Genomic DNA, 57,671 nt, shown 5'->3' with positions numbered 1-57,671 from the left:
GATCTCCGCTGAAATTGACGGTAGATGCGATGTCGGGCGACCTGCAAACTCTGCACAACCAAAACCTAGATAAAGTGAAGCAACTTAAAGCGCTATGGTGTGAATCCGAAGCGGACTTTTTGGCTTTGATCTCTGCTTCGGATGTGAACAAACGTAGCTACACCAAGAAGTCTCTGCCGACATGGTTAGAAGCGGTGACAGCATGGGCGCAGAGCGACACTCATGATTATCAATATCCAGATAAGTTAGAGAAGTTCTCGCAAGCAACGTTAATTGAAAAAACACCAAAAGGCGTCGCACCTCAGCATGCCGTTTTCGAAGCGATTGAAGATTTCTTAAATCACCCAGCCGACTTGAAAGCTCCATTGCTGGCACATGCGATTACCCATTGTCGAACTATGCTAGCAAAGGCGAAACAGCAAAAGCAGTGGTTATCATTTGATGATTTGTTGACTCAGTTATCTGCGTCGATCGATGTCGATGAGCAGTCACTGCTGGTGGAGAGAATCCGTACCTTATACCCGGTGGCGATGATCGATGAATTCCAAGATACCGATCCGCTGCAATACAGTATTTTTAGCCGAATCTACCTCGATAATCCGCAGTGCGGCTTGTTTATGATCGGTGACCCGAAGCAGGCTATCTATGGTTTCCGCGGTGCAGATATCTTTACCTACATTAGGGCAAGAAACCAAGTTAGTGCTCACTATACGTTAGGCACTAACTGGCGTTCGAGTGCTGATATGGTCAGCGCGGTAAACCAAGTGTTTATGAATTCGGATAGCCCGTTTATCTACGACCAAGACATTCCATTTCTGCCCGTCGCTGCCAGTCCATCGGCTGACAACCGCCAATGGGTGATGAACGGAGAAACTCAGCACGCACTTACCTTTTGGCTGCAAGAGGCTGAAGATAAGCCATTGCCGAAAGGTGAATATCACAAGGCAATGGCAGAAGCGACAGCGAGTCAAATTCAAACTATTCTGACCGCTTCTCAAAATCAACAAGCCTATTTTGATAACGGCAAAAAACAACATGCCGTGAATGCGGGTGATATTGCTGTTTTGGTTCGAACCGGTAGTGAAGGTCGTCTGATTAAGAACGCGTTGTCGGAACAAGGCATTGCGAGCGTGTATTTATCCAACCGAGACAGTGTGTTCACCAGCTTGGTCGCACAAGATATTCAACGTTTGTTGCAGGCGGTGCTGACACCTGAAAATGACCGAGCATTACGCGCCAGTTTAGCGTCGGAGTTGTTTGCTCTGGATGCCGCATCATTGGATGAACTCAACAACGATGAAGTGGTGTGGGAAAACGTCGTTAACGAGTTTAGAGAATATCGTAAGTTGTGGCTTCAGCGCGGCGTGTTGCCAATGCTTCGCAGCGTGATCAGTAAACGACATCTCGCAGAACGCTTACTGGAAGAAGAAAATGGTGAGCGCTCACTCACTGATTTAATGCACATTGGCGAATTGTTGCAACAAGCAAGACAAGAACTCGACAGTGACTATGGCTTGTTGCGTTGGCTGGCTGAAGCAATCTCAGATGCACAAAATGGTTTAGGTGGCAGTGACGACGACATTCAACGCCTTGAATCAGAAAGAAACTTGGTTCAAATCGTTACCATTCATAAATCGAAAGGCTTGGAATATGACTTAGTATTTTTGCCGTTCGTTGCAAGCTATCGTGAAGCGAGTGAAGGTAAGTTCTACGACCATGATTCAGACACCACAGTACTCGATATTACTGGCAGCGACAGTGCCTTAGCGCAAGCCGATAAAGAACGACTAGCGGAAGATTTGCGCCTGGTTTATGTAGCGCTGACTCGTGCGGTTTATGGCTGTTTTATTGGTATAGCGCCACTGCGTAAAGGGCGTTCAACCAAAGAACCGACAGGCGTTCACTTAAGTGCGATGGGCTACTTGGTTCAAAACGGACAAGAGCAAGGCATCGCCGAGCTACATCAAGCTCTGTCAGCGATTGAGGGTAAGAATTCAAGCGTATTGCTGTCTGAAACACCAACCGCTCACGAGCAAGTTTTTGTACAAGCAGAACAAGTGAGTGACGACTTACAGGCCAGTGAGCTCAAGGCTTCAATTGACCGAGCTTGGCGTATCACCAGTTACTCAGGATTAGTCAAACAGGGCAGCCACGGAGCAAGCCATGATGCGACCATTGAGGTGTCTGGCTTTGATATTGATTCGGCGGATGAACAAGACGAGTCTGAGTTGATAGAACCTGAACGTTCTATATTCACCTTCCCTCGTGGCGCTCGTCCAGGTACCTTCTTGCACACCTTGTTTGAGGATGTTGAATTTACCGAGCCAGCAACCAGCGAGCATAACACGCAAGTAATCACTCACTTATTAGAGTCAGAGCAATACGAACTCGAGTGGTTACCCGTGCTGCAACAGCTTGTCGATACGGTGCTGAACACTGCGTTGGATGGTAAGAACTTAAAACTAAGCGAGAAAGACTCAACGCAACGCTTAGTCGAGATGGAGTTCTTGTTGCCGATCGAAGTGTTAGCCGCATCTGAGCTCAATCAAACCATTCAGTATCATGATCCCTTGTCGGCAAAAGCCGGCGACTTAGGTTTTCAAACTGTACAAGGCATGCTGAAAGGCTTCATCGATTTAGTGTTTGAGCATCAAGGTAAATACTATGTACTCGACTGGAAATCGAACCATCTAGGTGATGACGTTGCCGTCTACCATGGTGAAGCATTGAAATCGGCGATGGCCGACCACCGCTACGATCTGCAATATCAAATCTATGCGCTGGCACTGCACCGCTTCCTACGCAGTCGCGTTGCGGATTACAGTTATGACGAACATTTCGGTGGGGTTTATTACTTGTTCCTAAGAGGAATGGATGGCCAATCACAACAAGGTGTTTTCTCGGCCAAACCAACACTGGCTTTGCTCGATGAAATGGATCAATTGATTGACGGTAAAGTGATAGACAGACGTTCAGCACAATTGAATGACAATGAAACTGGACAGATGGGGCTTTTATAATGACAACGACGACCACTAATACCAGCATAGAAACAGCGAACTCTGTTAAGCCAGTTTCACTTATCCCTGAGCAGTTAATGGATGTGCTCAAGTTTCTTGCAGAAAAGGGTTCGATTCGTCAGTTGGATTATCAATTTGCCCGTTTTCTTGCTCAGCAAGCCACGAGCTACCCTCAAGAGATCGGCTTTCTCGCGGGGGTAGTGAGCCATGAATTAGGCAAAGGACACATTTGTACTCAGCTTATACAGCAGCATACGACAGGCCCTGAACTAGCGGCAGATCTTGCTCAGTTACTTGGGTTATACGGTGAAACTGCACTGCAATTGAACCAAAAACTGTTGGGTATTGATTGGGTGGCTGTGCTTCAATCATCAAACTTAGTGGGAACGACCAACGATTGTGTTAAGCCTCTAATGTTCGATGGGCAGCGTGTCTATTTACAGCGTTATTGGAACTACGAAGTTGTGTTGGCTGAGACCTTAAACCGTTTAAGTAAGCCGGTAGAGTTCAATACTGAGCAGAAAAAAGCGCTGACTGAAACGCTCAATCTGCTTTTTGCACGTAGCTATCATTTTCTGTTTAACGCCTTAGCCAAGGCTGAAGCAAGCCAACAAACGTCTCAGGTATTACGCCAACAATTGGTGTGTGACCATCTTGATATTGTGAATGAGCAGGCTTTAGATTGGGGATCAATCGACCAAGCGATTGTTCAAGCCAAGCAAGTGACAGATTTAGATGCGCTGGATAGCCTCGTGCCGTTATCTGTCTGTTTGAACTGGCAAAAGGTCGCGGCAGCGGTAGCGTTGAGTCGTCGTTTTGCGGTGATTTCTGGTGGGCCGGGTACTGGTAAAACAACCACGGTAACCAAATTACTGTCGGCGATGGTCGAGCAATCTCTCAGCCAAGGTAAAACACCAACGATTAAGCTAGTGGCACCAACGGGTAAAGCGGCGGCGCGTTTAACCGAGTCGATCGGTAAAGCAATTGAACAGCTGCCATTAGCGCCTGAAGTGAAAGCCAACATACCGACCGAATCGAGCACCTTACACAGATTACTCGGCGCGATTCCTAACCGTGCTGAGTTTAGGCATAACCGACGCAATCCACTCCACCTTGATATCTTGGTAGTGGATGAAGCTTCAATGGTTGATCTGTCGATGATGTATAAGCTGGTGGATGCACTTCCTGAGCACGCAAGGCTCATCTTATTGGGTGATAAAGACCAACTCGCTTCAGTAGAGGCAGGTGCTGTGCTCGGTGATATCTGTTCATTCAACTCTGCAGGGTACAGCACAGCGCAAGGCAATTTGATTGCAGAGATGACAGGTTTTGATGCGATAGCTAAACCAAGACAAGACAAAGCTGGAGCGGTGAATCCGCCTGCGATTGCGGATAGCTTGTGTATGCTGCAGAAGAGTTATCGTTTCGATGCGCGCTCCGGTATCGGTCAGCTGGCAAAAGCAATCAATAATGGTTCTGCGAATCAAGTAGACCAAGTGTTTGCCAAAGGTTTTGGCGATATCGAAAACCACCCTCTGTCGAGTGACAGCTATAACCTGATGCTGCGTACTTTGGTTAACGAGTATGGTGCGTACCTCAATAGAATGAATGTGCCGTTGGAAGAGTTAGAAACTCAAGAAGCGAGAGCGAAATCGGTACTCGATTTGTTCAGCCAATGCCGACTGTTGTGTTCCATTCGTGAAGGGGATTTTGGTGTTAAAGGCCTCAACCACAGAATTGAAAGAGCACTGGCCGCAAGGCGTTTGGTGAGCCCTCATAATGATGAGCTGTGGTATCACGGACGTCCTGTTATGGTGACGCGAAATGATCATGGCTTGGGTTTGTACAATGGTGATATTGGTATCTGTATGCTTGAGGCGGGTTCTAGTCAACCTGACTTAACCCCTCGTTTGAAGGTCTATTTTGAGTTGCCCGATGGCAGCGTAAAAGCTGTGCTACCAAGCCGAGTGCCCGATCATGAAACGGCTTATGCAATGACAATACACAAATCTCAGGGTAGTGAATTTGATCTGACCTTAATGATCTTGCCGCCAGATTTCAGCCCTATTTTAACGCGGGAGCTTATCTATACAGGTATTACACGTGCGAAGAAACGACTGATGATGTTCAGCGATACAAATGTGTTGAAGCGTGGGATTAAGGTGAAAACAGAGCGAGTGAGTGGTTTAGGCAGTCGCTTAACGAATTAGTCGTTATGGACGGCTAGAGAAGGTTTTGAACTTAGGGCTAGACAAACACAAAGCAACCATCCTTGGTTGCTTTGAGCGTTATTAGGAATCAGAGCCTAAAAACGCTCGAGTAAACGATATGTGGTTTATCTTGTACTTTGCTTGGCAATTCAAAATAAACTCTTTTAGATTCTCGCTAACAGGGAACACGCAGTGTACGTCTAGCCCTTCTAAGAATTGGTTATCAGCCATATCCCAAAAACTTTGCAGCGAGTTACAAACAATGGTTCTCATATCAATATTGCTCTTTTTGCTGTTTATATTAACGAGCAGAGCTAATGTTAGCGTGCTGGCCGTCAACGGGTATAGCAATCCGTGCAGTGACCACCTCAATGAGTTCGACATGACTATCGAGATGGCAATTCCAATAAAAACATTTGTTAAGATTATTAAAGCGTCTAAATTCTATACAATTATACGTGTGAGTGAAAGTGCATAGTTAATAAATCTCATATAGAAAACGATTACATTTGCAATTATTTTTCTGTCGAAGTGAGATTGTGCTCCAAAATTTTATTTATACGTTGAGCGCCAAGATCTTTGAGTTTCTCTGATAGTTATATAACCCTTGTTTTTCCATCGGTAATTCATCAACCGCTATCTCGTAAAAACCCTGTTCACGGAACCAGTGAAGGCTGTGCGTAGTAAGGACAAAAATCTGGTCGATATCACGAGATTTTGATTGGTGACGCATGTAATCCAGCAACAATTGCCCACGGTTTCCATCGCGATAGTCAGGGTGAATCGCCACGCACGCCATCTCCGCCATATGATCTTCCGGGTATGCGTAAAGCGCTGCGCAACCGATAATCAGCCCGTCTTTTTCGATAATCGTAAAGCGGTGAATCTCTTGTTCCAATTGTTCTCTTGAGCGACGAACGAGAATGCCTTGTTCTTCCAAAGGACGAATAAGGTCAAATATGCCACCAATATCGTCAATCTGAGCTTGTCTTACTTGCTCGGCACTAGCCATGACCACTTGGGTTCCAATACCGTCAAAAGAGAACAACTCTTGGATTAATGCGCCATCTACCTTGTAGCTGATTAGATGACAACGAGGCACACCAGCTCGACAAGCGGAGATCGCTCCTTTCAAGAAGCGCAGTGTTCCTGTGCTCATGTCTTCGGCAGGATTTTGAGATTCCGTTAATCGTTCTAGAATTTGCTTGGCATCTTTAGGGAAGAGTTCGGCGAGCACGTTACCGCGTTCATCTGTTACCCCTTGTTCGGAGCAGAAGCCAATCAGCTTGTCGGCCTTTAGACGAATAGCAACTTGGGTAGCGACCTCTTCAGAAAGTAGGTTAAAGCTTTCGCCTGTCACGGAGCTGGCAATAGGGCCAAGCAGTACAATTGAACCTTGGTCAAGCGTGCGATTGATCCCTTCGATATCGATTCGACGAATACGCCCGCTGTGGCAATAATCCGTACCGTCATCCACGCCAAGCGGTTGAGCCGTAATGAAGTTACCACTCATAACATTGAGTTGAGTACCCGCCATCGGCGTGTTGTTTAAGCTCATTGAAAGACGTGCGGTGATGGCAAGTTGAAGCTGTCCAGCAGCCTGCATAGCGACGCCCAAAGAATATTCATCAGTGACCCTAATATTCTTGTGATAAGGCGTATGGCAATCTTGCTTGGCGAGCAATTGGTTGATCTGCGGTCTTGCCCCGTGAACGAGAACAATCTTTACTCCAAGGCTGTGGAGCAAGGCTATATCACTAATAATGTTACCAAAGTTCCTGTCGGCAACGGCTTCGCCTCCCAGCATAATGACCATGGTTTTGCCACGGTGAGCATTTACGTAAGGGGTTGATTGTCTGAAACCTTTTACTAGCGCTGTACTTCTTAATTTCACAGAACAAGTCCATTTTGTTTATTTATTCGATAATTTAGCATTTAAATTCAAATGTAAACAACACCTTTTTGGAATAAAGCGCAAACTATTCTTATCTAGGCTTCAATATATAAACTGTCTCAGTGTAGAATGCGCATAGCATCCTTATGAGTAGTCACCGAATGCAACAAGCTCCAGCAACAAAGAACAAAATCGATGAGATAACCAAAGGTCTCTACAGCGAAGCTGATCAGCGCAATCAATCTAAGTTGAAGCGTAAGATCATTGAACGTTGTTTAATGGTTCTAGCCTTAGTGGGTTCGTTTGCGGTGGTTTCTTTGTTCGGCGATGTGCTTTCCCGAGTGCAAAATGCGGCGACGCCCGACAATCTGATATACGGCACTTGGATAGAGCAAGATGTTGCACATTATGCGACCGATGAGTTTGTTCTGAATGCTAATGGTGTGTCAGTTCGTGGGTCTGTTGTTTCGACGAGCTTTGACTTTGATGGAAACTACTTTGAATACAAGGCGGGTGATAAAACCTATCGCTTCCGCATGACCAATTCTGACAATACAGAAATGGTGCTCGATTCTGACAGTCACTACAATCCCATCTTCCGCCTTAAGGGCCATATCGATAACTCCGTCCGATAGGTTATCTTCTTGTAAACTCTTACAATCTAAGATTGTGTTATCTGACTGTTTTTGTCATCCTCGATGCATAGAATTTTTAGGATGACTCTTGTGATTAAAAAATGGCTTCCCCTTGTCGCAGCCTCTGTTTTATTTGGCTGTGCCCAACCCACCGATCTCGCTCAACAACACCTTGATGATGAATTTCCTCGCACCTTAAATAAGGTCGATGTAGTGGAGTCTAATAAACCAAGAGATTACACGGCATTTGCTGAGCAAGCTGAGATGGTTGTGTCTCGATCACCATCGATGGCGAAAATCTACGAGCCGCTATACAAGCAACTTAATGAGTGGGCGATGCTAAGTGGTGATCCAAGTGAACTCGCAAACTTTGGTGTTCAAACGGCTCAGCTTGGTGGTGGAGATAAGCAGGGCAATGTTTTGTTCACGGGCTACTTTTCTCCTGTGATGGAGCTGCGCCACGAAGCGAATGAAGAATATCGTTACCCTGTTTACGGGCTTCCTGAGTGTGGTAAAGAGTGTCCAACACGCCAAGAGATTTACAACGGCGCACTAGAAGGTCAGGGCCTTGAGTTAGGTTACTCAGCAAACCGTATCGACCCATTTATGATGGAAGTACAGGGCAGTGGATTTGTACACTTCGGTGATGATGACACGCTGCAGTATTTCGCCTACGCGGGTAAGAACAATAAAGCTTATGTGAGCATTGGCCGTGTTCTGATTGAACGAGGCTTAGTTCCACGCGAAAAAATGTCGCTAAAAGCAATCAAAGAGTGGGTATTGGCAAACGCTCCTGAAGTGGTCAAAGAGCTGCTTGAGCAAAACCCATCTTTCGTGTTTTTTGAAGCGAGAGACGACCTATCTGTGATGGGTAGCGCGGGCATTCCTCTATTACCTATGGCGGCGGTTGCGGGCGATCGCTCTATCTTGCCTATGGGGACGCCGATTCTTGCTGAGGTTCCACTACTGAATGCTGATGGTACTTGGAGCGGCGCTCATCAACTAAGACTGCTATTGGTTTTGGATACGGGCGGCGCGGTTAAGCAAAACCATTTGGACCTTTACCACGGCATGGGCCCTCGAGCGGGTACAGAAGCGGGCCATTACAAGCATTTTGGTCGTGTGTGGAAGCTCGGTTTAGATGGCAGCGCAACTGAAGCGCCTTGGGCTTTGCCTCCTGAAAAGGTTGAGTAAGCTACAATAAAATAGGGCATTGAAAGCGAATCGCTAATCCCCTAGACTTTTTATTCAAGAGTGCGTATAAAACGCACTCTTTTCTTTTTCTCAGAAATAAATTGGCGGCAACAATGCGTGAATTGACCACTCCAGCTTCAGAAAACTATGACCAACGATTTGGTGGCACTCGTCGCCTATATGGCAATAGTGAAGTCGACATACTTAGAGCTGCACACGTGTGCGTGATCGGTATTGGCGGTGTAGGTTCATGGGCTGTTGAAGCGCTTGCTCGTACTGGTTTAGGTGAGCTGACTTTGATCGATATGGATGATGTGTGTGTGACCAACATCAACCGTCAGATCCACGCAATGTCGGGTACCGTTGGTAAAAGCAAAATTGAAGTGATGGCAGAGCGCGTTAAGCTGATTAACCCTGAGTGTAAAGTTAACCTGATTGACGACTTCATCGGCCCAGACAATCAGGCTGAATACCTGTCGAAAGAGTTCGACTTTGTATTAGATGCGATTGACAGCATGAAAGCTAAGGCTTCACTGTTGGCATATTGTCGTAGCAACAAAATTAAGGTGATCACCACTGGTGGTGCGGGTGGTCAAATCGATCCGACTCAAATCAAAGTGGCTGATCTGACGAAGACGATTCAAGATCCGCTCGCGAAGAAGCTAAAAGATACCCTTCGTCGTCATCATAATTTCCCTAAGAATCCAGCACGTAAGTTTGGTATCGATTGTGTGTTCTCAACTGAACAGCTGAAATACCCTCAAGCTGACGGCAGTGTCTGTGCTGCGAAAGCGACAGCAGAAGGTCCAAAACGTATGGATTGTTCGACGGGTTTTGGTGCGGCAACAGTTGTAACGGCGACGTTTGGTTTTGTAGCTGTTTCGCGTATCGTTGAAAAGCTGATTCAAAAGCACGCTAAGTAACGTCTTTTACTCAATTAACAATCGACTGGATATTAAAATGACCACATTCCCAAGCTCTCCATTCGGCACTGAAATTACCAGTGATGATATCGTCGCGAAGATGCAGACATTCAGCGGCTGGGAAGACCGTTATCGCCAAGTGATTCAATGGGGTAAGAAACTGCCAACGATGCCTGATGAACTGAAAAGTGAGCAGGTGATTGTCTCTGGCTGTGAAAGCCAAGTGTGGTTGGTTTCTCAAAATATCGACGGTGTTTGGCACTTTTGTGCTGATTCTGATGCTCGTATTGTGCGCGGTCTGATTGCATTAGTGATGGCTGCGTATGATGGAAAAACATCAGAGCAGGTTCAAGCGTTCGATATTGATGGTTACTTTGAACAAATCGGTCTAATTACCCACCTTAGCCCATCTCGCGGTAATGGATTAAAAGCGATTGTTGCTCAAATCCAAGAGCTAAGTGCTTAATATCTCCTTGATACACAGAAGCAAAAAGGGTTGACGTTAAACGCCAACCCTAAGTAATTTCGCTACTCCCTAAAGCATATCAACGGCTTTTTCTATCGCAGCTACGAGCTTTTCAACATCATCCATGTTGTTGTAAATACCAAATGAAATTCGAACCGTTCCTTTCACATTAAGTGCATCCATTAATGGGTGAGCACAATGATGTCCTGCACGTACTGCGATACCTTGCTGATCCAGTAGAGTCGCTATATCTTGATGGTGAACACCATCCATCACAAAAGTAATCACACTTGCGTTAGGTTGATACCCTAAAATCTGAATGTCATCCTGTTTACTGAGAGCAAGATAAGTCTCGTGTTGTAGTTGGTGGATATGATTTTCGACATCTTGTTGTACAAAACCACTTAACCATTCTATTGCGGTGCTTAGTGCTATGGCTCCTGCCACATTTGGCGTGCCCGCTTCGAATTTGCCAGGCAGTTCTGAAAAAGTAGTGCCAGAGAAAGAGACGCGCTCGACCATTTTGCCACCACCATGCCAAGGTGGCATCGCTTCTAACAATTCAAGCTTGCCGTAAAGCACACCGATGCCCGCAGGGGCATAGAGCTTGTGTCCAGAGAATACGTAGAAATCCGCACCTAAAGCTGCAACATCAATAGGCTCATGGACGATGCCTTGCGCGCCATCGACCACAACAATCGCATTCATCTTGTGTGCTTTTTCTATGACAGCTTCAATTGGCTGACGAGAACCCGTTACGTTGGTTACCTGAGCTAATGCAACAATCTTGGTTCGTTCATTTAAAAGCGTATCAAACGCGACTAGGTCAAATTCGCAATCCGGTGTCATCGGTACTTTAACGACTTTAGCCCCGGTTTGTTCTGCCACAATTTGCCAAGGAACTATGTTAGCGTGATGCTCCATTTCACTCACTAAGATCTCATCGCCAGGCTGAAGAATACTTCTTGCGTAAGTTTGAGCAATTAAATTGAGCGCTTCGGTTGCACCGCGAGTCCAGATGATCTCTTTTGAAGAGCTTGCACCGATAAACTGAGCGACCTTATCTCTGGCAGCTTCAAACTGACTGGTCGCGTTCGCTGTTAAGCTATGGCTACCACGGTGAACATTGGCATTTTGTTTGGAGTAATATTGGCTAATGGCATCAATAACTACCTGAGGTTTTTGTGTCGTTGCCGCGCTGTCTAAGTAAATCAATGGTTGTTGATTGATGGTTTGTGATAGCGCAGGAAACTGCTCTCGGATGTGATTGATATCAAGCATCTATTCTTACCTAAATCTTGGAAATTGGTGCCAGCGTTATGCTTAGCGGTATTGTTATTTTATCGCGACTTGTTGACCGTTGCTGACTAATCTTGATGATTCCAGCTATTTTCTTGCTCTTTGACCTGATTGAACAGCTTTTGGTTAACAGGAACTTCTATCTGATGTTTAAGCGCTGTTTTTATTAGGTGTCCAGTGATGAAGTCGATCTCTGTCTTGCGTTGGTAAAACATATCCTGCTTCATGGATGAGTTGTTCTGCGCCGTGGCTTGGATGACCTGCTTGACACTTGCTTCTAATCCGTCGAATGAACAAGCGATCTCTTCGGCCTGCATAACTTGTGTGAGCTCTTCAACGATAGAACTTAAAATACCCTCAAACCTTTGGTCTGCAAGTTCACCATTCTTGATTTGTTCCAACCCAGTAAGTGGATTGATAGCACAATTGATGGCGAGTTTAGCCCAAAGCGCGGTTTCTATTTGTGGGTTCCAACTCACAGTGGGGAGAGCATCATCCAATACATCAACCAAAAACGTGCACTGTTGACCCGTTTGGTTAAAAGCACCCAACTGGGTTTGTCCTATTCCTGTATGAGATACACTATTACGATCAGGTTTGAATGCTGCTTGGGTCGTGGTTGCCAATACTATCGGGTGAGCATTAATTTGAGTGGCAATGTTGTCGACCGCGCCCATTCCGTTATGCATGAACATGAGAATGGTGTCAGAGTCGAGATATTGAAGTAACGGAGTGGTGGCTTCTTCTACTTGCCAAGCCTTGACTGTGAAGATAACCAGATCACTCGCGGCTAATCGTTCGATATTGTTGTTACTGATAGGGAGAGAGGGTTGTCCATCAAGTGATAGCTCAATGGAGTGGTCGGAAGAACGGCTCCACAAAGAGACATTATGACCAGCTTGAAGCAGTTTTATTGCCCATAAAGAGCCGATGGCCCCTGGCCCAACAATAGTGATGTTCACAGCAATACCGAGATAAGAAAGTGATGCTGCAAGGATAGCGAGGCATTAAATGAAAGCAATAAAAAATGGCACCCGAGGGTGCCATTTAGGAAACTTTCTTAGAAGTTCAATTAGAACTTGTAAGTAGCTGCTACGTAATGAGCAAAGCCAGAAGTTTTGCCAGCTAAACCGCCATCTTTAAGGCCGTATACGTCGTTGTAAGCTTTTAGACCGTAACCTAGAGCAAAACGATCGCTATGCCAGTAAAGACCGTTGTACATTTGACCACCATGAGAAGAGTTCAATGCAGCGAAATCATCGTTAACACCAAATTGGTAATCAATGTAACCTTGGTAAGATACAAATGAACCATTTTCGAAGAAGTAGAATGGTTTGAACCAGTTAGCTGAAATTTGGTAACCATTCCAGTCTTTAGCGTTTAGATCGTACATACCGTATAGGTTTAGACCAACTTTACCTAACCATGGCACTTCTACATCAGAACCAAGACCAATGAATGTTTGGTATAGAGGCTCATTGGACTTAACTACAGGATTACCGTCTTGGTCTAATTCAGTAGTCTCGAAAGAGTACTCAGCGCCGCCATTGATTACAGTTTGGTTCGCGATGTATAGCTCTTTTACTGGGCCAAAAGACAGGTCTTTACCTGTAAGGCCATCTAGAGACATACGAGGTGCAAATTTTGCAAAGATACGGTCAGAACCAGCTTTGTCACTGCTGTCATTATTTAGAACATTAAAGAAATCAACGTAACCATATAATTCCCAAATTCCTGAACGGCCACCAAACTCCATTTCAATGTAGTCGTGTGAAGATTCACCTGGTAGCTCGTCGAATGCGCCCATTAGGTTGAACTGCATCCATTTGTAATCGTTCTTGTGAGTATCGCCGTCAGTATAGTCAGCTGCCATTACTGGAGCAGATGCTGCTGCAAGTAGGCCAAGAGTTAAAAGTGATTTACGCATAATGGAACTCTCTATGTTTAAAATAAGTAACCCGCTAATCCGTGCGTGTTTATGATGTCCGAATGCCGAGCATAATAGCGATTTTGTTCTCAAATAAAAGTGAGACGGAGTGAAAATTACAATTATTAAGGTGAAGCTGATCACACTAATGATCTAAATGATGGAACTTTAATGTGGCAATGCATATTGATGCACATCTAATTCTATTGATTTTGTGAAACTCGATTATTTTGTGGATAAATAGGTGAAATACTGTGCTAAGCAAACGATTCTACTAATTAGAGTGACATGCATATCAAAATCAACAGTATTCATTTCTAAGCGTTTTCTCTTTAAAAATGACTCATTCAAACCTCCTTTCAATCTTGTCTTTGATCTATTTTTGACCAACTGCGTAGTGGAGTTGGAATCAATTGATGGACAACTCATGTGATGACTGCCTAGGGATTTGAACCTAGCTACTTTTTGAATCACGGAGAATTAAAGACAGTTCACTGCACTAGATTTTGAAATACTTTTTAAAGATTAGTTATTGGACTAATCATTTGTGTGACGAACTGGTCTAACTTTTTTGGAGAGAAGACCGATGAAATATTCACCTATACTCGCTGTAGCGATATCAGCCCTTTTCATTGTTGGGTGTGATGATGACGATGAACCTACTACACAACTTCAAGCTGTTCATGCATCACCCGATGCTCCTTTAGCTAATGTTATCGTCAACAGTCAGGCTCGATGGACTGGTGTCGATTATGCTCGAGCGTCTGGGTACGCTTCAGTGCCAGAAGGGCAGACTTCAGTGCAAGTTGATGTTCAACTTCCCGGAGAGGCTGTCGCAACCGTTATACCTCAAAGCCAATTTAACCTGAGCCAAGACCTAGATTACACGGTGATGGTGGTGGGCGATGCAGATGGTTCCAATAACCCTGTAGAAGCTTTAGTTGTTACTCGTCCTGCTGCGGGCACGGCAACCAGTTCAAGTTTAGATGTGCAAGTAGTCCATGCGGCAACAGGTGTCGGCGATGTAAACTTGTATGTCACAGGTCCTAGTGATCCATTGGGTGCACCGTTGGGGACGTTGGCTTATAAAGATTTTACCGATGTGCTCAATATTCCTGCGGGTCAATATCGTGTGAGACTTGAAACAGTAAGCGGTAGTGCTATCGCGTTTGATTCAGGAGAGATCACTCTCCCTGCTGGTAGCGAGCTGACCATTGCAGCCGTACCAAGAGCAGATTCTAATAGTGCTTCACTTGTTAAATTGATGGTAATGGATGGTTCGGGCTCATCTTTAATCTACGACATGGCAGAAACGGCAGAAGTCAGAGTAGGACATTTAGTTGATGGTGCTCCAGACGTAGACCCATTTGTAAATGGTTCGGCTTTTGCGCCTTTAGCTGATTTGATGTTCAAGGAAATCCGAGGTTTTATCGATTTGGCTGTCGGAAGCTACGATATTGATATCTTTGCAGATGGTACTACAACTAATGCACTGATTGATGCGGATGGTGTCGCTGTATTTGCGGGTATGGATTACAGCATCTACGCGGTGGGCACAGTGAGTCCATTGAATTTGGAAGCTTTGGTAGTTCCTGAAAACCGTCGCCCGGTTGCGACCAGCGCAGTATTGAATATTACCCATGCTGCGGCAAACCCAATTGCAGCTTCGGTAGATATTTACTTGACCGAGAACACGGGTATTGCTGGCAGCACTCCAGCGCTGAGTGATGTGAAATTTAAAGATTATGTGAATGGTATTTATGTCGCAGCGGGAACCTATTACGTAACGATTACCGTTGCAGGTGACCCATCAACAATAGCGGTTAATTCAGCACAGGCGATGTTAGCTGATGGCGTGGTATACCAAGTTGTTGCGATCGACGATTCGGCTGGCATAGGCTTCAACCTTATTGTGAGTGATACAACAGACTAGCGCTTACCAAATCATTAGTGACAAAGTAAAGAGGGTAGCGTGAAGCTACCCTCTTTCTATTCGGTCTTCTTTTTCTCTTATTCGTGGTTGGTTTTAGCTTTTTCTAGTAAATCTGTGAAAAAGTGGCGCAACGAATAGAGCATGATCAAACTTGGTATCACCATGAGAGCAGTAAGTATAAAGAAGGTTGACCAGTCATTGAGGTAATCAACCAACTCACCGCTGAAGGAAGCCAGTGTGGTGCGACCGAAGTTACCTAAGGATGCGAGTAAGGCATATTGCGTTGCCGAGAAAGCTTGCCCAGTTAGTAGCGTTAAGAAGGAAACGAATGCCACTGTCGAAAAGGCGGTTGTGAAGTTATCGACAATAATCGTTGCCAAGAACAGTGTTTCACTTGGGCCTGCTTGAGCGATCCATGCAAACATTAGATTACTGGCTGCCATGGCAACACCGCCAATCATCAGTCCGCGTACAATGCCGAATTTTACATTGAAGACGCTGCCTACCAAAGTGAAGAATATGGTTGCGCCCCAACCAATTAACTTCGAATAGTGGCCGATCTGTTCGTTACTGAAACCTATCTCTTTATAGAAGGTGATCGACATGCGACCTAGGAAGGCTTCACCTATCTTAAATAGGAATACGAACAGCAGTAGGGTGATGGCAACTTGAACTCCGTTTCGTTTGAAGAAGTCATAAAACGGTTCTAACACGGTAACACTGAACCAAGCCACGACTTTCGAACCGACAACCTTATTGTGGCGTTGCTGAGCCTGTTCTTGCAGGGCTTCGCGTTGTGTATTTGGCTCTCCGACAAAAAGAGTAAACAGCATTAGTACGACAACGACGCCTGCCATTCCGTAATACACGCCATTCCAACCGATTGAGTCTGCGTTAATAAAGGCAAGGTAGCCTGGTAGAGAATACCCCGTCCACCAACCAATTACGGCCATTGCAGAAGCTTGCGGCAGTTTTGATGCTTCGGATTTTGGGAAGGTATCAATACGAAATGCATCAATCGCGATGTCTTGCGTGGCTGAGGCAATGGCAATAGCGAGCGCCAACATTGAAGTAAACGCCAAGTTCTCTGCGGGATTGACGCCTGCGATGAATAAGGTACCGATTAAAACAATGGATTGGCAGAAAAAGATCCAACTGCGTCGCTGGCCGAGTATTGCGTGAAGCACCGGCAGTTTTACTCGGTCTACCAATGGTGCCCATAAAAAGTTAATCGCATACACGGCAAACACACTACCAAAGTAGCCAATGGCAGCACGCGTTAAACCTGCATCTTTTAGCCAGCCAGACATGTTGGATCCAATAAGAACCCATGGGAAGCCACTCGAACAGCCGAGCATAAACACCCAAAGTAGACGTTTATCTAGGTAGCTGCGAAAAGTCTGCATCCAAGAAAGAGAGGGAGTGCCTGATGACATAGGGCGTCCTTGTATAGAAAAACGCCCTTAAGAAATAAGGGCGTTAGATTGGATTACTTAAGAAGGGTCACTTTAGTGATGACGATTGGGTCGACTGGGATGTCTGACATGCGGCCCATTCGCTTGGTTGGAATCGTTGCCATCTTTTGAACAACATCAAAACCTTCAGTTACTTTGCCAAATACAGCGTAGCCTGGGTTACCACCTTTTGCGTTCAAGAAATCATTATCAGAGAAGTTAATGAAGAACTGACGAGTTGCAGAATCTGGCGCATTAGTACGAGCCATAGCGATTGTTGCTGTATCGTTCTTCAGGCCGTTGCTGCCTTCATTCTTGATAGGAGCATAAGTCGCTTGTTGATTCATGTCTTGATCGAAGCCGCCACCTTGTGCCATGAAACCAGGGATAACACGGTGGAAGATAGTGCCTTCGTAGCTGCCGTCTGCAACGTATTTTAGGAAGTTCTCCGCGCTAACCGGTGCTTGTTCTTGGTTTAGCTCAATTGTGAAGTCGCCTAATGTTGTTTCCACGTTTACTTTAGGACCAGCCCAAACGCTTACGCTCACTAGCATTAATGCGATAGAAGATAAAATACGACCCATTAGAAACGTTCCTTCATGTAAGTTTGTAGCTCTTGGTCGTTAGCGATCTCAGTAAGAACCAAGTTGATCACGTCATTAAGAACCATAGAGATGTCGTCGTTAGATGCACTCAATGCACCAGTGCGTGTTGCAGTGCCGTTGAATGTTTTAACTAGTTTGCCTTCAGGCGTTTCAGCGGTAACTTCAAGCGTTACTTTACCGTCCATTTTGTTTTCCATAATGGTGTGCTCTACGGTAACGAGTGCTTCTTGAATCTCCAAAACAATCGAGTTTTCACTGTTTACGCTCGCACGAAAACCTTGAGACTCTAACTGCTGTGCAACAGCATTTTCTAGAGAAATACGCATGTTTTGCTTAGCGTGAATTGGCTGAATGTTTGAACGGCCACTATCAACCAATGCAACATATTGAGCGGCACGAACATCTTTACTGGTTAGTGTGTATGTTTTGCCTTGTACAAGGTTGCTTGAGCTTAGTGAAGCTTCTGGCATTACATTGATCTGTTCTTGCTGAGGGGCTGAACATGCTGTCAAAGCCATAATAGAAGCAGCCAAAATCAGTTTTTTCATTCCTTTATCCTTTCTAAATTCACACCAGAAGCTCGGTATCTTAAATTCTTGTGAAGTCGTTTCTGCTTATTTATTAAAATTCGCAGGTTCTCTTGTTGCTTGTAATATCTCAAATTTTTGGTTTAGTTCAAGCGTTTCAACGTTAGCTTCACCAAATAGTCTTGCTAGTTTGACATCGTATCCGAGGTGTCGGTTGCCAATAACAATTAATTTGCCTCCATTGCTTAGAACATGCTTTGCATCACAGAACATTTGCCACGCAATGTGATCCGTAATCGCTTGTTGCTGATGGAATGGAGGATTACACATCACTAAGTAGGTGCTGTTTTTCTTGAAGCCATCTAAACAGTTGTTGGCGATGAACTGGAAGTTGCCTTCTTCACCAAGGTTATCTTTGACGTTTTGGCGCGCCGATTCCACCGCCATAAAGCTTTCATCCACACAGGTGATACGGGCTTGTGGGTTCAATTGCCCTGCTTTTACACTCAATACACCGTTGCCACAACCAAGATCGATGATATGACGCAGCTCAGGATCTTGTGGGATGTGCTCTAGCATATAGCGAGCGCCTTGATCGAGTGCTTCCCCTGAGTAAACATTTGGTAAATTTTTCAGGCGGATATCTTCACCGTCTACATCCCATTCAACAAAAGGCTCTACCGTTTGAATTGGCTGGCAGTTTGGAGATGAGAAGACTAAGCGGTGTTTTTTCTTCGCTAGTGATGTTTTGGTTTCGCCTAGGTATTTTTCGAACAGGTTAAGCGTAGAGGTGTGAATCTCTTTTACCTTGTTGACGCCGATCACTTGGCAGCCTTCAGGCAATGCTTGGCGTAGCTGACTCAATTGCCAGATTAGGTGACGATTTGTTTTTGGCAGCTGCATGATCACAAGATCGATACCGTGTGGGATATCATCCATCGTGTTCAAGAAGTTCACTCGGTTACTTTGATTGCGCTGCAAGTTTTTCAGGGCACCACGGTGAGAGATAAATGAGTCGCTCATCATAGTGACATCATGATCTTTCGAGAACCAAGCGGATAGGGCACCGAAGCTGTCGTTCATGATCAGGATGTGTTTGCCAGGTTCGAGGTTCATCTCTTCAACATGACTGATCAGGTATTCGTCGCCCGCATCCCAAGCTTGAAGGGTTTCATTTGAACGTTTCGGGAAACGATGTAAGGTTAAAGTTCTATCGTGAAGGGTAAGTTCGGTTTTCATTGCTTGAGATACTTATGTAAGAAATAACAAAGATATTGTCTCAAATGCAGGCTGAACAAGATAGAAAAAACTCAACCAAACCTACGCCATTCGCTATCAAATACTCAGACAGTCGACCGCTTAGGGTTTATACTCATCCCACGGATAATGCCAATACGTTATTAAGGAATCACAATGATCCAAGAAGTTATCGAAACAAAATTGCACAATGAGTTTTCACCAAGTCATTTAAACGTGGTTAATGAGAGCTATATGCACAATGTTCCGGCCGGTTCTGAGAGTCATTTTAAAGTGATTGTTGTCAGTGATGTGTTTGAAGGATTGCGTCTTATTGCTCGTCATCGAGCGGTAAATAAAGCTCTTTCAGAAGAGCTAGCGAATAATATTCACGCACTGTCCATTCACACTTATACAAAAGATGAATGGATGAAGCAGCTCGATAACGTGCCAGACAGCCCTATGTGTATGGGTGGTGGCAAGTAACACAGCGAGCATATTGACAAAAGGTGGTGATGCCGCCTTTTTTGTCGCCAAACCTATGTGTTTTTCGTTGTTATATCACTCAAACTGATGGCAATTTGAACGACTAAAAATACCTACAATGAGTAATGTTTTTATTAACAGTGTTTCAACATAACTCGTAAAATAATAGTTTGTGACAGAGTATTAATCTCTTGTTTAAAACACGATTCAAAAGCCATTTTATCTGTGCGGCTCGTCAAATTTATACATATTTTAGAGTCCATATGCTTCAAATCTCACCAAATATAGGCCGTATTCAAGTTATTGGTCATGGCATCAAGTTGTCAAAAAATGCTAGAATACGGCACCTGATAAATCTCACATAATCTTTGTGGTGAATTTATTAATGTAATGTTGCGATTTTGGTATCTCAAATTTACCAAAACCGGACACTGTAATGTCGTGTCTAAGGGCGATTTTAAAACGTCCCGAATTTACGCAATTAAAAGAATCTTTTTCCCGATAAAGTAGTGCAAGTGCGTATGATTACAATAAAGAAGGGTTTGGATCTTCCTATCGCAGGAACTCCATCCCAGGTGATTAATGATGGTAAGTCCATCACTAAAGTCGCCTTGCTTGGCGAAGAGTACGTTGGTATGCGTCCTACGATGCATGCTCGCGTTGGTGATGAAGTGAAGAAAGGCCAAGTTCTTTTTGCAGATAAAAAGAACCCAGGTGTTGTATTTACTTCTCCAGCAAGCGGTAAAGTTATTGAAGTGAACCGTGGTGCTAAGCGTGTTCTTCAATCAGTAGTGATTGAAGTAGCAGGCAATGAGCAAATCACGTTCAATAGCTATGAAGCTAACCAACTAGTAGGCCTTGACCGTGAAACGGTTAAAGCTCAGTTAGTTGAGTCTGGCGCATGGACCGCTTTGCGAACTCGTCCGTTCAGCAAGGTTCCAGCAGTTGATTCTGAAACTCAGGCTATTTTCGTTACTGCTATGGATACTAATCCGCTAGCAGCTGAGCCAGAATTAATCATTAACGAGCAGTCTGATGCTTTCGTTGCTGGTTTAGATCTTCTTTCAACTCTGACTAACGGTAAAGTGTACGTTTGTAAAAAAGGTACTAGCTTACCTCGTTCAGCTCAGTCTAACGTTGAAGAACATGTTTTTGATGGCCCACACCCTGCAGGTCTTGCAGGCACGCATATGCATTACCTATATCCGGTAAATGCACAAAATGTAGCGTGGAGCATTAACTACCAAGATGTTATCGCATTCGGTAAGCTTTTCCTTACTGGTGAGATTTACTCTGAGCGTGTTGTTTCTCTGGCTGGTCCAGTGGTGAACAACCCACGTCTAGTTCGTACTCAAATTGGTGCTAGCCTTGAAGAGTTGACAGACAGCGAGTTAATGCCAGGCGAAGTTCGTGTGATTTCTGGTTCTGTACTTACGGGTACTGAAGCAACAGGTCCACATGCTTTCCTTGGTCGTTACCATCAGCAAGTTTCTGTTCTACGTGAAGGTCGTGATAAAGAGCTATTCGGCTGGGCTATGCCTGGTAAGAACAAGTTCTCTGTTACTCGTTCATTCCTTGGTCACCTGTTTAAAGGTCAGTTGTTCAACATGACAACGACAACAAACGGTAGTGACCGCTCAATGGTTCCAATTGGTAACTACGAGCGCGTAATGCCTCTAGATATGGAACCTACATTGCTGCTTCGTGATCTATGTGCAGGCGACATTGATAGTGCTCAAGCACTAGGTGCGCTAGAGCTAGACGAAGAAGATGTAGCATTGTGTACCTTTGTATGTCCAGGTAAGTACGAGTACGGTCAACTACTTCGTGAATGCCTAGATACGATTGAGAAGGAAGGGTAATTTTCATGGGCCTTAAAAAGTTTCTTGAAGACATCGAGCATCATTTTGAGCCAGGTGGTAAACACGAGAAGTGGTTTGCGCTTTACGAAGCAGCAGCGACAGTGTTCTACACGCCAGGTCTTATTACAAAGAAAAGCTCGCACGTTCGTGATAGCGTTGATTTAAAACGTATCATGATCATGGTTTGGTTCGCGGTATTCCCAGCAATGTTCTGGGGTATGTACAACGCGGGTGGCCAAGCTATCGCAGCACTTAACCATATGTATGCAGGTGCTGAACTAGCATCTGTTATCAGTGGTAACTGGCACTACTGGCTAACCGAAATGCTTGGAGCCTCCTTAGGAGCCGATGCAGGTGTTGGCAGCAAGATGCTACTTGGTGCGACTTACTTCCTACCTATCTACGCAACGGTATTCATCGTTGGTGGTTTCTGGGAAGTTCTGTTCTGTATGGTGCGTAAGCACGAAGTAAACGAAGGTTTCTTTGTTACTTCTATCTTATTCGCGCTTATCGTTCCGCCAACACTTCCTCTATGGCAAGCAGCACTAGGTATTACCTTCGGTGTTGTAGTCGCTAAAGAGATCTTCGGTGGTACGGGTCGTAACTTCCTGAACCCTGCACTTGCAGGCCGTGCGTTCCTATTCTTTGCATACCCTGCACAGATTTCAGGTGACGTAGTTTGGACTGCTGCAGATGGTTTCTCTGGTGCAACTGCTCTTAGCCAATGGGCTCAAGGCGGCGGTAGCGCACTAATGAACGTAACATCTGGTGAAGCAATCACTTGGATGGACGCATTCATTGGTAACATCCCAGGTTCTATCGGTGAAGTATCGACTCTAGCACTTATGATCGGTGCTGCGATGATCGTTTACATGCGTATCGCTTCATGGCGAATCATTGCTGGTGTAATGATCGGTATGATTGCTGTGTCTACGCTGTTTAACGTGATCGGTTCTGATACTAACGCAATGTTCAGCATGCCTTGGCACTGGCACCTAGTTCTAGGTGGCTTCGCATTCGGTATGTTCTTCATGGCGACTGACCCAGTATCAGCTTCATTTACCAACAAAGGTAAGTGGTGGTACGGCATCCTAATCGGCGCAATGTGTGTAATGATTCGTGTAGTTAACCCTGCATACCCAGAAGGCATGATGCTTGCGATTCTATTCGCAAACCTATTTGCTCCTCTGTTTGACCACGTTGTAATCGAGAAGAACATTAAGCGGAGACTAGCGCGCTATGGCAAGTAATAACGATAGCATTAAAAAGACGCTGTTTGTTGTTATCGCATTGAGCCTAGTGTGCTCAATCATCGTTTCAACAGCTGCAGTTGTTCTTAAACCTAAGCAACAAGCTAACGCAGTTCTGGATCAGCAAACTAAGATCCTTGAAGTTGCGGGCATTGAACTTGCGGGTAATATCCCTGAACTGTACGCAGAGAACATTGAACCTCGTCTAGTTGATTTCGCTACTGGCGATTTCGTTGACGGCGATGCTGCTGCATACGACCAACGTAAAGCGGCAAAAGATCCAGCTCAGTCAATCAAGCTTTCAGCTGAAGATGACATCGCTAAGATCCTTCGTCGTGCTAACACGGGTACTGTATACCTTGTGAAAGATGGCGCTGAAACTTCTAAAGTTATCATCCCTGTTCACGGTAACGGTCTATGGTCAATGATGTACGCATTCGTTGCGGTAGAAACTGATGGCAACACAGTTTCTGGTATCACTTACTACGAGCAAGGTGAAACTCCTGGACTTGGTGGTGAAGTTGAGAACCCATCTTGGCGCGCTCAATTCGTTGGTAAGAAATTATTCGACGAAAACCACAAACCTGCTATTCAGGTTGTTAAAGGTGGCGCTCCTCAAGGTTCTGAGCACGGTGTAGATGGCCTTTCTGGTGCAACACTGACTAGCGTTGGTGTTCAACATACATTTGACTTCTGGTTAGGTGATATGGGCTTTGGTCCGTTCCTAGCAAAAGTTCGTGACGGAGGTCTGAACTAATGTCTAGTGCAAAAGAAATTAAAAAGAGCATCTTAGCGCCGGTGTTGGACAACAACCCAATCGCGCTACAGGTTCTTGGTGTGTGTTCTGCTCTTGCGGTAACCACTAAGCTAGAAACAGCATTTGTTATGACTATCGCGGTAATGTTCGTTACTGCTCTGTCTAACTTCTTCGTTTCTTTGATCCGTAACCACATTCCTAACAGTGTGCGTATCATCGTTCAGATGGCAATTATCGCATCACTAGTAATCGTGGTAGACCAAGTGCTTAAAGCATACCTATACGATATCTCTAAGCAGCTATCTGTATTCGTTGGCCTAATCATTACTAACTGTATTGTAATGGGTCGTGCTGAAGCATTCGCAATGAAGTCTGCGCCAATCCCGTCTTTAATCGATGGTCTTGGTAACGGTCTTGGTTACGGTTTCGTTCTTATCACTGTTGGTTTCTTCCGTGAGCTTCTAGGCTCTGGCAAACTATTTGGTATGGAAGTACTACCTCTAGTGAGCAACGGTGGTTGGTATCAGCCAAACGGCTTGATGCTTCTAGCACCTTCTGCATTCTTCCTAATTGGTTTCTTGATTTGGGCAATTCGTGTGTTCAAACCAGAACAAGTAGAAGCGAAGGGGTAAGGTAGTCATGGAACATTATATTAGTCTGCTAGTTAAATCGATTTTCATCGAAAACATGGCGCTTTCTTTCTTCCTAGGTATGTGTACATTCCTAGCGGTATCTAAGAAAGTTAAAACTTCTTTTGGTCTTGGTGTTGCGGTAGTTGTAGTACTTACAATCGCTGTTCCTGTAAACAACCTTGTTTACACACACATTCTAAAAGAAAACGCGCTTGTTGAAGGTGTCGATTTAAGTTTCCTTAACTTCATCGCATTCATCGGTGTTATCGCGGCACTTGTACAAATCCTAGAGATGGTTCTAGACCGTTTCTTCCCACCTTTGTACAACGCACTAGGTATCTTCCTTCCACTGATCACAGTTAACTGTGCAATCTTTGGTGGTGTATCTTTCATGGTAACTCGTGACTACAACTTTGCTGAATCTGTTGTTTACGGCTTCGGTTCTGGTGTGGGTTGGATGTTAGCTATCGTTGCTCTTGCGGGTATCCGTGAGAAGATGAAGTACTCTGACGTACCTCCAGGTCTACGTGGCCTTGGTATCACGTTCATTACTGTTGGTCTGATGGCGTTAGGCTTTATGTCTTTCTCTGGTGTTCAACTGTAGGGTAAGCACCCAGTAATAAGGAATAACAAATGCAAAGCATTATTCTTGGCGTAGCGATGTTTACCATTATTGTATTGGCTCTAGTACTAGTGATTCTTTTCGCTAAGTCTAAGCTGGTACCATCAGGTGACATCACTATTTCAGTAAACGGCGACCCTGAAAAGGCGATCGTTACTCAACCTGGTAGCAAGCTACTTGGTGCCCTAGCTGGCGCTGGTATCTTCGTATCTTCTGCTTGTGGTGGCGGTGGCTCTTGTGGTCAGTGTCGTGTAAAAGTTAAGTCTGGCGGTGGCGACATCCTACCAACTGAACTTGATCACATCACAAAAGGCGAAGCTCGCGAAGGCGAACGTCTTGCATGTCAAGTTGCTATGAAAACTGACATGGAGATTGAACTAGACGAAGATATCTTTGGTGTTAAAAAGTGGGAATGTACTGTTATCTCGAATAACAACGAAGCTACTTTCATCAAAGAACTTGCTCTAGCGATCCCTGAAGGTGAAGAAGTTCCGTTCCGCGCGGGTGGTTACATTCAGATTGAAGCTGAACCACATCACGTGAAATACGCAGATTACGATATTCCTGAGGAATACCGTGGTGACTGGGATAAGTTCAACTTGTTCCGTTATGAGTCTATCGTTAAAGAGCATTCGATCCGTGCTTACTCTATGGCTTCATACCCAGAAGAGAAAGGCATCATCAAGCTTAACGTGCGTATCGCAACTCCGCCGCCAAACAACCCTGACGTAGCTCCTGGTGTTATGTCTTCATACATCTGGTCTCTTAAAGAAGGCGACAAATGTACTATTTCTGGTCCATTTGGTGAGTTCTTTGCTAAAGACACAGACAATGAAATGGTATTCATCGGTGGTGGTGCAGGTATGGCGCCTATGCGTTCTCATATCTTCGACCAACTTAAGCGTCTTAAGTCTACTCGTAAGATGTCTTACTGGTATGGCGCGCGTTCTAAGCGTGAGATGTTCTACATTGAAGATTTCGATGGCCTAGCGGCTGCAAACGAAAACTTCGTGTGGCACTGTGCACTGTCTGATCCTCAACCAGAGGACAACTGGGACGGTTACACTGGTTTCATCCACAACGTACTGTACGAAAACTACCTGAAGGATCACGAAGCTCCTGAAGATTGTGAGTACTACATGTGTGGTCCACCGATGATGAACGCTGCTGTTATCGGCATGCTGAAAGATCTTGGTGTAGAAGATGAAAACATCCTACTAGATGACTTCGGTGGTTAATCCACTTAAGTGATTGATATTATGGCTGACTCCTACGAGTCAGCCATTTGTTTTTCTAAGACAGCTTTTGACAACATACTGGCTTATATAAGAAAGAGTAAGGCATTCAAAATACCTATTTTTTACTCTTATTTTTCCTTATATGAATCCTCAACATTAGACAGGAGTAAGCAAGTGAGAATTTGGCTTGTTGCATTAACTTCTTTGATTTTTCTTGCGGGCTGTGAGCAGTCAAGAGAGCAAGTGCATTTGAGTGGCCCAACGATGGGCACGAGTTACAATATTAAATACATCAATGGTGATGAATTTCCTGAGTCTAATGAAGTTCATACAGAGATCGATCGTCTACTTGAAGAAGTAAACGACCAGATGTCGACTTACCGTGAAGATTCCGAATTAAGCCGTTTCAACCAGCATAAAGGTGCGGATGCGTTCGAAGTATCTGAGCAAACAGCGACGGTTGTGAAAGAAGCGATTCGTTTGAATGGTCTTACTGAAGGAGCTCTGGATGTAACGGTTGGTCCGTTAGTTAACTTATGGGGTTTTGGTCCTGAAGCTCGTCCTGAAGTTGTGCCATCAGATGAAGAGCTGGCGGCTCGCAAGGCTAAGATTGGTATCCATCATCTTAGTGTTGAAGGCAACATGTTGAAGAAAGACCTACCTAACCTGTATGTCGATCTATCCACGATTGCAAAAGGTTGGGGTGTTGACGTCGTCGCTGACTACCTTGATTCTATCGGTATTCACAACTACATGGTCGAAGTCGGTGGCGAAATTCGTCTGAAAGGTTTAAACCGTGAGAACGTGGGCTGGCGTATCGCGATTGAGAAACCAAGCGTTGATGAGCGTAATATCCAAGAGATCATCGAGCCGGGTGATATGGCTATCGCAACCTCTGGTGATTACCGTAACTATTTTGAACGTGATGGTGTTCGTTACTCACACATCATCAACCCTGAAACAGGAAAGCCTCTTCACCATAAAGTGGTTTCTGTGACTGTTTTAAACCCGTCTTCAATGACTGCAGACGGCTTATCTACGGGCCTTATGGTCTTAGGTGAGGAAAAAGGAATGGAAGTCGCAAACCAACATAACATCCCAGTGTTCATGGTGGTAAAAACAGCAGATGGCTTTAAAGAAATTGCTTCTGAAGCATTTAAGCCATACTTAGGTAAATAAGGTAAGCGAGATAATTATGAATACATTTCTGATTACATTTGGTGTTTTTCTTGCAGTAATCGCAGCGATGTCAATTGGCTACATTATCCAAAAGAAAGTTGTGAAAGGTAGCTGTGGCGGTTTGGGTGCTGTTGGTATTGATAAAGTATGTAACTGCCCTGAACCTTGTGACGCGCGTAAGAAGCGTGAAGCACGTGAAGCTTACCGTGAAGAGAAGCTGGCTGAGCGTCAACAAAAAGAAGCGGCTTGGAGTAAAGACCGTATCGCTTAATTGGTGACAGTCATAGGGGATAGAGTTATCTATGCCCTCAAATTGAAAAGCTCAAGATTATCGTCTTGAGCTTTTTTAGTTTTGAGGTCTAGCAATTAATCTTGGTATACCAAAAATGGAAACAGAGGCGAATGACTATTGTTCGATTTGCATGCTGTTACGCGCAAACACTAGTTGGTTTCTACCTTGCTCTTTTGCCGTATAAAGAAGCTCATCAGCGGCTTTGATCTGCTCATCTAGCTTCGCGTCTAAATCGGTTACGCCGATACTGATACTGACCTTGATTCTTTGAGAGTCATGCTCAACAACATGGCTTTCAATGGCTTCTCTCATGGACTCTAAGTTGTCAACAAAGCTCTCAAACGAACCACACGACTGAATACAAAATTCTTCGCCACCGAAGCGTACAGCAACATCATCTTTAAAATGGTCTTTGATGATCTTGCCGACTTCCACGAGGACTGCATCACCACCATCGTGACCGTAGGTGTCGTTCACTTTCTTGAAGAAGTCGATATCCATCATGGCTATACTGCGCTGATCACAACCTTTACATATTTGATTGAACAGGTAACGACGGTTCCATAAGCCAGTAAGAGCATCCTCGTTGGCATGTCGAAATAGCTCGTTGGCCGCTTCTTTCATATCAAGCAGTTGATGGATACGGCAAAAAAATTCTTCTTGGTTAAAAGGCTTGTAAAGGAAGTCGTTAGCCCCCGCTTTAAGGAATCGAGCTGTCATGGTGCGATCATCGCTGCCTGATAACCCTAGAATAGCCAACTGGTTTCTGTCGTGATCGCGTCGTATCTCACGGATCATCGCTATACCGTCTTTCTTCGGCATATCATGGTCTGTAACAACGAACGTAATATCGGGATCGTTATGAAGGAGCTCTAATGCTTTTTCGCCATCTTCGGCTTGGATAGTTTGGATATATTGGTGTTCTAGAAGTTGAGCTATGTAACGGCGAACGACCGCTGAATCATCGACAACCAATGCTTTGTGATGGCGATTATTCGAAATTCTTTGAACCAGGGGAAGTAGGTAGCTTACTGATGACATACTGTCTTTAAGTATGTAATCGATAACGCCTTTGGCTAGGACTTGCTCTCGCAGTTGATTGTCGAACATCCCGGTCAGGACAATGATTTTCTGTTGATAGCCTAAGACGAGATCAATGATCTCGCCGTCTTGGCCGTCAGGTAAACAGTAGTCGAGGACTGCACACAAGAAATCCGTTTCTTGTTCCAAGATGTTTTTTGCTTCTGCAATCGATTCAGCAACTGCTACCTCATAACCGCTATTTTTCAGCTGTTGGTACAGGTAGTTGCGAAATGCTCGGCTATCTTCCACTACTAGTATTTTTTCACTCACAAGCGATCCCTACTTATAGACTAAATACTCGTAACAATAGTATCAGAAGAGCTCATGGCTATTGAAGAGAAACCTCTTTAGCTGGACTCGAGATCGTTTTAAATCTGATAATAATTGGATTATACTGTTTATAGATACAGTTGTAAGGTCGAGTGATTCCTAGATGTGTAGTGCGGGTGAAGAGAAAGTAAGAAAAATAATTCATGTTGATATGGATTGTTTTTACGCTGCTGTAGAAATGCGTGATAACCCTGCTTACCGAAATCGCCCGTTAGCTGTTGGTGGGCATGAAAAGCAACGTGGTGTTTTGAGTACCTGTAATTACGAAGCCCGCAAGTTTGGTGTTCGCTCTGCAATGCCGACCGGAAAAGCCCTGCAGCTTTGTCCTAATCTATTGGTTGTGCCGGGAAGAATGTCGGTCTATGTCGAGATATCTAAAAAGATCCGCGAAATCTTCTCTCGATACACATCAATCATTGAACCTCTTTCTTTGGATGAAGCTTTCCTTGATGTCACCGATTCTAAGCGGTGTCATGGTTCAGCAACACTTATTGCCGAGTCTATTCGCCGTGATATCTGGAACGAACTGAACCTGACAGCTTCTGCAGGAATTGCACCGATTAAATTCTTGGCGAAAGTGGCCTCGGATCTGAATAAGCCCAATGGTCAGTTTGTTATCCCTCCACAAGACGTGCAATCAGTGATCGATGAGCTACCACTTGAAAAGATTCCCGGTGTTGGCAAGGTGAGCATTGAAAAGCTGCATCAAGCAGGTTTCTTTACTTGTAAGGATATTAAAGAGTCTGACTATCGAGACCTCCTACTCAAGTTTGGCCGTCAAGGTGCATCACTCTGGAAGCGCAGTCATGGCATTGATGATCGAGAAGTTATCATCGAGCGCGAGCGAAAATCGGTAGGCGTAGAGCGCACCTTCACTCAAAATATTTCAACTTACGCTGAATGTTGGCAGGTAATCGAAGACAAGCTATTTCCTGAACTCGAGACTCGCTTAGAAAAGGCTAGTCCAAGCAAAGCGATCATCAAGCAGGGCATTAAGCTCAAGTTCGCCGATTTTCAACAAACCACGATTGAGCACATCCACGCCTCTCTCGATCGTGAACACTTCAAAGAGCTGCTTAGTGAAATACTGAAAAGGCAGCAAGGACGAGAGATACGCCTGCTTGGCCTAAGTGTGATGCTACAACCTAAAGATCAGATGCGTCAGCTGAGCTTCTTTTAAAGATAATGAGTGAGATGAATACCGACTAAGCCTCAAAGCCTAGTCGGTTTTTTTATAGGTAAGAGTTACCTAGGAAGCTGCTTCACTCGCGCTAAGGTATCACTGAATGGTTGTTGCTCTAACTTTCCGTAGCCGACCATTTTGCTGGCTTTAAGCTTGGTTGAAAGTGGGGTGGCGATTCCACATAAGAAGCGAGTAATTGCCTCGTCGGTAATCAGTTGTTGGCTAGCCGAAATAAACTCATGTATCCATGTCATCACCGTCTCATCATCGATAGGTTCAACATCAACGGTTGGTAAGATTGCCACTTCTCCTCGACATACAGAGCAGTGACCGCAGTTTGTTGGTGCTTTATCATCGGCAAAATAACTCGCAAGGCGTGAGCTTAGGCAAGTATCCGCCTCAAAGAAATTCAGCATTTGGTTAAGGCGGTTTATCTCGCTGTTTTCTTTTGCTTTAAACAACTCAGTTAGACGCTCTGACAGTTGCATCATATCTTCGGAAGTATTGTGGATCGCGTAGACATCGGTGATCTGCTTGCTTTCTAGTTCAATCCAACCTTGTTCATTGAAGTAGTCGATAGCCGCAATCACACGCTGACGATCGGCTTGGAAGTGTGTCCAAAGCGCATCGAAGTCGACTTGGCACCACACTCTTGCTTGAGGAGAGCATTGGAAAATCGCTTCGACAAATTGACGACGTTCACTTTGAAATTGCTCTGTGATCTGCTGTTTCGGACGAATGAACTTAAATTTGTAGTCTGCGAAGTAGCTGTACTTGGGCTCAATCACACCTTCAATTTCGAGATACACCAGTAGTGTTTTTAGCGGTAACTGACGAATGTTGGATTCACGTGATAGTTGATTAAGCATGATCTCCCATTGATTCGAGCCAGAAGCGCCAATGTTTTGATTTTCGTAGATCTCTTTTAATACCGCTTGGATCGATATGTTGTCTGGCGTATCACCAAAAACGAAGTTCTCGAGTGTGCTTAAACCGTGTTTGTTAGCCAGTAAAATACATTCAGACGCTTGCCCATCTCGACCAGCTCTGCCGATCTCTTGTGAGTAGTTTTCGATCGATTTTGGTAAGTCAAAGTGAATCACTCGGCGAATGTTGGACTTATCCACGCCCATACCAAACGCGATAGTTGCGACGATACAGCTCACGTCATCATTCATGAATTGGTGTTGAATAGCATCTCTATTTTCAGGCTTAAGACCCGCATGGTAAGCCACTGCATTAACGCCAGCATTGCGAAGCTGCTGAGCCACCATCTCTGCCGTTTGTTGAAGGGTGACATAAACAATAGTCGGAGCGAGAGAAGCTTGGTTAACCACATTGCACAAGGTTTCTAGCTTACTGGTTTGTTCACAAGGTTGAATCGACAGATCGAGATTTTGACGATAGAAACCCGTAACCACAACGCGCTCCTCATCAATTTCAAACTTTGACTTCATATCTTGGATAACCGCTGTAGTCGCAGTGGCTGTCAGTAGTAGAACCTGAGGAATATTGAGCTGTTTTTGATATTGAGGAAGCTTCAGGTAGTCGGGTCTGAAGTTGTGTCCCCATTCTGAAATACAGTGCGCTTCATCGACCACAAGCAGTGAGATCGACACTTGGGAGATAAACTGACGAAAGCGTTCGTTCTTCAAGCGCTCGACGGAGATCATGAGGATCTTGGTGTCACCGTTACGCACTGACTGCATAACCTGTTGTGTGGTTTGTCGGTCTTGGCTTGATTCGATTGCCGCTGCGCTAATGCCTTTACTGTGCAGGAAAGCGAGTTGGTCTTTCATCAAGGCTAACAGTGGCGATATCACCAAGGTTAAGTGCGGTAACTCTAATGCTGGTAATTGATAGCACAGCGATTTACCTGAGCCTGTCGGGAATATCGCGGCAGTCGAGTGACCAGATAGAACGTTATCAATGACTTGCTTTTGCCCATTGCGCAGTGAGTCGAATCCGAATACTTGTTTTAGCTTCTGCTCAATCATTTATGTTCTACCTGAGTTATTAAGTGTCGTATTGATGCTAAAGCGGGCGCCTATTCATGATAGCGTCGCTTGATGAATCAAATGTCTTGCACCTGATTGTACCTAATTCTATTCTGTAGCTCCTATAGAAAAGCACCCCAATAGTATGAATAAGTCTGAGCTTCGCCAAATAATCATAGAGCAACTTGAATCCCGATTACGTATCGCACAATCTGCTACTCAACGCGCTATTGATGCTGCGACAGATGAAGAGACAGTGCCTGAACATAAGTACGATACATTGGCATTAGAAGCTTCGTATCTCGCCCATGGTCAAGCGGTGAGGGTACAAGAGTGTGAAGACGATATTCAGTGTTATCGTAACTTAGTGTTGCGTGATAGTGAGAAGGTTACGGTGAGCAGTTACGTTGTGGTCATTGACGAGCATGATCAATATAAACACTTTTTTATGGGGCCGAGAGTCGGCGGACTTTCTGTCACGTGGAATGAGAATGAGATTGCCATCGTGACGGCAAATGCACCTTTTGGCCAGGCTCTAATGGGTAAAGAAGTTGGTGATGAGATTGAGTTTAAGGTCGCAGATAAACAGTTTTGCTACGAAGTTATCTCTATCGACTAACTAACTGACTAATAGATATAAAACGTTTCTCTGACAAAGGAGCATATACCAAGGGTATAGTAATCTGTCAGATTGATGAGAGGATGTTATGAAAAGCTATGTATTTATGAAAAACAGTGTATTAATTGCATCGTTAACTGCGGCGATGGCAGTTGTGAGCCTGCCTACGTTTGCTGCTCAGTGTCGAGTTGATTTGAAGAATGAACTACGAATTGATGACCAAAAAGTCGAAATCCATCAAGTGAATGGTGATACGGCCGTTTTTGATGATAACAACGACCTCTATATTCATGGTGAGAAGGTTGAGCTTGATGCTGACCAACAAGCGGCGATTGAAAAATATCGCGAAAACATGAGTGAGTACTTACCTCGAGCGAAACAAATGGCCAACGATAGCTTAGCGTTAGCCAATGACGTGATTGATGATATCGCGGCTAGCCTGGATTCACCTGAGTCATTTGATAATGTAAAAGAATCAATGAAAACCTACTTTGCAGAACTGGAAGCGCGTTATTACAAAGATGGCGAATTAGTGTTGCCTGCAGAAAGCTTTGATTCGATGGCCAATGGCTGGTCTGAAGATCTCGAGAAGGCGAAAGAAATCTTTAACCAAGAATTTATCTCTAGCGCTTTTAATGCGATGTCAGAAAAAATGAAACAAGACGGTGGCCTAAACCTGACTGAACTGGCTGACAGTATGGCTGAATTAAAGCTGAAAGTTGAAGAGCGAATGAAAGAACACTCTCAACAAGTACAGGAGGAAGCAAATGAGTTCTGTGATTCACTTGATGAGATGGCAGAACAAGAGCAAGAACTGCATGAAATCATTCCGAACTTAAAAGATTACCAAGTCTTCACAATTTAATTCGAGTCTAGTGATGAATAGTAAGAGCACCGGTCGGTGCTCTTTTTGTTTGTATAAATGGAACCACACGGCGAGTATTTATCTCAATTCAATCCATTTCCTTCTTAAGCCTACTGCTTCGCTTTGTTGCTTATAATTGAACGATAAGACTGGTTTTTTGTTAATTTTGTTGTTCTAAATAGCGCATTGATTGTAAAAATCAGAGAATTGTTCATTTATTGGTTGTGCCTATCATTGCTTTTTATTACTGTACTTCTCAACTAGTTCACTGATTTTTAATGCGGGCGATATGGACCAACAATCTTCCTCTTCAAGAGAGCACTTTAGCTCTCGTTTAGGTTTTATTTTAGCAGCGGCTGGTGCAGCGGTTGGCTTGGGTAATATTTGGGGTTTCCCGACTCAAGTTGCTAGCAACGGTGGTGGCGCTTTCCTTTTAGTCTATTTGATCATGATCTTCGTGGTTGCTTTCCCTATGTTGGTGGTTGAGATGGCTATAGGCCGTCACGGCCAAGCAAACCCAGTTGATAGCATGCGATCTTTGACGACAAACCCTTTGGGTAAGAAAGTCGGTGAGTTTGTCGGTTGGGTTGGACTGAGTGTACCAAGCGCAGTGTTGGCGTTTTACAGTATTGTTGGTGGCTGGTTGATCTGTTTCCTAATTGGTGCGGTCGCGGATCTTATCGGCCTAGAAGCGATTGCTGATTGGTTTAAGGGCTTCAGTGTTGAGCGCAACGTATTTGGTACCGTCGCGTTCTATGTACTGACTATCTTGATTGTGCAGGGCGGTGTTAAGCAAGGCATCGAGAAATGGTCGACTCGTTTGATGCCTGCGCTGTTTGTTTTATTTGGCTTATTGTTTGTTTACATCATGACGCAATCTGGCGCGATGGAAGGCCTAAAACATTACCTTATTCCAGACTTTGAGAAAGTGTGGGATAGAAAACTGATTCTGGCGGCAATGGGACAGGGGTTCTTCTCACTCACTATTGGCGGTTGCTCGATGTTGGTTTATGGCTCTTACTTAAGCAAGAAAGAGAACCTACCAAAAATGGCGATGAACGTAACTCTGGTGGATACTGCTGTCGCTTTTATTGCTGGATTAGTGGTGATGCCAGCAATGTTTGTTGCGATGCAAAAAGGCGTTCAAATCTACGCTGAAGACGGCTCACTATTAAGCTCTGACACTCTAGTATTCACGGTTTTGCCGTTGATGTTTGATAGTTTAGGTGTGCTTGGGCAGATCTTTGCGATTGTGTTCTTTTTACTACTAACGATTGCTGCACTGACTTCTTCGATTTCGATGCTTGAAGGCCCGGTTGCGCTAGTGAGTGAGCGTTTCAATACTAGACGAACGCCAACAAGCTGGGTGATTGGTGGTGCTATCGCGCTGTTTAGTGTGGTGATTGTTTACAACTTTGCTGCGATGTTTGGCATGGTAGCGATGATTGCAACTCAGTATCTTCAACCAGTCGCTGCACTGATGTTCTGTGTGTTTGGTGGTTGGGTATGGAGCCGAGCTTCAAAAGTGAAAGAGCTTGAACAAGGCAGTCCTGATTTTCAACTTGGTTGGTTTGGTAAGGTTTGGCCAATGTATGTGAAGTTTGTGTGCCCAATTTTGGTAGCAACGGTTATCTGGGCATCTTTCGGTTAATGCAGAACCCTATCTGGGCTTTTTGAAATTACCTCCTCTGAACTTGAAATATTAAGCACAAAGCCACCCATAAAGAGTGGCTTTGTTGTTTTTATATAAAGCTTAGTGGCACGAAATATAAAGCTATAGCGGCACGAACAAGATAGAAAAAAGGCGCTGAACATAATATTCAGCGCCTTTGCATTGTTCGTTAAGCAATCGTGATTACTTAATTTCCATACCTTGAGCTTGCAAGTCCGCATGATAAGAAGAACGTACAAACGGGCCACACGCTGCGTGAGTAAAGCCTAGCTCTAGAGCAATCTCTTTCAGCTCATCGAACTCAGAAGGCGGCACGTAGCGTTCTACTGGTAAGTGGTGACGGCTTGGTGCTAGGTATTGACCTAGTGTCAGCATAGTCACACCATGTTCGCGAAGGTCTTTCAGTACTTGAACGATCTCTTCTTTTGTCTCGCCAAGACCCATCATCACACCTGATTTTGTTGGGATATCAGGGTGCTGCTCTTTGAATTTCTTCAGTAGATCAAGAGACCACTTGTAGTTCGCACCTGGACGCGCTTTACGGTATAGACGTGGCGCTGTCTCTAGGTTGTGGTTGAAAACATCTGGCGGGTTGTCTTTCATTAGGTCAAGCGCAACGTCCATACGACCGCGGAAGTCTGGAACCAGTGTTTCGATACGAATATTTGGGTTGAGTTCGCGAATCTCACGGTTACAGTCAGCAAAGTGCTGAGCACCGCCGTCACGCAAGTCATCACGGTCAACTGAAGTGATTACAACGTACTTCAGTTTCATGTCTTGAATTGTTTTAGCCAGTTTCTTCGGCTCTTCAGCTTCAGGAGCAACAGGACGACCATGGGCAACATCACAGAACGGGCAGCGACGAGTACAGATAGCGCCAAGAATCATAAACGTTGCCGTACCGTGGTTGAAACACTCGGCTAGGTTAGGGCAAGACGCTTCTTCACAAACTGAGTGCAGGTTGTTTTTACGCATTGCTGATTTGATTTCTTGAATACGATGGCTGTCTGAAGGAAGTTTAATCTTCATCCATTCAGGCTTACGTAGAACTTCTTTCTGTTCAGCAGGCATATTCTTTACGGGAATTAATGCCATTTTGTCAGCGTCACGATATTTAACGCCTTTTTCCATTTGGATTGGTTTGCTCATGATTTTATGCTTCTGCTGTAATGTTACTGGTGGCTTGAATGTCTACTTGGTCATAGCCGAGTAGCTCTACGAGCTCTTGTATTAACTGTTGCTCAACGTTTTCTAGTTCACTTGGTCCGCCGAGTTGGCTTACCTGCGCCATTTCCATACCTTGGTAACCACATGGGTTAATACGTAGGAATGGAGACAGGTCCATATCGACGTTGAGTGCTAACCCGTGGAACGAGCAGCCACGTCGAATACGTAATCCAAGTGAACAGATTTTCTTGCCATCGACATAAACACCAGGAGCGTCAGGTCGGGCAGCTGAATCTATATTGTAAGCTTTCAGAGTATTGATTACGAGGTTCTCGATATGAGTAACCAAATCACGTACTCCGAATTTCTTGCGGCGGATGTTAATCAGAAAGTAAGCCACTAATTGGCCTGGGCCGTGGTAAGTCACTTGGCCACCGCGATCGCTTTGTATTACAGGGATATCACCGGCATTTAATACATGCTCAGCTTTGCCTGCTTGTCCTTGAGTGAAGACAGGGTTGTGTTCAACCAACCAAACTTGGTCTAGGTCTTCTTCCGTGCGTTCGTCTGTGAACTTATGCATGGCTTTCCATACAGGTTCGTAATCCTGACGGCCTAATTTTTTTACGATTAGCTTATTTTGCAAAGCTGCACTCCCTCAAGGATTAATAAAGTGAACGCATTATAAACGCGAAACATGATTCTAACTACAGACGGACTGCAAGGTTTTTCAACTTTCTTTGTATTTATTGAAAATTAAGTTGAATGAATTTGAGCTAGATAGGGCGCTTTAAACAAAAACAGCGGCAATAAGCCGCTGTTTTTCATGTGTAATCGGAGATTACAGAACCATACGAACGATTTCGATCTCGCCCAGTTCTTTATAAAGAGTTTCTACTTGCTCAATTGAAGTCGCAGTAATATTGATAGAAACAGAGTGGTAGTTACCTTTCGCACTTGGTTTTAGCGTTGGGCTGTAGTCACCAGGAGCATGACGCTGGATCACTTCTAGTACTAGCTCAGTCAGTTCTGGCTTAGCGTGGCCCATTACTTTGTAAGTGAATGAACAAGGGAACTCTAAGAGGTCTTTTAGTTTTGCATCAGAATTGATGTTCATGATTAGCTCCAAAAGGCTAGACTCTCGCAAATTGGCGAAATGTCGATAAAAAGCGTGTTCGGTCAACAGACACGAGTAATAATGCGGAATATTACGTGTAAATATCGCCGAACTCAAGATCAACAAAAGCCGCACATGGCGGCTTTTGGTTCGCTAATGAGTAAATCATGAACTTACTCATTAGGTTAACTATACAACAAGCTTAGGTTTTACCTAGAACAAACCTTTGGCTAGTTTAGAATAAACCCTTGAACAGAAGAACTAGGTAGTCCCATAGACGGCTGAATAGGCTGCCTTGGTCTACATCTTCAAGTGCTAGTAGTGGGTATTCAGCAACGTCTTCACCGTCTACTTGGTAGAATAGTTTACCAACCACATCGCCTTTGCTGATTGGCGCTTCTAGTTCTTTCTCAAGAACGAAGCTTGCCTTCAGGTTCTTAGCTTGACCACGAGGTAGCGTTACGAAAGTATCTTCGTCGACACCCAGTGCAACTGTGTCCTTGCTACCCATCCAGATCTTCTCTTCTACGAAGGTTTCACCGGCTGTGTGTGGTGCCACTGTTTCAAAGAAGCGGAAGCCGTAGCTAAGCAGTTTTTTGCTTTCTGTTTTACGAGCATTCGCATTCTTGGTGCCCATAACTACAGCCACTAGGCGCATTTTGCCTTCTGTCGCTGAGCTTACTAGGCTGTAACCTGCATTGCTTGTGTGGCCCGTTTTGATGCCATCAACGTTCATGCTCTTATCCCATAACAGACCGTTACGGTTGTATTGGGTGATGCCGTTGTATGTGAATTTCTTCTCTGAGTAGATACGGTACTCGTCTGGTACGTCGCGAATCAGCGCCTGACCAAGTAGCGCCATATCGTAAGGCGTTGAGTATAGGTTCGGGTTGTCTAGACCGTGCACGTTAGCAAAGTGCGTGTCTTTCATGCCGATAGAGCTTGCCCAAGCGTTCATTAGGTCAACGAATGCATCTTCAGAGCCAGCGATGTGTTCAGCCATAGCAACACATGCATCGTTACCTGATTGAATGATGATACCGCGGTTTAATTCTTCAACTTTAACCGTAGTGCCCACTTCAACGAACATCTTAGATGAATCTGGGAAGTTTTTAGCCCAAGCATTTTCACTGATTACAACATCGTCGTTTAGGTTGATGTTGCCACGGTCGAGCTCTTGGCCGATCACGTAGCTCGTCATCATCTTGGTTAAACTTGCTGGAGAAAGCTGAGTATTCATCTCTTTCTCTGCTAGTACTTTGCCTGAATGGTAATCCATCAGAACAAAACCTTTAGCGGCGATTTGAGGAGCATCAGGAACAACAATAGGAGCGGCGAATGACGATGTAGCTATCGTTGCAGAAAGAGCAACAGAAGTAGCAAAAATCGATTTAACAAGTTTATTAGATTTAATCATTTTGAATGCAATTATTTGGTGAACTATTCATATATTAACAGAATCACTCTGTCACACCAGAGCGCTGATTACCAGAAGTAACTGTTAGATTAATTAGCGAGTTAGGGTGTGTTTTTTTATATAAGCTGACGGGTAACCCATTAGCTTAACTTGTTCTAATTTCTCTTGAGTCAGAGCATAGTCATGAAATGGCCCAATCATCAGACGGTAGTTGTCATCATTTGGCTGCAAGAACGTTGCTACTTCTAGCTTTTCGGCTAGATCTTTCGCTAACTTCTCTGTTCTATCTTCATGTGGAGATGTTGCGACTTGAATAATAAATTGCGGTAAAGCAGCCTTTTTATTTGCGTCGGTTGGCATAGCCACAGTAATGACTTCAATCTCAACATTTGCCGTGCCGGTTCTCAACACATCGAGCTTGTAAGCTGCCGCATAACTAAGGTCAATGATTCGGCCTTCATGGAATGGGCCGCGGTCATTGATACGAACAATCGTCGTTTTGTTATTGTCGGTATTCGTCACTTTTACATAGCTTGGAATTGGCAATGTTTTGTGCGCCGCAGACATCGAATACATGTCATAGATCTCGCCGTTAGACGTTAAGTGACCATGAAATTTCTTACCGTACCAAGAGGCTTTGCCTTTCTCAGTAAACCCTTCGGTCTTCTTTACGATCTTGTAGTCTTCGCCACGTAAAGTGTAATCCGTGTTACCACCTAAACTATAAGGTTCATACTGAGGGTGAGCATCCTCGAGATGCTCTACTGAGATAGGTGCGTCTGGTGCAATATCTGAATCAATATCGTAGCGGCCTGTTGGCTGCTTTGAAGAACAACCATTGATTAAAATCGCTAGCCCTAAGATAGAGGCTATTTTTTTGATTGGCAGCTCATCAACCAAGGATGCTTTTTTTGGAAACGTTGTAATAGACATCGATTAGGTCGCCTTTGAGAATGCTTTTCTGTGTGTATGGATCGACATTAAAATACCAAAACCAGCCATAAGGGTAACCATTGAAGTACCACCATAACTGACTAAAGGAAGAGGAACACCAACCACAGGTAGAATGCCACTTACCATGCCAATGTTTACAAAAATATAAACGAAGAAGCTCAGTACAATACTGCCGCCCATCATTCGACCGAATGCGGTTTGAGCTTGGCTCGCAAGCACTAAGCCACGTCCAATAATAAACAGGTAGATCGCAAGCAAGAACAAGATACCGATCATGCCCCATTCTTCGGCGATGACCGCAAAAATGAAGTCAGTATGACGCTCTGGGATGAACTCTAGTTGAGATTGAGTGCCTTGCAACCAACCTTTTCCTGATATACCACCCGAACCTATCGCAATCTTACTTTGAATGATGTGGTAACCCGCACCTAATGGATCTGATTCAGGATCAAAGAGGGTTCTTACACGTACCTTTTGATATTCACGCATCAAGAAGAACCATAAGATTGGAATAAATGCCCCTAACGCGATTGCGGCGCTAGCAATGATTTTCCAACTGATACCTGCCAGGAATATCACGAAGATACCTGATGCGGCGATAAGGATAGATGTACCTAGGTCAGGCTGCTTTGCGATTAGAATCGTCGGTACAAACACCATCACTAGCGAGATCGCTAATGTTTGGAATGTTGGTGGAAGTGAGCGCTTACCGATAAATCGCGCCAGCATCAAAGGCACCGCGAGCTTTAATAGCTCTGACGGTTGGAATCGAACAAAGCCGAAGTTTAACCAACGCTGGGCGCCTTTAGAGGCTTCACCAAAGAACAACACGCCCAATAGCAAGATGACACCACCTACAAATAGCAGTGGTGCCAAGGTTTCATAAGTGCGAGGTGAGATTTGCGCTAGGAAGATCATCACACCTAAAGACAGAGCCATGCGCATCGCCTGGCGATCCATCATCGCAAGGCTTTGTCCGCTTGCGCTGTACATGATCAGTAGGGCAAAGCCCATTAAAACCAGAATGCCGAGCAATAGCGGCAGGTCGATATGCAGCCTTTCGAATAGGGCTCTATTTCGTCCAGTTGAAGGATCAAGTTTCATTATTTAATTGGCTCACTTTGATAATCTTCTGCAAGGATAATATGGTCTAAAATCCTTCTTACTACTGGGCCGCCGTTAGAAGAACCGCCACCTGCGTTCTCTAGAACGATAGTCACGACGGCTTCAGGATCTTCAAAAGGCGCGTAACCCGTAAAGAGGGCGTGATCGCGTAAGTGCTCTGCGATTTCATCCGCGTTGTACTCTTCATCTTCTTTTAAGCCGAATACCTGCGCGGTACCCGATTTACCAGCGGTTTGGTAAGACATTTTCTGGAATGAACGTCTTGCCGTGCCTTTTTTACCGTGGTTAGCCAGCCTCATACCTTCCTGAGCGATATCCCAATACTTCTTCTTAACCCCGGTTAGCGGTGGGTAAGTTTCAATGTCCGACATGATTTGTTCATCGAATGGACGACCGTTATCAATGGTTGAACGAAGTAGGTGAGGTGCGGTTACTTCACCTTCATTGACCAAAACTGATGTGGCTTTTGCAATCTGCATGGGTGTTGCAGTCCAGTAGCCCTGTCCAATACCAACTGGAATAGTATCACCTTGATACCAAGGCACACGGTGTCTGGCCATCTTCCAATCACGAGTTGGCATATTGGCTTTGCTTTCTTCGTAGATATCGATGCCAGTATAATCACCAAAGCCGAACATCATCATCCATTTGGATATGCGATCAATGCCGAGATCATAAGCAATTTGGTAAAAGAAGGTATCCACCGACTCTTCAATCGCTTTTTCTATATCCACGACACCGTGTCCCCAACGCAACCAGTCACGGAATGGTCTCGTTTTTGAGTTTGGTATCTTCCAATAGCCTGGGTCATTGCGCGTAGTGTTTGGTGTAATAACACCTTCTTGCAGAGCAGCAACAGCAATGAAGGGTTTGATCGTCGATGCTGGTGGGTAAATCCCTAGCGTGGCACGGTTAACCAAAGGGCGGTTTTTGTCTTGAAGTAGCGCGTTATAGCCTTTAGACGAGATACCATGCACGAATGCGTTTGGGTCGTAGCTTGGGCTCGATACCATGGCTAACACGCCATTGTCTTTCGGATCGAGAACGATAGCTGAACCACGGCGGCCATCAAGTAACTTATGTACGTATAGCTGTAGCTTGATATCTAAGTTAAGTACGATATCTTTGCCTGGAACCGAAGGGACAAATTTGAGGGTACGAATCACTCGTCCACGACTGTTAACTTCGACTTCTTGGTAGCCAGCTGTACCGTGCAACATATCTTCGTAATAACGCTCAATACCCAACTTACCGATATCACGTGTAGCTTGGTAATTGGCGTCTTTTTCTTCTCGCATCAAGCGCTGCATATCACGGTCATTGATGCGCGATACATAGCCTATTACGTGAGTGAGCACATCACCGTAAGGGTAGAAACGCTTCAAAGTTCCCGTAACTTCAACACCTGGGAATTTGTGTTGGTTTACAGAGAAGACGGCAACTTGTTCTTCAGACAGTTGATTAAGAATAGGTACTGATTTAAAGCGTCGTGAATTACGACGATCACGATTAAAGCGCTCGATACGCTCTGGCGGGATCTCAATTAATGCTTGCAGACGAGCAAGCGTGTCATCCATATCTTTAATTTTTTCGGGTATGATTTCTAGATTGAAAACAGGACGGTTTTCGGCAAGAAGTATACCGTTGCGATCGTAAATCAAACCACGGTTAGGGGCGATCGGAACGACCTTGATACGGTTGTCGTTAGAACGAGTTTTATAGTCTTGGTATTGATTGACCTGAATGTTGTACAGGTTAACAACCAACATCGACATCATGACAATGATCCCCGCAAACGCAACAAAAGCACGGCTAGTAAATAGTCGTGCTTCTGCTTTGTAATCGCGGATTTGGCTACGTTTACGTAACATTAACGCTTATTCTCGATGATAAGGGTGGTTAGCAGTGATGCTCCAAGCTCGATACAAGCTTTCAGCCATGATAACGCGTACTAATGGGTGAGGGAGAGTAAGCGCAGACAGAGACCAACTTTGGTCTGCGGCCGCTTTACATGCAGGTGCTAATCCTTCAGGCCCGCCAATTAGGATAGATACGTCACGTCCATCCAGCTTCCAACTTTCTAATTGCTCAGCAAGTTGAGGTGTATCCCACTTTCTACCTGGGATATCGAGCGTGACAATACGGTTGCCTTTTGGAACTGCAGCCAGCATCGCTTCACCTTCTTTTTGAAGAATGCGTGCAATATCTGCATTTTTACCGCGCTTTCCTGCAGTAATTTCAATGAGCTCTAATGGCATATCGTGAGGGAAGCGGCGTTTGTATTCTTGAAACCCTTCTTCAACCCACTTTGGCATTTTTGTGCCAACTGCGATTAACTGGATCTTCAAAGCTTAGCCCCAAAGTTTTTCTAGTTGGTACAGCTCACGATGCTCTTCTTGCATAACGTGAAGCATGCTTGTGCCCATATCTAGAACAACCCATTCACCTTCTTGCTGGCCGTCCATACCTAGAGGTTGCATACCCGCTTTACGCACTTCATCAGCAACATGCTGTGCAATAGAGGCAACATGGCGTTTAGAGGTGCCAGTACAAACAATCATGTAATCAGTAACGCTTGATTTGCCTTCTACATCGATAGTTACAATCGATTCTGCTTTCATGTCGTCGGCTTTGTCTGCAAGAAAATCTTTTAGTTCTTCACGTAACACTGGGTGTTCCTTTAATCTGAATTTAGCTTTGTTTAGGGCTTGTTGACCCTAGAATATAACACGCTTTTATGCGTGGAATGGTATTGAAGCTGAAGGGATACAAAACTCTACGCTTAACTGATGAATTAGTGGCCAAGGCGACTGCTCATATTGAGTTTTTGTCATCAATTCAGCTTGAGTGAGCAACGCGAACAAAGAGTGTAATTGAGAAATCGAAACTCTTGTTAGCGCGGCGTTATAAAGAGGCTTTTTAGATTGCCAGATACGGTGTTTTTCGAAGACCTGACCAATCGGCATCTGTTTCATTTGTTGCTGCATTTGTAATAGCAGAGCAAGCTCTCGTTGTATGCTACGTAATAAAATGACGGGTTCGACACCTTCAGCTTCTAGCTGACGCAGGATTCGTTGTGCTCGGTTACCTTTGCCTGCCAATAACGCATCACTCCAATGGAATGGAGTAAAATGGTTGTGTCGACTCAGCGATTCTTCTAAGCGTACTAATGTGAGCTTGCCATCTGGGTATTGGAGAGCCAGTTTTTCTAGGCTTTGGGTCAGCGCAAACAGATTACCCTCATGCCATTGCGCCAGCATTTGAATCGCTTCAGGGTCTGGCGTTAAACCGATTTGACGGCAACGCGCTTGGACAAACTGAGGTAACCGACTGACATCTGGCGTTATGCAACTGACCCAGTGACCCTGATTCGAAAGAGCCTTAAACCACTTAGCGCTTTCTTGAGCTTTGGTGAGCTTAGTGCCCACCAAGATTAACAAAATATCACTGTGGATATGCTCGGAGATTGCGAGTAGCTCTTTCGCTATTGCGGCATTGACGCCTGACTCTGGCAGTTCAAGCTCGATGACCTGACGGCTAGAGAATAGGCTCAGTGCTTGAGTGCAGTCGTAGACTTGATTCCAGTCGAGACTGCTATCAATCGCAAAGCGGTGACGTTCTTCAAAGCCTTGCTGTTTTGCAGCCTTTTGAATCGCTTCTCGGCTCTCTTGCAACAGTAGCGGTTCGTTACCAAAAATTAGGTAAACATTACTCAACTGTTTAATAAGTTGCTCTGATAAGCGGTCAGCAAAAATACGCATCAAATAAACCTATTACTCAGCCGAATCGCTAAGTGTTGGTTGTTCTTCTGAAGCTGGTACGATCTCAACATTCTTGATGTTGTATTGCTTTTCGAGTTCTTTCACTTGAACGTGCTCTAGTGCATCTAGGTCCATGCTATCAGCTGCAATGTTCGCTTTTAGTCGAGCCATCTGACGAAGGATTTGGCTTGTTGCCAACTTACGCATCTCATCTTCGATCATGTCTCGTTCAACCGACTTCGCAAGTGCAGTTAGCGGGTTATCTAGGTAACTACGGGTTACGCTGGTTGAGAACGTCTTTGAGCCTAGATCCGGGACAGTTACGCGGTATGAAGCGCGGAATGTCAGTTCTTTCTCTGCTGCACGAGTGTTTTGGTATAGAGACAGAGTTCGCTCACCTACGCTCTCACTAATAATATGCAGGTTAGGTGTATTCTCAGCCGGTAGCACAATTTCTACATCATTCATACGCAGTTGACCTTTCATCATACGTGTAAACGTACTGTATTGGTCGTAACTGGTTACGGAGATCTTGTTGAGTTCTTCTGGTACGGAGTAATCACCACGTAGGTGGAAACCACACGCACTTAATAGGCTGACGGTTAAAACAACAACAGTAACTTTCAATGAAGATAGTGAAATCAGGCGCATTATTTGATGGCTCTCATGAAGGTAGAATACTTATTTAAAGGCTTTAGTTCGTTTGAGTGGTTAGGCTCAAGTCTAAAGCGCTTAAATAAGTAGACAGGGCAATTAGCTACCCTGTCTACAGACTGCTTTTGATGAATTAAGTTCGTTAATTCTTTAGCAATTGCATTGTGCTAACGAAATTAGTTAGCAACGATGTTTAGAAGCTTACCTGGTACGAAGATAACTTTACGGATAGTTAAGCCATCTAGGAACTTCTTAGCGTTCTCATCGTTTAGACCAAGCTCACGAACTTGCTCTTCTGTTGCATCAGCAGCAACGGTTAGTTTCGCACGTAGCTTACCGTTGATCATAACAACGATAGTTTTCTCGTCTTCAACTAGCGCTTTCTCATCGAAAGTTGGCCATGTTGCTGAGTCTACGTTTGATTCACCAAGTGCAATCCACATTTCGTAAGAGATGTGTGGAGTCATTGGGTAAAGCATGCGTACTACCGCTTTTAGCGCTTCGTCAAGGATTGCACGGTCTTGTGCAGATTCTTGAGGTGCTTTCGCCAGCTTGTTCATCAGTTCCATGATTGCAGCGATTGCCGTGTTGAACGTTTGGCGACGGCCAATATCGTCCGTTACTTTCGCGATAGTTTTATGGATATCACGACGAAGTGCTTTTTGGTCGCCAGATAGCGCAGAAGCATCAACAGATTCAGCAGCACCCTTAGAAGAGTGAGCGTGAACCAATTTCCAAACACGTTTAAGGAAGCGGTTAGCCCCTTCAACGCCAGACTCTTGCCACTCAAGCGTCATGTCTGCAGGTGATGCAAACATCATGAATAGACGTACTGTATCAGCGCCGTACTTGTCTACCATCTCTTGTGGGTCGATACCGTTGTTCTTAGACTTAGACATTTTGATCATGCCTGAGTGTTCAACTTCACGACCTTGATCGTCGACTGCTTTTTCGATGCGACCTTTACCGTCACGTTCAACCGTTACGTCAGTCGGTGCAATCCACTCTTTGGTGCCTTTTTCGTTTTCGTGATAGAACGCGTCAGCCAGAACCATGCCTTGACATAGTAGTTGCTTGAACGGTTCATCAGACGTCACGTAGCCAGCATCACGTAGAAGCTTATGGAAGAAACGAGAGTAAAGCAGGTGCATACAAGCGTGCTCGATACCACCAACGTATTGGTCAACTGGTAGCCAGTAGTTTGCTTTCTCTGGGTCTAGAATATCGTCAGCTTGTGGTGAACAGTAACGAGCGTAGTACCAAGAAGACTCCATGAACGTATCGAATGTATCTGTCTCACGTAGAGCAGGTTCGCCGTTGAATGTTGTTTCTGCCCAAGACTTGTCTGCCTTGATTGGGCTGGTCACACCATCCATTACCACGTCTTCTGGAAGAATGACTGGCAGTTGGTCTGCTGGTACTGGGTGAACTTCACCGTCTTCAGTGGTTACCATTGGGATTGGAGCGCCCCAGTAACGTTGACGAGATACACCCCAGTCACGTAGACGGAAGTTTACTGTCTTCTTACCTTTGCCTTCAGCTTCAAGCTTCGCAGCAATTGCATCGAATGCTTCTTGGAACGCAAGACCATCGAATTCACCAGAATCAAACAGTACACCTTTTTCAGTGTAAGCCGCTTCAGACACGTCTAGTTCAGAACCATCTTCAGGTTTGATTACTGGGATGATATCGATGCCGTACTTAGTTGCGAACTCGTAGTCACGTTGATCGTGAGCAGGAACCGCCATTACCGCACCTGTGCCGTAATCCATAAGTACGAAGTTTGCTACGTATACAGGAACAACACGACCGTTAAGAGGGTGGATAGCCGTTAGGCCAGTATCCATACCTTTCTTTTCCATCGTTGCGAGTTCAGCTTCAGCAACTTTAGTGTTACGACACTCTTCAACGAATGCAGCAAGCTCTGGGTTGTTTTGAGATGCTTTCTCTGCAAGAGGGTGACCTGCAGCGATACCAACGTAAGAAACACCCATTAGTGTATCTGGACGTGTTGTGTACACTTCTAATGGTGCTTCTTCGCCGTTAACAGCGAAAGATAGCTCAACACCTTCAGAGCGGCCGATCCAGTTGCGCTGCATGGTCTTAACCATTTCAGGCCAACCTTCAAGGTTGTCTAGATCGTCTAGTAGCTCTTGAGCGTACTCAGTGATTTTAATAAACCACTGTGGAATTTTCTTTTGCTCTACTGGAGTGTCACAACGCCAGCAACAACCGTCTTCTACTTGCTCATTTGCCAGTACTGTTTGGTCGTTTGGACACCAGTTCACTGAAGATGTCTTCTTGTAAACCAGGCCTTTTTCGTAAAGCTTAGTGAAGAACTCTTGTTCCCAACGGTAGTACTCTGGAGTACACGTTGCGAATTCACGGTTCCAGTCGTAACCAAAGCCTAGAAGCTTAAGCTGGTTCTTCATGTACTCAATGTTTTCGTAAGTCCATGGTGCAGGTGCTGTATTGTTTTTAACAGCGGCGTTTTCTGCAGGTAGGCCGAATGCATCCCAACCAATTGGCTGCATTACGTTTTTGCCTTGTAGACGTTGGAAACGAGATACCACATCACCGATGGTGTAGTTACGCACGTGACCCATGTGCAGTCGGCCACTTGGGTAAGGGAACATAGAAAGACAGTAGAATTTTTCTTTGTTTGGGTCTTCACTTACAACGAAAGTCTCGCTGTTATCCCAGTGTTGTTGAACCTTTTGTTCAATCTCTTGCGGGTTATATTGTTCTTGCATCGATGGTATCCGGTTATCTTGGAATTTGTGAGTTCGGTTAGAACAGAATCTTACAGATCGTCATAGAATACCTAAAGGAGCTGAGTACAACAATAGTTATACCCTTCATACTTGCAGTTGCCGCTTAGTAGATTGTGTAATTTTCACTGAATTTCGCAGGGCAACTATACTTAAGAGTATGAATTGCATTTGTTTGTAAGCGGGAGTGCATTGCAGCGCATCCGTTTGCTCACTAAAAGGTTGGTTATCTTAAGGAGGTTGTTATGCCGAAGAAAAAAGCGCTCTATGAAGAAGTCGTCGAAGAGGTGATTGAAACGCTGAAGCATAGCCCTGAAGAGCTCAACAACAAAATCGAAACGTCGGGCAAGTTTGCGAAAGCAGCTAATGATATGACTAAAGATGAGCTTTCATTGATCTCTGCCTACGTGAAGTCGGACTTAAAAGAGTTTTCCGAAAGCTATGAAGAGAGTAAAAGCGGTCCATTCTATTTGATGATTGCGGACTCTATTTGGCAAGGGCTGTTGGATATTACTGATCGTACTAAGGTGGAATGGGTTGAACTGTTCCAAGACTTAGAACACCAAGGCTTGTATCAAGCGGGTGAAGTCATTGGCTTGGGAACCTTAGTATGTGACGAGTGTGGTCACCAAACCGAATATAACCACCCAACCAATATCATTCCATGCATTAAATGTGGTTCTAAAGGGTTTAGTCGTAAAGCCCTTAAACCGTAAGCTTCTGAACCATAGCGTATCAACGCAAAACCACAGCAATGAAAAAGGGTTGACCCGATCAGTCAACCCTCAAATCACTTTTCGTCGAATCTAGCTTTTTGGCTTTCTAATTACCCAACCAATCACCAAGCTGAGCATCGCCCAGATATACAGTGGCCAAGTACCTACTGTGTGATAAGGCGTTTGACCATCCGTTGAAATGAGTTCAGCTTTTAACACTGCCGTTTCAAACTGAGGCACTTGCTTGATTATATTGCCTTTGTAATCAGTAACTGCCGTCACACCGTTGTTGGTCGAGCGAATAACCGGCTTACCAAGCTCCAGAGCACGCATCTGTGCAATTTCCATATGTTGCAGAGGGCCAATCGAACGACCAAACCACGCATCGTTAGAGAGCGTTAAAATAAAGTCAGTCTCGTCGGTTACGTTCTGTCTAACTTGATCATTAAAGATGATCTCATAACACAGTGCCGGCGCTAAGTGACGACCATTTGCCACTATGTTTGGTTGAACAAAGTCGCCACGGCTAAATGATGACATTGGCAAGTTAAAGAAAGGTGCTAATGGACGCAAGATATCTTCAAACGGCACAAACTCACCAAATGGTAACAGGTGGTGTTTATGGTAGCGTTCGTCTGGATCGTAGCTGTACTCACCGTATGGATTCACACCGAGAGAAAGAACACTGTTGTAGTATTTCTTATCTTCAGACTGATTCAGCACACCGGTAATGATCGAACTGTTGTTCATCTTCGCTGCGCTATCCAAGTTACGTAGGAAAGATGGGATCTCAACTTCGAATGCTGGAATAGCCGCTTCAGGCCAGATGATGATATCCGCTCCCCAGTTTTCTCTGCTTAGGTCGGTGTACTTCATCATGGTTGGCCAGCGATGACTCGGTAGCCATTTACTGTCTTGATCGACGTTGCCTTGTATCAAGACGACTGACGTGGTTTTTTCAGGGTTCGGCGTGACCCAGTCGATGTTGCGAATACCAAAGCCTGCACTAAATACGACGGCGGGAATGAGAGCGATGCTCCAAGCCCGGTTAACAATCGCATAAGTGAATGCAGAGGCTGAAACAATGATCGCTAAAGTTACTAGCTCTACGCCGCCAATCGGTGCAAATGAACCCAATGGCGAATCGATTTGGCTGTAGCCTAACCAAAGCCAAGGGAAGCCCGTCATTACCCAGCCACGCAGCCAATCACAGACTAGCCAGAATGCAGGAGCTGCAAGGAAAAAGCGGCTTAGGTTATTGGCAGGGAAGAATTTATTCAAACCCCAGGTAAATAGCCCTGAATAAACGGCTAGGTAGCCAACAAGCAATGCCATCAAAAATAGGTTGGCTGCCAGTGGCATGCCGCCAAAACCATCAATGCTGACGTATACCCAGCTGATACCTGTGGTGAATTGACCTAAACCCCATGCGTAGCCAATCCAAAGCGCACTTTTAGGAGAGCGGTTGTGGATCAGTAACAGCAACAAAGCTGGGCTGAGAATAGCAAGAGGCCATATAGAGTATGGAGCGAATGAAAGGGTGGTTATAGCGCCAACAAAAACGGCCGCAAGCGGCCGTAATAGGCGATGAATAAAGGTATTAGTCATCTAATTTCTGTCATCTCTTTAGAGAGAAGTTGTTATTCTTCGATAGTCGGAAGAGGCTGTTCGTCAGGAATGGTTACCTGTAGCTGAATCACACGACGGTTATCTGCTGATGTTATTTTGAAATGGTAGTTTTCGATTTCTACAATTTCGCCACGAACCGGCAGGTGGCCGAGTGCTGTCATAACCATGCCGCCTACCGTATCCACTTCGTCGTCACTAAAGGCAGTGTTAAACGTATCGTTGAACTCTTCAATAGTGGTTAAAGCTTTTACAGAGAAGGTATGCTTACTCAGCTTACGAATATCTAGCTCTTCTTCATCGTCGAACTCGTCTTCAATTTCACCAACGATTTCTTCGAGGATATCTTCAATGGTTACCAGGCCAGAAACTCCACCAAACTCATCGACAACGATAGACATGTGGTAACGCTCTTCTTGGAACTCCTTAAGCAGGCGATCAACTCGCTTACTTTCAGGAACAACCACGACAGGGCGAATCACTTGTTCGATATCAAATGGAGCACTTTCTGAACCCAAATACTTAAGTAGGTCCTTCGCTAATAGAATGCCTTCAACATGGTCTTTATCTTCACTGATCACTGGGTAGCGAGAGTGTTGAGCATCAGTAATGAGCGCAATCAATGTATCTAGATCATCTGTGCGTTCAACTGTAACCATTTGAGAGCGAGGCAGCATGATATCGCGTACTCGCATCTCTGAAATTTCCATAACACCCTCGAGCATGTCGCGTGTGTCGTGGTCAATTAGGTCATTAATTTCTGAGTCGCGGATTACATCTACGAGCTCTTGGCGATCTTTTACTTCACCTTGAAATAGTTGGCCTAGGCGTTCAAAGAAGGACTTTCTACTCGGACCTTCAGATTTTTTACTTCCCTCAGAAGTGGGGGGGTTACCTTCGTTCATGATTTCTCAAAAAATAACGCTATCAGAAGTGTGATAGCACACGTTACAACTCAGATTCCTGTGAAAATCACAGGTTCGATGAGTTATTGTTTCTCTGCAACCTACTTTACTAGAATCAATTTACTTTTCTAGAATGTAAGGGTCTTCAAACCCCATAGATTGCATGATTTCTGTCTCGAGTGACTCCATCTCTTCAGCTTCATCATCTTCGATATGATCATAACCTAGCAGATGCAGACTGCCATGTACAACCATATGAGCCCAGTGTGCTAGCAGAGGCTTACTTTGCTCTTCTGCTTCTTTTTCGACAACTTGGCGGCAGATAATGAGGTCGCCCAGTAGATCTAACTCGATCCCTGGAGGAGCCTCGAATGGAAAAGACAACACGTTAGTTGGCTTATCTTTGCCACGATATTCATGATTGAGCTGGTGGCTTTCTTGTGTATCAACGATACGAACCGTCAACTCAGCGTTCTCTTGAAACTGAGGAATTGTCTTGTCCAACCAAAGCTGAATATCTTGCTCAGTTGGAAGACCTTGCTCATTTTCGACCGCTAATTGCAGGTCTAGTTCAATAGACATCTATTTATCACCTTGTTCTGCAATTACAGAGCTATTTTGTGTTGCTAATTGTGTCGTAACTACCTGCTGAGCCTCAAGAAGTTTGGCTTCACGCTCTTCACGTTTACGCTTTTCAAACTCTTTGCGCTCTTTCTGGTCTTTTGCTTCCCACTTCTCGTATGCGTTGACGATACGAGCAACTACAGGGTGACGAACGACGTCTTCAGACATGAAGAAGTTAAAGCTAATGTCGTCGACTTCATTGAGCACTTCAGTCGCATGGCGTAAGCCTGATTTTGCACCACGAGGTAAATCGATTTGCGTAATATCACCTGTGATCACAGCGCGTGAGTTAAAACCGATACGGGTTAAGAACATCTTCATCTGTTCTACCGTGGTGTTTTGGCTCTCATCAAGAATGATAAACGCATCATTCAATGTACGACCACGCATGTAAGCCAGTGGTGCAACTTCAATTACGTTACGTTCAATCAGCTTCTCAACTCGCTCAAAGCCAAGCATCTCAAACAGCGCATCGTAAAGTGGACGTAAATATGGGTCTACTTTTTGGCTTAAATCACCCGGTAGGAAACCAAGCTTCTCACCGGCTTCAACAGCAGGGCGCGTCAATAGAATGCGACGAATCTCTTGGCGTTCAAGTGCATCAACTGCTGCAGCAACGGCTAAGTAGGTTTTACCTGTACCTGCTGGCCCAATACCAAAGGTGATGTCATGAGTCACCATGTTCATTAGGTACTGTGCTTGGTTTGGCGTTCGAGGTTTGATGACGCCTTTTTTAGTCTTAATGGTCACTTCTTTGCCGTAGTCAATTTCAGACTCGACGTGTTGCTCCAAAATGCCTGATTCGGTGATCGCCAGATGTATTTGCTCTGGTTCGATATCGATTATGTTGCCTTTAACTGGAGCCGTTTCAACATAGAGGTGTTTGATGATGTCTAAAGCTGCGGCTGTAGTGTGAGGCTTACCAACAATGGTGAAAAAGTTGCTACGGTAATTAATCTCAACGCCCAGACGACGCTCAAGATGCTTGATGTTGTCGTCAAATGGTCCGCATAAACTTGCCAAGCGCTTGTTGTCTGCTGGTTCTAGATTTATCTCTAAGGTAACGATTTTATTGCTCAAATTAGCCTCTCATTTTGTGCCACTCACTCTTAAATAAAACAAAGAGCAAAAAGCCCGATTTAGACCGGGCTTCTGATGGTGATATCCCTATTTCTAAGATGGTCACTTAGTTAGGTAATTTCAAGCTTTGTGTTTGCGCTTTGTGCTCAAACAGTTGTATTGCCTACGGCGTAAATGTCGCTACACCTAGCTCGTCTTCACGTTTTGTTTTTTCCATCATTTCTGCTGGAGTCATAACAACGCGTAGACCCATGTCTTTTTCTGTGCGAACTAGCTCACCACGTAGTGAGTTGGTGTAAACCTCAGTGATCTTCACATCTACGAACTGGCCGATTAGGTCTGCAGAACCTTCGAAGTTCACAACACGGCTGTTTTCTGTACGGCCGCGAAGTTCCATTAGGTTCTTTCTTGATGGACCTTCAACAAGGATACGTTGCTCTGTGCCTAGCATTAGACGAGAGAAGCGCATAGCTTGTGTGTTTACCGTTTGTTGCAGTTCGTACAGACGATCTTTCTTCTCTTGTGCTGGTACATCACATGGGTAATCTGCCGCTGGCGTACCTGGACGTGGAGAGAAAACAAAGCTGAAGCTCATATCGAAATCAACGTCTTTAATTAGCTTCATTGTATCTTCGAAGTCTTGCTTAGACTCACCAGGGAAACCAACAATAAAGTCAGAGCTGATTTGAATGTCAGGGCGAGCTTTACGCAGTTTACGGATAATAGATTTGTACTCGATAGCCGTATGTGGGCGCTTCATCATCGTAAGAATACGGTCACTACCACTTTGTACTGGTAGGTGAAGGAAGCTCACTAGCTCTGGTGTGTCTTTGTAAACTTCAATGATGTCGTCACCAAACTCAAGCGGGTGGCTTGTTGTGAAACGAATACGGTCGATACCGTCGATAGAAGCAACAAGACGAAGCAGTTCTGCGAATGAACAGATATCGCCTTCGTGTGTTGGACCGCGGTATGCGTTTACGTTTTGACCTAGCAGGTTAACTTCACGTACGCCTTGCTCTGCAAGTTGAGCAACTTCGAAAAGTACATCATCCATTGGACGGCTAACTTCTTCGCCACGTGTGTATGGTACAACGCAGTAAGTACAGTATTTAGAACAACCTTCCATGATAGAAACGAACGCCGTCGCGCCTTCAGCTTTTGGCTCTGGCAGGTTATCGAACTTTTCGATCTCTGGGAAAGAGATATCCATTACTGGCTTTTCGTTAGACAGTGATGATTTAATCATCTCTGGCAAACGGTGTAATGTTTGTGGGCCAAAGATAACGTCTACGTAAGGTGCACGTTGACGAATGTGATCACCTTCTTGAGTCGCTACACAGCCACCCACACCGATCACCACACCTTCTTTTTTATCTTTAAGCGTTTTCCAACGACCAAGCTGGTGGAATACTTTTTCTTGCGCTTTTTCGCGGATAGAACAAGTATTCAATAGTAGTACGTCTGCTTCCTCAGGTACTTCAGTTAGCTCATAGCCATTTGCAGCGTTAAGCAGGTCGGCCATTTTTGATGAATCATATTCATTCATCTGACAGCCCCAAGTTTTAATTAGCAGTTTCTTACTCATTATATGTTCGCTCGATCGTTAGTTTAATTTAAGGGAGCAAATCGCCCATTATTCATCCGCTAGCCCCGTTTGTCATAATTCGGTATTCAATTTTATGACAGGCTCTAGCGGCAAGCGGCGTATTGTACTGGTTTCAAAACCGACTGACTAGTAGTCTGAACAAATCTCTTATGTAGTGGTTTTTATTATCGTTAACGCCATATGCCATAAGGGATAACCCTTTTTTCGAATAAGGTTTTTGGTTACAAGTTAGTTATGAAAAAGTACAATCAAAAACAGTCAAAGAATCAAACTGATAAGTACGAAATATGAACAGTTACGATATTGTAGTAGTCGGTGGCGGCATGGTTGGCGCAGCAACAGCAATCGGTTTTGCAAAGCAAGGTCTGAGTGTTGCGGTGATCGAAGGTTTTGCCCCACAAGCTTTTGATGAATCGCAAGCGATGGACATTCGTGTGTCAGCGATTTCTCAAGCATCGGTCGATTTGCTTGAAAATCTTGGTGCATGGCAAAGTATTGCAGCAATGCGAGTGTGTTCTTATAAACGTTTAGAGACGTGGGAGCACCCAGAGTGTCGTACTCGATTTGATGCTGCCTCACTAGACCTTCCTCGTTTGGGCTATATCGTTGAGAACAGACTCATTCAATTAGGTTTATGGTCTCAATTTGATGCCTACGACAATCTCGAACTGTTATGCCCAGAAAAGCTCGATGTGATTGAGTTTGGTGAAATCAATATCGTAAAGCTTCAATCAGGGGCTGAGTTGTCTGCGAAGTGGGTGGTTGGTGCTGATGGTGCGAATTCAGCCGTTCGCCAACAAGCTGGAATTGGCATCACGGCTTGGGATTATCGACAACACTGTATGCTTATCAATGTAGAAACAGAACAACCTCAGCAAGATATTACTTGGCAGCAATTTCTACCAAGTGGCCCTCGTTCATTTTTGCCTTTGTGTTCTCTAACCTCTGACGGTCAAGAAGTCGGGCTGGGCTCGTTAGTTTGGTATGATTCTCCACTGCGTATTAAGCAACTGTCAGCAATGGCCCCTGAAAAACTACGTAACGAAGTACTTACTCACTTTCCTAAAGAGTTAGGTGATATCAAAGTCTTGAATTCGGGTTCTTTTCCTCTGACACGACGTCATGCTCAATCATACTCGAAGAATAACTGTATTTTGGTCGGAGACTCTGCGCATACCATCAACCCTTTGGCTGGGCAGGGTGTTAACTTAGGCTTCAAAGATGTATCAGTACTGCTGGATGTCACCAAAGAAAAGGGTGAATTGAACCAGTCTGTAGCAAGACGCTACGAGGTGATGAGAAGAGGTGACAACCTAGTGATGCAAAGCGGTATGGATTTCTTCTATAAGACATTCAGCAACGACATTGGTCCACTTAAGTTTGTGCGTAATGCTGCACTCAAGCTAGCAGAGAACTCAGGGCCGATTAAAGCTCAAGTGTTGAAGTATGCCCTGGGCCTTTAATTGAGTATTACAGACACTTTATAAAGAGAAGGAGGGCGAATGCTCTCCTTTTTTGTATCAGATGACTACTATCGCTGTTGCGTCACACAAACCGGTGCATCGATCTCTAAAGAGTACCCTGTATAAACCAAAGACCCATCTTCATTATCTCGCTTGAATGAGGTGATGTTGTTGGAGTGCTGGTTGGCGGCGATAAGCCATTTCCCATCGTTCGTTATATGGAAGTCTCTTGGGAATTTGCCTTCAGTGTCGTAGTTATCAATGAAAGTCAGCCTTTGAGTCTCAGAGTCGATTTTGAAGCTACTGATTCTTGATTGGTGTCGACATGACACATAAAGGAATTGCTCATCAGGCGATAGCTTAATCGCAGCTGCGGCTTCTCCCTTCTCCATATTAGGCAATGCATCAATCTCTTCCACTACATTCCAAATGCCTAAAACCTTTTCCAAAGTCAGCAACGTTTCAGAGAGTTCACAGACCACATAGGCTCTGTCTTCAGCTTTGTTAAAGATTAAATGGCGAGGTCCATTGCCGGCGGGCACCTTAATAGACTGCATTGGTTCATCAAGGAACTCTTCTTGCTCTTCATCAAAGCAATAGAAGTTGATGCGATCGGTGCCGAGATCGACAGTCACAAACTGTGGTGAGTTTTGTAAGAACAGGCATTGATGGGCGTGTGGGCTAGTTTGTCTCTCTTTGTTTGGCCCGGAACCAACCATCTGGATTGTTTTGAGTCGTTTATCGATGCTGCCGTTGATACTTAAGCTAAAAATATCGAATGTGCCTGATGAGTATTGCGACGTGATAGCAAACTTATTGTGTGGATCTATCGCGACGTGACAAGGGTGATCTCCCGAGATGAGGCTTGTATTGTGTGTTAGCTGTGAATCAACATTAGGTATATGAATGAGCTGGGGCTGTTTTTGCTGGTCCACTTCCGATGCAGTATAGATCCCAGTCTTTGTTACAGTAATAAAAGAGGGGTTAGTACATTTGATGATCAGCTCTAGAGGTAATAGTTTTCCTGTTTCTAGATCTAACTGAGTTTGATAAACACCTTGGCTTTTACTTGGTGTATCTGTGTAGCAACCGATCGTTAAGGGGAGGGGTTTCATAGGCTAGTCATACTCAATTAGAAAATGGAGCTGACATTGTCTTATAAAATCGTATTAAAAGTGAGGTTATAGAAGAGAATACTTGGTGACTTGGCTAGCAGATTTGCATATTCCAGATAAAACAAAACCCAGCTAAAAAGCTGGGTTCTATTTAATGATGGTGCGGTCGGAGAGACT

Annotated in this window: 51 protein-coding genes (1 of these 51 running past the window's edge); 22 read left to right on the top strand and 29 right to left on the bottom strand. The window is 44.6% G+C overall.

Annotation, left to right across the window (positions count from 1 at the left end):
- Together recB and recD are read left to right on the top strand one after the other, a co-directional pair.
- Positions 1–3,020, top strand: the 3' portion of a protein-coding gene (gene recB / locus AB4375_RS01785) for an exodeoxyribonuclease V subunit beta (protein WP_372050909.1). The gene continues 655 nt to the left of window position 1, outside the view; only the last 3,020 of its 3,675 coding nucleotides appear in the window; the start codon falls outside the window, past its left edge; its stop codon occupies positions 3,018–3,020.
- A complete protein-coding gene (gene recD / locus AB4375_RS01780; RefSeq protein WP_372050908.1) occupies positions 3,020–5,230 on the top strand; it encodes an exodeoxyribonuclease V subunit alpha in 2,211 nt (736 codons plus the stop codon). The genes recB and recD overlap by 1 nt, the downstream gene beginning before the upstream one ends.
- 81 nt (positions 5,231–5,311) lie before the next feature.
- Here recD and AB4375_RS01775 read toward each other — a convergent pair whose 3' ends face one another.
- Positions 5,312–5,503, bottom strand: a complete 192-nt coding sequence (locus AB4375_RS01775; RefSeq protein WP_046224581.1) for a hypothetical protein — start codon at positions 5,501–5,503, stop codon at positions 5,312–5,314.
- A gap of 283 nt (positions 5,504–5,786) precedes the next feature.
- On the bottom strand, positions 5,787–7,124 hold the full coding sequence (gene argA / locus AB4375_RS01770; protein WP_017065782.1) for an amino-acid N-acetyltransferase: 1,338 nt from the start codon (positions 7,122–7,124) through the stop codon (positions 5,787–5,789).
- Positions 7,125–7,285: 161 nt separating this feature from the next.
- On the opposite strand from argA, the gene AB4375_RS01765 reads away from it, so the two are divergent.
- From AB4375_RS01765 to csdE, 4 genes are all read left to right on the top strand, one after another.
- Positions 7,286–7,759: a DUF2850 domain-containing protein gene (locus tag AB4375_RS01765; protein WP_017064193.1), complete on the top strand. Its 474-nt coding sequence runs from the start codon at positions 7,286–7,288 to the stop codon at positions 7,757–7,759.
- Positions 7,760–7,840: 81 nt separating this feature from the next.
- Complete coding sequence (gene mltA, locus AB4375_RS01760) at positions 7,841–8,953, top strand: murein transglycosylase A (protein ID WP_372050907.1); 1,113 nt, start codon at positions 7,841–7,843, stop codon at positions 8,951–8,953.
- A gap of 113 nt (positions 8,954–9,066) precedes the next feature.
- Complete coding sequence (gene tcdA / locus AB4375_RS01755) at positions 9,067–9,876, top strand: tRNA cyclic N6-threonylcarbamoyladenosine(37) synthase TcdA (protein WP_372050906.1); 810 nt, start codon at positions 9,067–9,069, stop codon at positions 9,874–9,876.
- 37 nt (positions 9,877–9,913) lie between these two features.
- A complete protein-coding gene (gene csdE, locus AB4375_RS01750) occupies positions 9,914–10,342 on the top strand; it encodes a cysteine desulfurase sulfur acceptor subunit CsdE (protein ID WP_017059900.1) in 429 nt (142 codons plus the stop codon).
- A 69-nt stretch (positions 10,343–10,411) separates the two neighbouring features.
- Here the strand turns inward: csdE and csdA are convergent, their stop codons facing one another.
- The 3 genes from csdA to AB4375_RS01735 all read right to left on the bottom strand — a co-directional run bounded on the left by csdA (position 10,412) and on the right by AB4375_RS01735 (position 13,448).
- The gene (gene csdA, locus AB4375_RS01745) at positions 10,412–11,623 is read right to left on the bottom strand and encodes a cysteine desulfurase CsdA (protein ID WP_372050905.1); all 1,212 of its coding nucleotides are present in this window, start codon (positions 11,621–11,623) and stop codon (positions 10,412–10,414) included.
- Positions 11,624–11,709: 86 nt separating this feature from the next.
- Positions 11,710–12,603, bottom strand: coding sequence for a 2-dehydropantoate 2-reductase (panE, locus tag AB4375_RS01740; protein WP_171732574.1), 894 nt, complete (start codon positions 12,601–12,603; stop codon positions 11,710–11,712).
- A 110-nt stretch (positions 12,604–12,713) separates the two neighbouring features.
- Positions 12,714–13,448: an outer membrane protein OmpK gene (locus tag AB4375_RS01735; protein WP_372050946.1), complete on the bottom strand. Its 735-nt coding sequence runs from the start codon at positions 13,446–13,448 to the stop codon at positions 12,714–12,716.
- A 706-nt stretch (positions 13,449–14,154) separates the two neighbouring features.
- On the opposite strand from AB4375_RS01735, the gene AB4375_RS01730 reads away from it, so the two are divergent.
- A complete protein-coding gene (locus AB4375_RS01730) occupies positions 14,155–15,501 on the top strand; it encodes a DUF4397 domain-containing protein (protein ID WP_372050904.1) in 1,347 nt (448 codons plus the stop codon).
- Positions 15,502–15,578: 77 nt separating this feature from the next.
- On the opposite strand, the gene AB4375_RS01725 is transcribed toward AB4375_RS01730, so the two are convergent.
- The 4 genes from AB4375_RS01725 to AB4375_RS01710 form a co-directional block, all read right to left on the bottom strand.
- Positions 15,579–16,937 (bottom strand): AmpG family muropeptide MFS transporter, encoded by a 1,359-nt coding sequence (locus AB4375_RS01725; RefSeq protein WP_017068518.1) that lies wholly within the window; start codon positions 16,935–16,937, stop codon positions 15,579–15,581.
- A gap of 53 nt (positions 16,938–16,990) precedes the next feature.
- Complete coding sequence (locus tag AB4375_RS01720; protein WP_017068517.1) at positions 16,991–17,539, bottom strand: peptidylprolyl isomerase; 549 nt, start codon at positions 17,537–17,539, stop codon at positions 16,991–16,993.
- Positions 17,539–18,108, bottom strand: a complete 570-nt coding sequence (locus tag AB4375_RS01715) for a YajG family lipoprotein (RefSeq protein WP_017059907.1) — start codon at positions 18,106–18,108, stop codon at positions 17,539–17,541. Before AB4375_RS01715 ends, AB4375_RS01720 begins: the two co-directional genes overlap by 1 nt.
- A gap of 66 nt (positions 18,109–18,174) precedes the next feature.
- A complete protein-coding gene (locus tag AB4375_RS01710; protein WP_017068516.1) occupies positions 18,175–19,326 on the bottom strand; it encodes a methyltransferase in 1,152 nt (383 codons plus the stop codon).
- A gap of 174 nt (positions 19,327–19,500) precedes the next feature.
- Between AB4375_RS01710 and bolA the strand changes: the two genes are divergently transcribed.
- From bolA to nqrM, 9 genes are all read left to right on the top strand, one after another.
- Positions 19,501–19,809: a transcriptional regulator BolA gene (gene bolA, locus AB4375_RS01705; RefSeq protein ID WP_017064186.1), complete on the top strand. Its 309-nt coding sequence runs from the start codon at positions 19,501–19,503 to the stop codon at positions 19,807–19,809.
- Between the two features lie 521 nt (positions 19,810–20,330).
- The gene (locus tag AB4375_RS01700) at positions 20,331–21,671 is read left to right on the top strand and encodes a Na(+)-translocating NADH-quinone reductase subunit A (RefSeq protein WP_019823845.1); all 1,341 of its coding nucleotides are present in this window, start codon (positions 20,331–20,333) and stop codon (positions 21,669–21,671) included.
- 5 nt (positions 21,672–21,676) lie between these two features.
- The gene (locus AB4375_RS01695) at positions 21,677–22,921 is read left to right on the top strand and encodes an NADH:ubiquinone reductase (Na(+)-transporting) subunit B (RefSeq protein WP_017067139.1); all 1,245 of its coding nucleotides are present in this window, start codon (positions 21,677–21,679) and stop codon (positions 22,919–22,921) included.
- Positions 22,911–23,678 carry a Na(+)-translocating NADH-quinone reductase subunit C gene (locus tag AB4375_RS01690; protein WP_017059911.1) on the top strand — a complete coding sequence of 256 codons (768 nt, stop codon included), beginning with the start codon at positions 22,911–22,913 and terminating at the stop codon, positions 23,676–23,678. The genes AB4375_RS01695 and AB4375_RS01690 overlap by 11 nt, the downstream gene beginning before the upstream one ends.
- On the top strand, positions 23,678–24,310 hold the full coding sequence (locus AB4375_RS01685) for an NADH:ubiquinone reductase (Na(+)-transporting) subunit D (RefSeq protein WP_008223083.1): 633 nt from the start codon (positions 23,678–23,680) through the stop codon (positions 24,308–24,310). Before AB4375_RS01690 ends, AB4375_RS01685 begins: the two co-directional genes overlap by 1 nt.
- Positions 24,311–24,317: 7 nt before the next feature.
- Positions 24,318–24,914, top strand: a complete 597-nt coding sequence (gene nqrE / locus AB4375_RS01680; RefSeq protein ID WP_009848375.1) for an NADH:ubiquinone reductase (Na(+)-transporting) subunit E — start codon at positions 24,318–24,320, stop codon at positions 24,912–24,914.
- Positions 24,915–24,943: 29 nt separating this feature from the next.
- Positions 24,944–26,170, top strand: coding sequence for an NADH:ubiquinone reductase (Na(+)-transporting) subunit F (nqrF, locus tag AB4375_RS01675; RefSeq protein WP_008223085.1), 1,227 nt, complete (start codon positions 24,944–24,946; stop codon positions 26,168–26,170).
- A 174-nt stretch (positions 26,171–26,344) separates the two neighbouring features.
- Positions 26,345–27,349 carry an FAD:protein FMN transferase gene (locus AB4375_RS01670; RefSeq protein ID WP_017059913.1) on the top strand — a complete coding sequence of 335 codons (1,005 nt, stop codon included), beginning with the start codon at positions 26,345–26,347 and terminating at the stop codon, positions 27,347–27,349.
- A gap of 16 nt (positions 27,350–27,365) precedes the next feature.
- A complete protein-coding gene (gene nqrM / locus AB4375_RS01665) occupies positions 27,366–27,620 on the top strand; it encodes a (Na+)-NQR maturation NqrM (RefSeq protein WP_009848378.1) in 255 nt (84 codons plus the stop codon).
- 135 nt (positions 27,621–27,755) lie between these two features.
- On the opposite strand, the gene AB4375_RS01660 is transcribed toward nqrM, so the two are convergent.
- Positions 27,756–28,994 carry a response regulator gene (locus AB4375_RS01660; protein WP_372050903.1) on the bottom strand — a complete coding sequence of 413 codons (1,239 nt, stop codon included), beginning with the start codon at positions 28,992–28,994 and terminating at the stop codon, positions 27,756–27,758.
- Between the two features lie 163 nt (positions 28,995–29,157).
- Between AB4375_RS01660 and dinB the strand changes: the two genes are divergently transcribed.
- Entirely contained in the window at positions 29,158–30,234 is a 1,077-nt protein-coding gene (dinB, locus tag AB4375_RS01655) for a DNA polymerase IV (protein ID WP_017071277.1), read from the top strand.
- A gap of 65 nt (positions 30,235–30,299) precedes the next feature.
- Here the strand turns inward: dinB and AB4375_RS01650 are convergent, their stop codons facing one another.
- Positions 30,300–32,234, bottom strand: coding sequence for an ATP-dependent DNA helicase RecQ (locus tag AB4375_RS01650; RefSeq protein WP_017059916.1), 1,935 nt, complete (start codon positions 32,232–32,234; stop codon positions 30,300–30,302).
- Positions 32,235–32,379: 145 nt separating this feature from the next.
- Here AB4375_RS01650 and AB4375_RS01645 point away from each other — a divergent pair, with 145 nt between their 5' ends.
- From AB4375_RS01645 to AB4375_RS01635, 3 genes are all read left to right on the top strand, one after another.
- A complete protein-coding gene (locus AB4375_RS01645) occupies positions 32,380–32,853 on the top strand; it encodes a GreA/GreB family elongation factor (RefSeq protein WP_017059917.1) in 474 nt (157 codons plus the stop codon).
- Between the two features lie 88 nt (positions 32,854–32,941).
- Positions 32,942–33,718: a YggN family protein gene (locus AB4375_RS01640; protein ID WP_372050902.1), complete on the top strand. Its 777-nt coding sequence runs from the start codon at positions 32,942–32,944 to the stop codon at positions 33,716–33,718.
- Between the two features lie 289 nt (positions 33,719–34,007).
- Positions 34,008–35,369 carry a sodium-dependent transporter gene (locus AB4375_RS01635; protein WP_017059919.1) on the top strand — a complete coding sequence of 454 codons (1,362 nt, stop codon included), beginning with the start codon at positions 34,008–34,010 and terminating at the stop codon, positions 35,367–35,369.
- 204 nt (positions 35,370–35,573) lie between these two features.
- On the opposite strand, the gene lipA is transcribed toward AB4375_RS01635, so the two are convergent.
- The 12 genes from lipA to leuS all read right to left on the bottom strand — a co-directional run bounded on the left by lipA (position 35,574) and on the right by leuS (position 48,338).
- Entirely contained in the window at positions 35,574–36,539 is a 966-nt protein-coding gene (gene lipA / locus AB4375_RS01630; RefSeq protein ID WP_017064177.1) for a lipoyl synthase, read from the bottom strand.
- Between the two features lie 4 nt (positions 36,540–36,543).
- Complete coding sequence (gene lipB / locus AB4375_RS01625; RefSeq protein ID WP_017068510.1) at positions 36,544–37,203, bottom strand: lipoyl(octanoyl) transferase LipB; 660 nt, start codon at positions 37,201–37,203, stop codon at positions 36,544–36,546.
- Positions 37,204–37,398: 195 nt separating this feature from the next.
- Positions 37,399–37,677: a DUF493 family protein YbeD gene (gene ybeD / locus AB4375_RS01620; RefSeq protein ID WP_026084358.1), complete on the bottom strand. Its 279-nt coding sequence runs from the start codon at positions 37,675–37,677 to the stop codon at positions 37,399–37,401.
- 232 nt (positions 37,678–37,909) lie between these two features.
- Positions 37,910–39,091, bottom strand: coding sequence for a serine hydrolase (locus tag AB4375_RS01615; RefSeq protein ID WP_017068508.1), 1,182 nt, complete (start codon positions 39,089–39,091; stop codon positions 37,910–37,912).
- 93 nt (positions 39,092–39,184) lie between these two features.
- Entirely contained in the window at positions 39,185–40,024 is an 840-nt protein-coding gene (locus AB4375_RS01610; protein ID WP_136974115.1) for a septal ring lytic transglycosylase RlpA family protein, read from the bottom strand.
- A 3-nt stretch (positions 40,025–40,027) separates the two neighbouring features.
- Positions 40,028–41,149 carry a rod shape-determining protein RodA gene (gene rodA / locus AB4375_RS01605; RefSeq protein ID WP_017062334.1) on the bottom strand — a complete coding sequence of 374 codons (1,122 nt, stop codon included), beginning with the start codon at positions 41,147–41,149 and terminating at the stop codon, positions 40,028–40,030.
- A complete protein-coding gene (gene mrdA, locus AB4375_RS01600) occupies positions 41,149–43,041 on the bottom strand; it encodes a penicillin-binding protein 2 (protein WP_017068507.1) in 1,893 nt (630 codons plus the stop codon). Before mrdA ends, rodA begins: the two co-directional genes overlap by 1 nt.
- A gap of 6 nt (positions 43,042–43,047) precedes the next feature.
- On the bottom strand, positions 43,048–43,518 hold the full coding sequence (rlmH, locus tag AB4375_RS01595; RefSeq protein WP_017068506.1) for a 23S rRNA (pseudouridine(1915)-N(3))-methyltransferase RlmH: 471 nt from the start codon (positions 43,516–43,518) through the stop codon (positions 43,048–43,050).
- 3 nt (positions 43,519–43,521) lie between these two features.
- Positions 43,522–43,839, bottom strand: a complete 318-nt coding sequence (rsfS, locus tag AB4375_RS01590) for a ribosome silencing factor (RefSeq protein WP_004735247.1) — start codon at positions 43,837–43,839, stop codon at positions 43,522–43,524.
- A 66-nt stretch (positions 43,840–43,905) separates the two neighbouring features.
- On the bottom strand, positions 43,906–44,931 hold the full coding sequence (gene holA, locus AB4375_RS01585) for a DNA polymerase III subunit delta (protein ID WP_372050900.1): 1,026 nt from the start codon (positions 44,929–44,931) through the stop codon (positions 43,906–43,908).
- Between the two features lie 12 nt (positions 44,932–44,943).
- On the bottom strand, positions 44,944–45,582 hold the full coding sequence (gene lptE, locus AB4375_RS01580) for an LPS assembly lipoprotein LptE (protein ID WP_102333779.1): 639 nt from the start codon (positions 45,580–45,582) through the stop codon (positions 44,944–44,946).
- Positions 45,583–45,761: 179 nt separating this feature from the next.
- Entirely contained in the window at positions 45,762–48,338 is a 2,577-nt protein-coding gene (gene leuS, locus AB4375_RS01575) for a leucine--tRNA ligase (RefSeq protein ID WP_372050899.1), read from the bottom strand.
- Positions 48,339–48,601: 263 nt separating this feature from the next.
- Between leuS and AB4375_RS01570 the strand changes: the two genes are divergently transcribed.
- Complete coding sequence (locus tag AB4375_RS01570) at positions 48,602–49,072, top strand: zinc ribbon-containing protein (protein WP_017062329.1); 471 nt, start codon at positions 48,602–48,604, stop codon at positions 49,070–49,072.
- Positions 49,073–49,162: 90 nt separating this feature from the next.
- Here AB4375_RS01570 and lnt read toward each other — a convergent pair whose 3' ends face one another.
- The 5 genes from lnt to miaB form a co-directional block, all read right to left on the bottom strand.
- A complete protein-coding gene (lnt, locus tag AB4375_RS01565; RefSeq protein ID WP_017064170.1) occupies positions 49,163–50,680 on the bottom strand; it encodes an apolipoprotein N-acyltransferase in 1,518 nt (505 codons plus the stop codon).
- A 32-nt stretch (positions 50,681–50,712) separates the two neighbouring features.
- Positions 50,713–51,603 carry a CNNM family magnesium/cobalt transport protein CorC gene (corC, locus tag AB4375_RS01560; protein WP_012603382.1) on the bottom strand — a complete coding sequence of 297 codons (891 nt, stop codon included), beginning with the start codon at positions 51,601–51,603 and terminating at the stop codon, positions 50,713–50,715.
- A 120-nt stretch (positions 51,604–51,723) separates the two neighbouring features.
- The gene (gene ybeY, locus AB4375_RS01555) at positions 51,724–52,185 is read right to left on the bottom strand and encodes an rRNA maturation RNase YbeY (RefSeq protein WP_012603383.1); all 462 of its coding nucleotides are present in this window, start codon (positions 52,183–52,185) and stop codon (positions 51,724–51,726) included.
- Complete coding sequence (locus tag AB4375_RS01550; protein ID WP_017062327.1) at positions 52,186–53,307, bottom strand: PhoH family protein; 1,122 nt, start codon at positions 53,305–53,307, stop codon at positions 52,186–52,188.
- Positions 53,308–53,470: 163 nt separating this feature from the next.
- The gene (gene miaB, locus AB4375_RS01545; RefSeq protein WP_017062326.1) at positions 53,471–54,895 is read right to left on the bottom strand and encodes a tRNA (N6-isopentenyl adenosine(37)-C2)-methylthiotransferase MiaB; all 1,425 of its coding nucleotides are present in this window, start codon (positions 54,893–54,895) and stop codon (positions 53,471–53,473) included.
- Between the two features lie 308 nt (positions 54,896–55,203).
- On the opposite strand from miaB, the gene AB4375_RS01540 reads away from it, so the two are divergent.
- Entirely contained in the window at positions 55,204–56,379 is a 1,176-nt protein-coding gene (locus AB4375_RS01540) for a 2-octaprenyl-3-methyl-6-methoxy-1,4-benzoquinol hydroxylase (protein ID WP_017062325.1), read from the top strand.
- Between the two features lie 68 nt (positions 56,380–56,447).
- Here the strand turns inward: AB4375_RS01540 and AB4375_RS01535 are convergent, their stop codons facing one another.
- The gene (locus AB4375_RS01535) at positions 56,448–57,494 is read right to left on the bottom strand and encodes a lactonase family protein (RefSeq protein WP_017068501.1); all 1,047 of its coding nucleotides are present in this window, start codon (positions 57,492–57,494) and stop codon (positions 56,448–56,450) included.
- Between the last annotated feature and the right edge of the window lie 177 nt (positions 57,495–57,671).

Source organism: Vibrio sp. 10N.261.51.C6 (genome assembly GCF_041471785.1).
In the GTDB taxonomy this organism is placed as follows: Bacteria; Pseudomonadota; Gammaproteobacteria; order Enterobacterales; family Vibrionaceae; genus Vibrio; species Vibrio crassostreae_C.
Note: the sequence above shows the minus strand (reverse complement) of the source record. Positions and strands in the feature narration are given on the sequence as shown.

Bases quoted from the DNA above. Each gene is read 5' to 3' on its own strand.
- recD (WP_372050908.1), top strand. From the start codon at position 3,020: ATGACAACGACGACCACTAATACCAGCATAGAAACAGCGAACTCTGTT.
- AB4375_RS01775 (WP_046224581.1), bottom strand. From the start codon at position 5,503: ATGAGAACCATTGTTTGTAACTCGCTGCAAAGTTTTTGGGATATGGCT.
- AB4375_RS01765 (WP_017064193.1), top strand. From the start codon at position 7,286: ATGCAACAAGCTCCAGCAACAAAGAACAAAATCGATGAGATAACCAAA.
- mltA (WP_372050907.1), top strand. From the start codon at position 7,841: ATGACTCTTGTGATTAAAAAATGGCTTCCCCTTGTCGCAGCCTCTGTT.
- tcdA (WP_372050906.1), top strand. From the start codon at position 9,067: ATGCGTGAATTGACCACTCCAGCTTCAGAAAACTATGACCAACGATTT.
- csdE (WP_017059900.1), top strand. From the start codon at position 9,914: ATGACCACATTCCCAAGCTCTCCATTCGGCACTGAAATTACCAGTGAT.
- csdA (WP_372050905.1), bottom strand. From the start codon at position 11,623: ATGCTTGATATCAATCACATCCGAGAGCAGTTTCCTGCGCTATCACAA.
- AB4375_RS01735 (WP_372050946.1), bottom strand. From the start codon at position 13,448: ATGGGCGCATTCGACGAGCTACCAGGTGAATCTTCACACGACTACATT.
- AB4375_RS01730 (WP_372050904.1), top strand. From the start codon at position 14,155: ATGAAATATTCACCTATACTCGCTGTAGCGATATCAGCCCTTTTCATT.
- AB4375_RS01725 (WP_017068518.1), bottom strand. From the start codon at position 16,937: ATGTCATCAGGCACTCCCTCTCTTTCTTGGATGCAGACTTTTCGCAGC.
- AB4375_RS01720 (WP_017068517.1), bottom strand. From the start codon at position 17,539: ATGGGTCGTATTTTATCTTCTATCGCATTAATGCTAGTGAGCGTAAGC.
- AB4375_RS01715 (WP_017059907.1), bottom strand. From the start codon at position 18,108: ATGAAAAAACTGATTTTGGCTGCTTCTATTATGGCTTTGACAGCATGT.
- AB4375_RS01710 (WP_017068516.1), bottom strand. From the start codon at position 19,326: ATGAAAACCGAACTTACCCTTCACGATAGAACTTTAACCTTACATCGT.
- bolA (WP_017064186.1), top strand. From the start codon at position 19,501: ATGATCCAAGAAGTTATCGAAACAAAATTGCACAATGAGTTTTCACCA.
- AB4375_RS01700 (WP_019823845.1), top strand. From the start codon at position 20,331: ATGATTACAATAAAGAAGGGTTTGGATCTTCCTATCGCAGGAACTCCA.
- AB4375_RS01695 (WP_017067139.1), top strand. From the start codon at position 21,677: ATGGGCCTTAAAAAGTTTCTTGAAGACATCGAGCATCATTTTGAGCCA.
- AB4375_RS01690 (WP_017059911.1), top strand. From the start codon at position 22,911: ATGGCAAGTAATAACGATAGCATTAAAAAGACGCTGTTTGTTGTTATC.
- AB4375_RS01685 (WP_008223083.1), top strand. From the start codon at position 23,678: ATGTCTAGTGCAAAAGAAATTAAAAAGAGCATCTTAGCGCCGGTGTTG.
- nqrE (WP_009848375.1), top strand. From the start codon at position 24,318: ATGGAACATTATATTAGTCTGCTAGTTAAATCGATTTTCATCGAAAAC.
- nqrF (WP_008223085.1), top strand. From the start codon at position 24,944: ATGCAAAGCATTATTCTTGGCGTAGCGATGTTTACCATTATTGTATTG.
- nqrM (WP_009848378.1), top strand. From the start codon at position 27,366: ATGAATACATTTCTGATTACATTTGGTGTTTTTCTTGCAGTAATCGCA.
- dinB (WP_017071277.1), top strand. From the start codon at position 29,158: ATGTGTAGTGCGGGTGAAGAGAAAGTAAGAAAAATAATTCATGTTGAT.
- AB4375_RS01650 (WP_017059916.1), bottom strand. From the start codon at position 32,234: ATGATTGAGCAGAAGCTAAAACAAGTATTCGGATTCGACTCACTGCGC.
- AB4375_RS01645 (WP_017059917.1), top strand. From the start codon at position 32,380: ATGAATAAGTCTGAGCTTCGCCAAATAATCATAGAGCAACTTGAATCC.
- AB4375_RS01640 (WP_372050902.1), top strand. From the start codon at position 32,942: ATGAAAAGCTATGTATTTATGAAAAACAGTGTATTAATTGCATCGTTA.
- AB4375_RS01635 (WP_017059919.1), top strand. From the start codon at position 34,008: ATGGACCAACAATCTTCCTCTTCAAGAGAGCACTTTAGCTCTCGTTTA.
- lipA (WP_017064177.1), bottom strand. From the start codon at position 36,539: ATGAGCAAACCAATCCAAATGGAAAAAGGCGTTAAATATCGTGACGCT.
- AB4375_RS01615 (WP_017068508.1), bottom strand. From the start codon at position 39,091: ATGATTAAATCTAATAAACTTGTTAAATCGATTTTTGCTACTTCTGTT.
- AB4375_RS01610 (WP_136974115.1), bottom strand. From the start codon at position 40,024: ATGTCTATTACAACGTTTCCAAAAAAAGCATCCTTGGTTGATGAGCTG.
- rodA (WP_017062334.1), bottom strand. From the start codon at position 41,149: ATGAAACTTGATCCTTCAACTGGACGAAATAGAGCCCTATTCGAAAGG.
- mrdA (WP_017068507.1), bottom strand. From the start codon at position 43,041: ATGTTACGTAAACGTAGCCAAATCCGCGATTACAAAGCAGAAGCACGA.
- holA (WP_372050900.1), bottom strand. From the start codon at position 44,931: ATGCGTATTTTTGCTGACCGCTTATCAGAGCAACTTATTAAACAGTTG.
- lptE (WP_102333779.1), bottom strand. From the start codon at position 45,582: ATGCGCCTGATTTCACTATCTTCATTGAAAGTTACTGTTGTTGTTTTA.
- leuS (WP_372050899.1), bottom strand. From the start codon at position 48,338: ATGCAAGAACAATATAACCCGCAAGAGATTGAACAAAAGGTTCAACAA.
- AB4375_RS01570 (WP_017062329.1), top strand. From the start codon at position 48,602: ATGCCGAAGAAAAAAGCGCTCTATGAAGAAGTCGTCGAAGAGGTGATT.
- lnt (WP_017064170.1), bottom strand. From the start codon at position 50,680: ATGACTAATACCTTTATTCATCGCCTATTACGGCCGCTTGCGGCCGTT.
- corC (WP_012603382.1), bottom strand. From the start codon at position 51,603: ATGAACGAAGGTAACCCCCCCACTTCTGAGGGAAGTAAAAAATCTGAA.
- ybeY (WP_012603383.1), bottom strand. From the start codon at position 52,185: ATGTCTATTGAACTAGACCTGCAATTAGCGGTCGAAAATGAGCAAGGT.
- miaB (WP_017062326.1), bottom strand. From the start codon at position 54,895: ATGAGTAAGAAACTGCTAATTAAAACTTGGGGCTGTCAGATGAATGAA.
- AB4375_RS01540 (WP_017062325.1), top strand. From the start codon at position 55,204: ATGAACAGTTACGATATTGTAGTAGTCGGTGGCGGCATGGTTGGCGCA.
- AB4375_RS01535 (WP_017068501.1), bottom strand. From the start codon at position 57,494: ATGAAACCCCTCCCCTTAACGATCGGTTGCTACACAGATACACCAAGT.